The organism is Streptomyces zhihengii, assembly GCF_016919245.1.
GTDB classification, from domain to species: domain Bacteria; phylum Actinomycetota; class Actinomycetes; order Streptomycetales; family Streptomycetaceae; genus Streptomyces; species Streptomyces zhihengii.
On record NZ_JAFEJA010000001.1, the window covers coordinates 4,868,388 to 4,926,058 of the forward strand.

The 57,671-nt window shown below is 73.0% G+C and carries 44 protein-coding genes, 1 tRNA gene and 1 pseudogene (2 of these 46 cut by a window edge); 26 read left to right on the forward strand and 20 right to left on the reverse strand.

Annotated elements, in window-relative coordinates:
* Positions 1–985: the 5' portion of a dolichyl-phosphate-mannose--protein mannosyltransferase gene (locus JE024_RS20630; RefSeq protein ID WP_205375002.1), read on the reverse strand. It extends 752 nt beyond the left edge of the window; only the first 985 of its 1,737 coding nucleotides appear in the window; the start codon lies at positions 983–985; the stop codon falls past the left edge of the window.
* Positions 986–1,038: 53 nt separating this feature from the next.
* Between JE024_RS20630 and rsmI the strand changes: the two genes are divergently transcribed.
* The 11 genes from rsmI to JE024_RS20685 all read left to right on the forward strand — a co-directional run bounded on the left by rsmI (position 1,039) and on the right by JE024_RS20685 (position 15,759).
* The gene (gene rsmI, locus JE024_RS20635) at positions 1,039–1,935 is read left to right on the forward strand and encodes a 16S rRNA (cytidine(1402)-2'-O)-methyltransferase (RefSeq protein WP_205375003.1); all 897 of its coding nucleotides are present in this window, start codon (positions 1,039–1,041) and stop codon (positions 1,933–1,935) included.
* A gap of 252 nt (positions 1,936–2,187) precedes the next feature.
* Positions 2,188–2,625, forward strand: a complete 438-nt coding sequence (locus JE024_RS20640) for a hypothetical protein (protein ID WP_205375004.1) — start codon at positions 2,188–2,190, stop codon at positions 2,623–2,625.
* A gap of 33 nt (positions 2,626–2,658) precedes the next feature.
* A complete protein-coding gene (locus JE024_RS20645) occupies positions 2,659–3,528 on the forward strand; it encodes a TatD family hydrolase (RefSeq protein ID WP_205375005.1) in 870 nt (289 codons plus the stop codon).
* Between the two features lie 117 nt (positions 3,529–3,645).
* Positions 3,646–5,232, forward strand: coding sequence for a resuscitation-promoting factor (locus JE024_RS20650; protein WP_244883011.1), 1,587 nt, complete (start codon positions 3,646–3,648; stop codon positions 5,230–5,232).
* Positions 5,233–5,234: 2 nt separating this feature from the next.
* Positions 5,235–6,095 (forward strand): 16S rRNA (adenine(1518)-N(6)/adenine(1519)-N(6))-dimethyltransferase RsmA, encoded by an 861-nt coding sequence (gene rsmA, locus JE024_RS20655; RefSeq protein WP_205375006.1) that lies wholly within the window; start codon positions 5,235–5,237, stop codon positions 6,093–6,095.
* Positions 6,092–6,994 carry a 4-(cytidine 5'-diphospho)-2-C-methyl-D-erythritol kinase gene (locus JE024_RS20660; protein WP_205375007.1) on the forward strand — a complete coding sequence of 301 codons (903 nt, stop codon included), beginning with the start codon at positions 6,092–6,094 and terminating at the stop codon, positions 6,992–6,994. Before rsmA ends, JE024_RS20660 begins: the two co-directional genes overlap by 4 nt.
* Positions 6,995–7,277: 283 nt before the next feature.
* Positions 7,278–8,624, forward strand: coding sequence for an acyltransferase family protein (locus JE024_RS20665; RefSeq protein WP_205375008.1), 1,347 nt, complete (start codon positions 7,278–7,280; stop codon positions 8,622–8,624).
* 43 nt (positions 8,625–8,667) lie between these two features.
* Positions 8,668–10,473, forward strand: a complete 1,806-nt coding sequence (locus JE024_RS20670; protein WP_205375009.1) for an ABC-F family ATP-binding cassette domain-containing protein — start codon at positions 8,668–8,670, stop codon at positions 10,471–10,473.
* Positions 10,474–10,906: 433 nt separating this feature from the next.
* The gene (locus JE024_RS20675; protein ID WP_205375010.1) at positions 10,907–12,700 is read left to right on the forward strand and encodes an outer membrane protein assembly factor BamB family protein; all 1,794 of its coding nucleotides are present in this window, start codon (positions 10,907–10,909) and stop codon (positions 12,698–12,700) included.
* A 57-nt stretch (positions 12,701–12,757) separates the two neighbouring features.
* Positions 12,758–14,632, forward strand: a complete 1,875-nt coding sequence (locus JE024_RS20680; RefSeq protein ID WP_205375011.1) for an outer membrane protein assembly factor BamB family protein — start codon at positions 12,758–12,760, stop codon at positions 14,630–14,632.
* 440 nt (positions 14,633–15,072) lie between these two features.
* Positions 15,073–15,759: a helix-turn-helix transcriptional regulator gene (locus JE024_RS20685; RefSeq protein ID WP_205375012.1), complete on the forward strand. Its 687-nt coding sequence runs from the start codon at positions 15,073–15,075 to the stop codon at positions 15,757–15,759.
* 9 nt (positions 15,760–15,768) lie between these two features.
* Here the strand turns inward: JE024_RS20685 and JE024_RS20690 are convergent, their stop codons facing one another.
* On the reverse strand, positions 15,769–16,077 hold the full coding sequence (locus JE024_RS20690; RefSeq protein ID WP_205375013.1) for a hypothetical protein: 309 nt from the start codon (positions 16,075–16,077) through the stop codon (positions 15,769–15,771).
* Between the two features lie 21 nt (positions 16,078–16,098).
* A complete protein-coding gene (locus JE024_RS20695; RefSeq protein WP_205375014.1) occupies positions 16,099–17,769 on the reverse strand; it encodes a sodium:solute symporter family protein in 1,671 nt (556 codons plus the stop codon).
* 231 nt (positions 17,770–18,000) lie between these two features.
* Here JE024_RS20695 and galT point away from each other — a divergent pair, with 231 nt between their 5' ends.
* The 4 genes from galT to JE024_RS20715 all read left to right on the forward strand — a co-directional run bounded on the left by galT (position 18,001) and on the right by JE024_RS20715 (position 22,202).
* Positions 18,001–19,044, forward strand: coding sequence for a galactose-1-phosphate uridylyltransferase (gene galT, locus JE024_RS20700; protein WP_205375015.1), 1,044 nt, complete (start codon positions 18,001–18,003; stop codon positions 19,042–19,044).
* Entirely contained in the window at positions 19,041–20,009 is a 969-nt protein-coding gene (galE, locus tag JE024_RS20705) for a UDP-glucose 4-epimerase GalE (RefSeq protein WP_205375016.1), read from the forward strand. Before galT ends, galE begins: the two co-directional genes overlap by 4 nt.
* Positions 20,006–21,112: a galactokinase gene (galK, locus tag JE024_RS20710; protein WP_244883012.1), complete on the forward strand. Its 1,107-nt coding sequence runs from the start codon at positions 20,006–20,008 to the stop codon at positions 21,110–21,112. Before galE ends, galK begins: the two co-directional genes overlap by 4 nt.
* Positions 21,113–21,413: 301 nt before the next feature.
* A complete protein-coding gene (locus tag JE024_RS20715; RefSeq protein ID WP_205376644.1) occupies positions 21,414–22,202 on the forward strand; it encodes a response regulator transcription factor in 789 nt (262 codons plus the stop codon).
* Here JE024_RS20715 and JE024_RS20720 read toward each other — a convergent pair.
* Positions 22,161–22,658, reverse strand: a complete 498-nt coding sequence (locus JE024_RS20720) for a MarR family winged helix-turn-helix transcriptional regulator (protein WP_205375018.1) — start codon at positions 22,656–22,658, stop codon at positions 22,161–22,163. The genes JE024_RS20715 and JE024_RS20720 overlap by 42 nt on opposite strands.
* 131 nt (positions 22,659–22,789) lie before the next feature.
* Here JE024_RS20720 and JE024_RS20725 point away from each other — a divergent pair, with 131 nt between their 5' ends.
* A complete protein-coding gene (locus JE024_RS20725; RefSeq protein ID WP_205375019.1) occupies positions 22,790–23,611 on the forward strand; it encodes a trans-aconitate 2-methyltransferase in 822 nt (273 codons plus the stop codon).
* A 120-nt stretch (positions 23,612–23,731) separates the two neighbouring features.
* On the opposite strand, the gene JE024_RS20730 is transcribed toward JE024_RS20725, so the two are convergent.
* Positions 23,732–24,415, reverse strand: coding sequence for a TetR/AcrR family transcriptional regulator (locus JE024_RS20730; RefSeq protein WP_244883198.1), 684 nt, complete (start codon positions 24,413–24,415; stop codon positions 23,732–23,734).
* A complete protein-coding gene (locus JE024_RS20735) occupies positions 24,415–25,410 on the reverse strand; it encodes an acyl-CoA desaturase (protein ID WP_205375021.1) in 996 nt (331 codons plus the stop codon). Before JE024_RS20735 ends, JE024_RS20730 begins: the two co-directional genes overlap by 1 nt.
* 264 nt (positions 25,411–25,674) lie before the next feature.
* Here JE024_RS20735 and ppc point away from each other — a divergent pair, with 264 nt between their 5' ends.
* Positions 25,675–28,404 (forward strand): phosphoenolpyruvate carboxylase, encoded by a 2,730-nt coding sequence (ppc, locus tag JE024_RS20740; protein WP_205375022.1) that lies wholly within the window; start codon positions 25,675–25,677, stop codon positions 28,402–28,404.
* A gap of 80 nt (positions 28,405–28,484) precedes the next feature.
* Here ppc and JE024_RS20745 read toward each other — a convergent pair whose 3' ends face one another.
* The 8 genes from JE024_RS20745 to JE024_RS20780 all read right to left on the reverse strand — a co-directional run bounded on the left by JE024_RS20745 (position 28,485) and on the right by JE024_RS20780 (position 35,180).
* On the reverse strand, positions 28,485–29,210 hold the full coding sequence (locus JE024_RS20745) for an LPXTG cell wall anchor domain-containing protein (protein ID WP_205375023.1): 726 nt from the start codon (positions 29,208–29,210) through the stop codon (positions 28,485–28,487).
* Positions 29,211–29,390: 180 nt separating this feature from the next.
* Positions 29,391–29,861, reverse strand: a complete 471-nt coding sequence (locus JE024_RS20750; RefSeq protein WP_205375024.1) for a hypothetical protein — start codon at positions 29,859–29,861, stop codon at positions 29,391–29,393.
* Between the two features lie 88 nt (positions 29,862–29,949).
* Complete coding sequence (pth, locus tag JE024_RS20755; protein WP_205375025.1) at positions 29,950–30,543, reverse strand: aminoacyl-tRNA hydrolase; 594 nt, start codon at positions 30,541–30,543, stop codon at positions 29,950–29,952.
* A 96-nt stretch (positions 30,544–30,639) separates the two neighbouring features.
* A complete protein-coding gene (locus tag JE024_RS20760) occupies positions 30,640–31,236 on the reverse strand; it encodes a 50S ribosomal protein L25/general stress protein Ctc (RefSeq protein WP_205375026.1) in 597 nt (198 codons plus the stop codon).
* A gap of 323 nt (positions 31,237–31,559) precedes the next feature.
* Positions 31,560–32,537, reverse strand: a complete 978-nt coding sequence (locus JE024_RS20765) for a ribose-phosphate diphosphokinase (protein WP_205375027.1) — start codon at positions 32,535–32,537, stop codon at positions 31,560–31,562.
* Between the two features lie 127 nt (positions 32,538–32,664).
* Positions 32,665–34,113, reverse strand: coding sequence for a bifunctional UDP-N-acetylglucosamine diphosphorylase/glucosamine-1-phosphate N-acetyltransferase GlmU (gene glmU / locus JE024_RS20770; protein ID WP_205375028.1), 1,449 nt, complete (start codon positions 34,111–34,113; stop codon positions 32,665–32,667).
* A 109-nt stretch (positions 34,114–34,222) separates the two neighbouring features.
* Positions 34,223–34,296: transfer RNA gene (locus tag JE024_RS20775), tRNA-Gln, on the reverse strand.
* Between the two features lie 11 nt (positions 34,297–34,307).
* Positions 34,308–35,180 (reverse strand): hypothetical protein, encoded by an 873-nt coding sequence (locus JE024_RS20780; protein WP_205375029.1) that lies wholly within the window; start codon positions 35,178–35,180, stop codon positions 34,308–34,310.
* A gap of 199 nt (positions 35,181–35,379) precedes the next feature.
* Between JE024_RS20780 and JE024_RS20785 the strand changes: the two genes are divergently transcribed.
* Positions 35,380–36,693, forward strand: coding sequence for a sensor histidine kinase (locus tag JE024_RS20785; protein ID WP_205375030.1), 1,314 nt, complete (start codon positions 35,380–35,382; stop codon positions 36,691–36,693).
* 34 nt (positions 36,694–36,727) lie between these two features.
* Here JE024_RS20785 and JE024_RS20790 read toward each other — a convergent pair whose 3' ends face one another.
* Together JE024_RS20790 and JE024_RS20795 are read right to left on the reverse strand one after the other, a co-directional pair.
* Complete coding sequence (locus JE024_RS20790; protein ID WP_205375031.1) at positions 36,728–37,219, reverse strand: SUKH-3 domain-containing protein; 492 nt, start codon at positions 37,217–37,219, stop codon at positions 36,728–36,730.
* 55 nt (positions 37,220–37,274) lie between these two features.
* Positions 37,275–37,781, reverse strand: a complete 507-nt coding sequence (locus tag JE024_RS20795; protein ID WP_205375032.1) for a YwqJ-related putative deaminase — start codon at positions 37,779–37,781, stop codon at positions 37,275–37,277.
* 222 nt (positions 37,782–38,003) lie between these two features.
* Between JE024_RS20795 and JE024_RS20800 the strand changes: the two genes are divergently transcribed.
* Positions 38,004–39,023, forward strand: a complete 1,020-nt coding sequence (locus JE024_RS20800) for an SMI1/KNR4 family protein (RefSeq protein WP_205375033.1) — start codon at positions 38,004–38,006, stop codon at positions 39,021–39,023.
* A 7-nt stretch (positions 39,024–39,030) separates the two neighbouring features.
* A pseudogene (locus tag JE024_RS20805) lies at positions 39,031–41,638 on the forward strand (SUKH-4 family immunity protein).
* 85 nt (positions 41,639–41,723) lie between these two features.
* On the opposite strand, the gene JE024_RS20810 reads toward JE024_RS20805, so the two are convergent.
* The 3 genes from JE024_RS20810 to JE024_RS20820 form a co-directional block, all read right to left on the reverse strand.
* Positions 41,724–43,340 (reverse strand): sodium/solute symporter, encoded by a 1,617-nt coding sequence (locus JE024_RS20810; RefSeq protein WP_372449820.1) that lies wholly within the window; start codon positions 43,338–43,340, stop codon positions 41,724–41,726.
* Entirely contained in the window at positions 43,337–43,867 is a 531-nt protein-coding gene (locus tag JE024_RS20815) for a DUF485 domain-containing protein (protein ID WP_205375034.1), read from the reverse strand. Before JE024_RS20815 ends, JE024_RS20810 begins: the two co-directional genes overlap by 4 nt.
* 169 nt (positions 43,868–44,036) lie before the next feature.
* A complete protein-coding gene (locus JE024_RS20820) occupies positions 44,037–45,554 on the reverse strand; it encodes an MFS transporter (RefSeq protein WP_205375035.1) in 1,518 nt (505 codons plus the stop codon).
* A gap of 386 nt (positions 45,555–45,940) precedes the next feature.
* Between JE024_RS20820 and JE024_RS20825 the strand changes: the two genes are divergently transcribed.
* The 5 genes from JE024_RS20825 to JE024_RS20845 all read left to right on the forward strand — a co-directional run bounded on the left by JE024_RS20825 (position 45,941) and on the right by JE024_RS20845 (position 54,880).
* The gene (locus tag JE024_RS20825; RefSeq protein WP_205375036.1) at positions 45,941–46,729 is read left to right on the forward strand and encodes an ABC transporter ATP-binding protein; all 789 of its coding nucleotides are present in this window, start codon (positions 45,941–45,943) and stop codon (positions 46,727–46,729) included.
* Entirely contained in the window at positions 46,726–49,296 is a 2,571-nt protein-coding gene (locus tag JE024_RS20830) for an ABC transporter permease (protein ID WP_205375037.1), read from the forward strand. Before JE024_RS20825 ends, JE024_RS20830 begins: the two co-directional genes overlap by 4 nt.
* A gap of 293 nt (positions 49,297–49,589) precedes the next feature.
* A complete protein-coding gene (gene mfd, locus JE024_RS20835; RefSeq protein WP_205375038.1) occupies positions 49,590–53,120 on the forward strand; it encodes a transcription-repair coupling factor in 3,531 nt (1,176 codons plus the stop codon).
* Positions 53,121–53,184: 64 nt separating this feature from the next.
* Positions 53,185–53,949, forward strand: coding sequence for an HNH endonuclease family protein (locus JE024_RS20840; RefSeq protein ID WP_205375039.1), 765 nt, complete (start codon positions 53,185–53,187; stop codon positions 53,947–53,949).
* A gap of 178 nt (positions 53,950–54,127) precedes the next feature.
* Complete coding sequence (locus JE024_RS20845) at positions 54,128–54,880, forward strand: N-acetyltransferase (protein ID WP_205375040.1); 753 nt, start codon at positions 54,128–54,130, stop codon at positions 54,878–54,880.
* A 170-nt stretch (positions 54,881–55,050) separates the two neighbouring features.
* Here JE024_RS20845 and JE024_RS20850 read toward each other — a convergent pair whose 3' ends face one another.
* A complete protein-coding gene (locus JE024_RS20850; RefSeq protein WP_205375041.1) occupies positions 55,051–55,893 on the reverse strand; it encodes a DUF4190 domain-containing protein in 843 nt (280 codons plus the stop codon).
* A gap of 206 nt (positions 55,894–56,099) precedes the next feature.
* Here JE024_RS20850 and JE024_RS20855 point away from each other — a divergent pair, with 206 nt between their 5' ends.
* Positions 56,100–57,671, forward strand: partial view of an N-6 DNA methylase gene (locus tag JE024_RS20855; RefSeq protein WP_205375042.1) — the 5' portion only. Its footprint extends 486 nt past the window's final position; the window shows 1,572 of its 2,058 coding nt (coding positions 1–1,572); it begins with the start codon at positions 56,100–56,102; its stop codon lies off the right edge, out of view.

Sequence of the window (57,671 nt, forward strand, 5' to 3'; positions counted from 1 at the left end):
GCCGCAGCACCGCCTGGTACGGGCGGACCGCGCCCGCGGTGCGCCGGGTGCCGACGTCCCACAGCACGCTCATCACACAGAACGCGGCCATCACGAACAGGCCGTTCCACTTGGTGCCGGCCGCCAGGCCGAGCATCACGCCCGCCGTCAGCCGCCACGGCCGCCAGCCGAAGCGCAGCGAGGCAGCGATGCCCGCGTCGGGCCGCAGCACCCCGCCGGGGTCCTCGGGCAGCGCGGCGGCCATCCGCCGGCGGGTCCAGTCGCGGTCCAGCAGCAGCGCCCCGAACGCGGCCAGCACGAAGAACATCAGCACCAGGTCGAGCAGTGCCGTGCGGCTCATCACGAAGTGCAGCCCGTCCACGGCCAGCAGGAGGCCCGCGAGACACCCGAGGAACGTGGAGCGGAACAGCCGGCGCCCGATGCGGCACAGCATCAGCACCGACAGGGTGCCGAGCACGGCCACCATGAACCGCCAACCGAACGGCGTGAAGTCGAACATCTTCTCGCCGAGGCCGATGACCCACTTGCCGACCGGCGGATGCACCACGTACCCGGGATCGACGGGCGGCGCCACGGCCGAGCCGTCCACCAGGATCCGCTTGTCGACGTCCTTGGGCCAACTGCCCTCGTACCCCTGGTTGATGAGCGCCCAGGCGTCCTTCGCGTAGTACGTCTCGTCGAATATCACCGCGTGCGGCTTGCCCAGGTTCCAGAACCGCAGCAGCCCCGCGACGAGCGCCACGAGCAGCGGACCGCCCCAGGCGGAGAGCCGCAGCAGGACGTCCGCGTCGGCGCGCCGGATGCCGAGCACCGGCCACAGTCCGCCGGAGGGACGGGTGTAGGGCGGCACGAGGCGTTCGCGCAGGCCGATCACCGGCCGGGGCGTGTAGCCGAACCGGCGCAGGCGCTGGAGCCGGCCGGGCGGCTGCGGCGGGGCTTCCTTGCCCTCGGAGCCCTCGTAGGTGGGAGGCGCGGTACTGGTCACCGCGCCATCGTAGGGAACACGGCTGTGCGAGTGGTGCCGCCCGCCCTGGGAGGATGGGGTTTGTGACTGGAACACCCGGAACGCTCGTCCTCGCAGGCACCCCCATCGGCGACGTCGCGGACGCGCCGCCCCGGCTCGCGGCGGAGCTGGCGGACGCCGACATCGTCGCCGCCGAAGACACCCGGCGGCTGCGCCGCCTCACCCAGGCCCTCGGCGTGCACATCGGCGGGCGCGTCGTGTCCTACTTCGAGGGCAACGAGTCCGCCCGCACGCCCGAACTCGTCGAGGCCCTCGCCGGCGGCGCCCGGGTGCTGCTGGTCACCGACGCCGGGATGCCGTCCGTCTCCGACCCCGGCTACCGGCTGGTCGCGGCGGCGGTCGAGCAGGACATCAAGGTCACCGCCGTCCCCGGGCCCTCCGCCGTGCTCACCGCGCTCGCGCTCTCCGGGCTCCCCGTGGACCGCTTCTGCTTCGAGGGCTTCCTGCCCCGCAAGGCCGGCGAGCGCCTCGCCCGGCTGCGCGAGGTCGGACAGGAACGGCGCACCCTGGTCTACTTCGAGGCCCCGCACCGGCTCGACGACACCCTCGCCGCGATGGCCGAGGTCTTCGGCGCCGACCGGCGCGCCGCCGTGTGCCGAGAGCTGACCAAGACCTACGAGGAGGTCAAGCGCGGCGGCCTCGGCGACCTCGCGGTCTGGGCCGCCGACGGCGTGCGCGGCGAGATCACCGTCGTCGTCGAGGGCGCCCCCGAGGCCGGCCCCGCCGAGCTGGACGCGGCGGAACTGGTGCGCAGGGTGCGGGTGCGCGAGGAGGCGGGCGAGCGGCGCAAGGAGGCCATCGCGGCGGTCGCCGCCGACACCGGCCTGCCCAAGCGGGAGGTCTTCGACGCCGTCGTCGCGGCGAAGCACGCGGAGAGCGCCGGGAAGGCGGCGGGCGCCGCGGGACGGTAGCCGGGGCGGGCCCGGCGGGACGGTGGCCGCGGGACGGCAGCCGGGGCGGGCCGGTGGCCGAGGAGGGCCCGGCGGGACGGTGGCCGCGGCGGGCCCCCCGGCTCGGTAAAGGACTATCGTGAAAAGCAAAGCGCAGACCGCGTCCCGGCCCGTTTGTGCATGGGATTGCCCAAGCCCGCACCATTAATCGACATGCGCTGATGCGCTCCCGCCGAAACGGGCGTCCACTGGAATCGGTGGAGAGGAGCTGGCATGAGTGAGATCACCGACGCCGCGAAAGTCCATGAGGCGTACGCCTTCGCCTGCATGCGCTGCGGGTACGGCTGGGAACAGTCCTACGAGATCGAGCACCACACCGACAACCGGGGCAAGGAATTCGTCGTCTACACGGCGGACGGAAAGCGGGTCCCGTCCCCGCTGTCGAGCCCGACCTGCCTCAACTGCGGCGGCCACGTCGTGCGGATCATGCGCGCGGGGCAGGTCTCCTCGGTGCTGGGCCTGATGGCGCAGAGCACGTCCCACGGCCGGCACCGCAGGAAGTCCGGCGACCACGGGCCCGAGCGGACGGGCCGGGCGGCGGACGGCGGCGACGGCGACCCCGGCGGCTCGACGCGGGCAGACGAGACCCCCGCCGAACCGCACCACTGGCACCTGTCCGACCTCCTGCGTCCTTTCCACCACCGCAAGTGAGCGGAGCCCGGGGCGCCTCGTAGGATCGCGCCCATGAGCTCGAAGTCCGCACCGCCGCCGCTGCCCGAACCGCTCGGGGTGGCGGTCGCCGATTCGCACACCCACCTGGACATGCAGGACGGCACCGTCGAGGAGGCCCTCGCCAGGGCCGCCGCCGTCGGTGTCACCACCGTCGTCCAGGTGGGCTGCGACCTGGAGGGCTCCCGCTGGGCGGCCGAGACGGCCGCCGCCCACCCGGAGGTCCACGCGGCGGTCGCGCTGCATCCCAACGAGGCGCCGCGGATCGTGCTGGGGGACCCCGACGGCTGGTCGCGCCAGGGCGCGCGGCAGGCCGGCGGCGACACCGCCCTCGACGACGCGCTCACCGGGATCGACCGGCTCGCCGCGCTCGACGCGGTCAAGGCGGTCGGCGAGACCGGGCTCGACACGTTCCGCACCGGACCGGAGGGAATGGCCGCGCAGGAGCGGTCCTTCCGCGCCCATATCGAGATCGCCAAACGCCGCGGAAAGGCGCTCGTGATCCACGACCGGGAGGCGCACGCGGACGTGCTGCGCATTCTCGACGAGGAGGGCGCTCCGGAACGCACGGTGTTCCACTGCTATTCCGGTGACGCGGAAATGGCGGAGATCTGCGCGGCCAAGGGATATTTCATGTCCTTCGCCGGCAACGTGACCTTCAAGAACGCGCAGCCTTTGCGCGACGCGCTCGCCGTCGCCCCCGCGGAACTGGTGCTGGTGGAGACCGACGCGCCGTTCCTGACCCCCGCGCCCTACCGGGGCCGCCCGAACGCGCCGTACCTGATCCCGGTGACCCTGCGGGCGATGGCCGAGGTCCGGGGCGTCCACGAGGACACCCTGGCGGCGGCGATCGCGGCCAACACCGCGCGCGCGTTCGGGTACTGACCGGATCGGGGGATCCCGCACGGCGCGCCACGCTGGGTGACCGTACGGATTGGGAGAGTGACCGCCGCTCCGCTACTCTCCGGTGCCCACTGGGTGTCCATCGGCCGGCGGAGCGTCGTGAGCAGAGCGCAGGGCAGTCACCGCACCACCGGCGCGAGCGGTGCGCACGGGGCGAACGGGGCGTGGGGCAGCGGGTACGGCGTCCCGTACGACGGCGGTGACGGCGTCCCCCGGGGCGGCGGCCACCCGGACGGGCCGTACGGCGGCCGCGCGGACGCGCCGTACGACGGGGTGCGCGCGGGCGGGCCGGGCGGCGGGGGCCATGCGCCGACCGTCGTGGACGTCCGCCTCGCCGACACCGTCCTCGCGCCGCTCGTCGCCGTCCCCGGACCTCCCGCCGCCGTCGCCGCGCCCCGCCCCCCGGCCGCCGTACCGCCGCCGACCGTGGTCGACGCCCGGCTCGCGCAGGCCAGTGCGCCGACCCTGCCGTACGTCGACCTCAAGGGCACCGGTCTCACGGGGCCGGCCCTGCCCCGGCAGGGCGGCGCACCGGCCACCGTCACCGGCGGGCGCGCCGAGGCGCGCAGGGCCGCACGACGGCGCCGGGCGGCGCCGAACTCCGACAGCCTGCGCCGGCTCGTCCCGCGCGCCCTGGTCGTGGCCTTCCTCGCCGGCGGGACCGCCGCGTTCGTCGGCGCCGACAAGTCGGTGCGCCTCACCGTCGACGGCGAGCCCCGCACCCTGCACACCTTCGCCGACGACGTCGGCGAACTCCTCGACGACGAGGGGGTGCGGGTCGGCCCCCACGACATCGTCGCCCCCGGCGCGGACGCCGGACTCGGCAACGGCGACGAGGTGGTCGTCCGCTACGGACGCCCCCTCGTGCTGACCCTCGACGGCCGCCGCCGCACCGTGTGGACGACCGCGCACACCGTCGACGGGGCGCTGCGGCAGCTCGGCGTCCGGGCGGCGGGCGCGTATCTGTCGGTCTCGCGCTCGGCCGCGATCGGCCGCACCGGACTGACCGTGGACATGCGCACCGAGCGCTCGGTGACCTTCATGGCCGACGGCCGCGAGCACACCCTGCGCACCACCGCGCCCACCGTGCGCGAGGCCCTCGCCGACGCGGGCATCGTGCTGCGCGGCCGGGACACCACGTCCGTGCCGCAGGAGAGCTTCCCCCGCGACGGCCAGACGATCACCGTCATGCGCATCACCGACGGGCGCCGGACCAGCGACGAAGCCGTCCCGCACGCGGTCGAGCGGACCGCGGACGCGACGCTGTTCGCCGGCACCGAGGTCGTCGAGCGGCAGGGCGTGCCGGGGATCCGCCGGGTCACCTGGGGGTTGCGCACCGTCAACGGGGTGCGCCAGAAACCCCGCAGGCTCCACGACGAGATCGTGCGCGAGCCGGTCACCGAGCGGATCAGGGTCGGCACCCGCCGGCCGCCCGACTCGGTCGCCGGCGCCGACGGGCTGGACTGGGGCGCCCTCGCCCGCTGCGAGTCCGGCGGCCGGCCGGGCGCCGTCGACCCGTCCGGGACCTACGGCGGGCTGTACCAGTTCGACGCCGGGACCTGGCGCTCACTGGGCGGCAGCGGCCGCCCCGAGGACGCGCCCGCGGCGGAGCAGACCTACCGGGCGAAGAAGCTCTACGTGCAACGGGGGGCGAGTCCGTGGCCCCACTGCGGCCGTAGGCTGTAGCGGTGAGCACCACTGATCCCGACGCACTCCTCGGCCCCGCCGACATCCGCGAACTGGCCGCCGCGCTCGGCGTACGCCCCACCAAGCAGCGCGGCCAGAACTTCGTCATCGACGCCAACACCGTCCGCCGGATCGTGCGCACGGCCGCCGTCGCGCCCGACGACGTGGTCGTCGAGGTGGGCCCCGGACTCGGCTCGCTGACCCTGGCGCTGCTGGAGGCCGCGGACCGGGTCGTCGCCGTCGAGATCGACGACGTGCTCGCCGCCGCCCTGCCCGCCACCGTCGAGGCACGCCTGCCGGAGCGGGCCGCGCGCTTCTCGCTCGTGCACTCCGACGCCATGCACGTCCAGGAGCTGCCCGGCCCGGCGCCGACCGCGCTGGTCGCGAACCTGCCGTACAACGTGGCGGTCCCGGTCCTGCTGCACATGCTGGACCGCTTCCCGACGATCGAGCGCACCCTGGTGATGGTGCAGGCCGAGGTCGCCGACCGCCTCGCCGCCGTCCCGGGCAACAAGGTCTACGGCGTGCCGTCCGTGAAGGCCAACTGGTACGCGGAGGTCAAGCGGGCCGGATCCATCGGGCGCAACGTCTTCTGGCCCGCGCCCAACGTCGACTCCGGCCTGGTCTCCCTGGTGCGCCGCACGTCCCCGGTCGAGACGACCGCGACGAAGGCGGAGGTCTTCGCCGTCGTCGACGCCGCGTTCGCGCAGCGGCGCAAGACCCTGCGGGCCGCGCTGGCCGGCTGGGCGGGCTCGCCGGCGGCCGCGGAGGCGGCACTCGTCGAGGCCGGGGTGTCGCCGCAGGCACGCGGGGAGTCCCTGACGGTGGAGCAGTTCGCGCGGATCGCGGAGGCACGGCAGTGAGCGTGACGGTCCGGGTACCGGCCAAGGTCAACGTCCAGCTCGCGGTCGGCGGCGCCCGCCCCGACGGCTACCACGACCTCGCCAACGTCTTCCTCGCGGTCGGGCTGTACGACGAGGTGACCGTGGAGCGCGCGGACTCGCTCACCGTCACCTGCGACGGGCCGGACGCCGGCCAGGTGCCCCTGGACCGCACCAACCTCGCCGCCCGCGCCGCCGGACTCCTCGCCGCGCGCCACGGCATCGCGCCCGACGTGCACATCCACATCGCCAAGGACATCCCCGTCGCCGGGGGCATGGCGGGCGGCTCCGCCGACGGCGCGGGCGCGCTGCTGGCCTGCGACGCGCTGTGGGGACTGGGCTCCTCGCGCGCCGAACTGCTCGACATCTGCGCGGAACTCGGGTCCGACGTGCCGTTCAGCCTGGTCGGCGGGGCGGCGCTCGGCACCGGCCGCGGTGAGCACCTCACGGAGCTGGCGGTGGGCGGCACCTTCCACTGGGTCTTCGCGATGGCGGACGGCGGGCTGTCGACGCCGGTCGTCTTCGGCGAGTTCGACCGGCTGAACGAGGGCGCGGCCGTGCCGGAGCCCGTCGCCTCCCCCGGACTGCTGGAGGCGCTGCGCACCGGTGACACGGCGGCGCTGGCCGGGGCGCTCGTCAACGACCTCCAGCCCGCGGCGCTCTCGCTGCGGCCGTCGCTGGGCGCGACGCTCGACGCGGGGACGGGCGCGGGGGCGCTCGCCGCGCTCGTCTCGGGCTCCGGCCCGACGACGGCCTTCCTGACGAAGGACGAGGAGTCGGCGCGGGGGGTCGCCGCGGCGCTCCTCGCCTCCGGGACGTGCCGGGCGGCGCGGGTGGCCCAGGGGCCGGCGGCGGGGGCGAGGGTGGTTTCCCGGGGGTAGGGGTGCGGGGGCGGGGTGCTTCGGGCGGGGGGTGGTGCGCCTGCGGCGGGCCTTTCCCCACCCCGCCCCTTCCCGTGACCGGGGCTCCGCCCCGGACCCCGCGCCTCGAACGCCGGCGGGGCCGGAGAGCGCAAGGCGGGGCCGGAGGGCGCACGGGGGTGCACGTCCGGCGGGGCCGGAGTTGAGGTGCACGCCCGGCGGCCCGGAGGCGGAGGGGGTACTCACGCGCGGGTGAGTAGCTGCGCTCTGACCGGGCCGCGGAGCGGGCGGCAGGGTGGCGGGTATGGCATCGACTGTGCGGGCGCTCGCCGAGCGCACCCCCGAGAATCGTGACCGGTACGTCGACCTGTTGCGGGTCGCCTCGCTGGCGACCGTGGTCGCAGGGCACTGGCTGATGGCGGCCGTGACCGAGGACGGCGTGGGGAACCTGCTGGCCGTCGTGCCCGGGTTGCAGGTGCTGACCTGGGCGCTCCAGGTGATGCCGGTGTTCTTCTTCGTGGGCGGGTTCTCGCACGCCCTCTCCTACCGCTCGCTCGGGCGCCGGCATCCGGAGGGGGCCGTGTACTCGGCGTTCCTGCGGGGGCGCTTGCAGCGGCTGCTGCGGCCGACGATGGCCTTCGTGCTGGTCTGGGGGGCGCTGGCGCTCGTCGTGCAACTGCTCGGCGGGGGCGGCGGGATGACCGGGGTGGCGCTGCGGCTGGTGACGCAGCCGCTGTGGTTCATCGGGATCTACCTCGCGATGGTGGCGTTCACCCCGCCGCTGCTGCGGCTGCACGAGCGCTGGGGGTGGGGCGCGTTCGGCGTGCTCGCCGGGGGCGCGGTCCTCGTGGACGTGCTGCGGTTCGCGTTCGGGGTGCCGTTCGTGGAGTTCCTGAACTTCGCGTTCGTCTGGCTCGCCGTCCACCAGCTCGGCTTCCTGCGGGCCGACGGCCGGATCAGGATGCCCGGGCTGCTCGCGGGGGCCGGTCTCGCCGGGGCGGCGGCGCTGGTGGCGTTCGGGCCGTATCCGCTGTCCATGGTGGGCATGCCCGGCGAGAAGATCTCCAACATGGCGCCGCCGACGCTCGCGCTGCTCTGCCACGGGCTGTGGCTCGTCGGCGCGGTCGAGCTGCTCCGGGGGCCCGGTGGCCGGCTGGTGGCGCGGGCCGGGGTGTGGCGGGCGGTCGTCGCCGCCAACGGCATCGCGATGACGGCGTTCCTGTGGCACCTGACGGCGATGCTCGGGGTGTACGGGGCGATGGCGGCAGCCGGGATCACGCTGCCGGAGCCCGCTTCCGCGGCCTGGTGGGCGCAGACGCCGCCGAGGATCGCCGCGGCCGCCGCGGTGACCGCGCTCCTGGTCGCCGTCTTCCGCAGGTTCGAGCGGCCGGGCGGGCGGCCCGTCGCGCCGCCGCCGGGCACCGGCCCGATCGCGGCCGTGGGGATCACCCTCTGCCTGTTCGGCGTCCTCGGCCTGTCCATGGTCGGCTTCGGCGGGCTGCTGGAGGGCCGGACGGCCCTGCTGATCGCGGTGCACGTCAGCGCGCCGGCCGCCGTCGTGATGGCGCTGGGCGGATGGCTGCTGGTGGAGCGGGCGGGACGGGCCGGACGGCCGCTCGCCGCACTGCCCGGCGGGGGCGGGCCCGCCTGACAAGTAGGCTGGGACGTCGATCGTTCCCCCTGGCAGGAGAGTAATGGCCGTCAACCTGGTCAATGTCGAGGCAGTCAGCAAGGTGTACGGCACCCGTGCGCTGCTGGACTCCGTCTCCCTCGGCGTGTCCGAGGGGGACCGCATCGGCGTCGTCGGCCGCAACGGCGACGGCAAGACCACGCTGATCCGCATGCTCGCCAAGCTGGAGGAGCCCGACACCGGGCGGGTCACCCAGAGCGGTGGACTGCGGATCGGCGTCCTCACGCAGCACGACTCGCTCGACCCCGCGGCCACCATCCGGCACGAGGTCATCGGCGACCTCGCCGACCACGAGTGGGCGGGCAACGCCAAGATCCGCGACGTGCTGACCGGCCTTTTCGACGGGCTGGACCTGTCGCAGTTCCCGCAGGGCCTCGACACGGTGATCGGCCCGCTGTCCGGCGGCGAGCGCCGCCGGGTAGCGCTGGCCAAGCTGCTCATCGCCGAGCAGGACCTGATCGTCCTCGACGAGCCGACCAACCACCTGGACGTGGAGGGCATCGCCTGGCTGGCGCAGCATCTGCGGGCCCGGCGCTCGGCGCTCGTCTGCGTCACCCACGACCGCTGGTTCCTCGACCAGGTCTGCACCCGCATGTGGGACGTGCAGCGCGGCGACGTGTTCGAGTACGAGGGCGGCTACAGCGACTACGTCTTCGCCCGCGCCGAGCGCGAGCGCATCGCCGCGACGGAGGAGTCCAAGCGGCAGAACCTGATGCGCAAGGAGCTCGCCTGGCTGCGGCGCGGCGCGCCCGCCCGGACGTCCAAGCCGCGCTACCGCATCGAGGCGGCGAACGAGCTGATCGCCGACGTGCCGCCGCCGCGGGACACCTCCGAGCTGATGAAGTTCGCCTCGGCCCGGCTCGGCAAGACCGTGTTCGACCTGGAGGACGTGACCGTCCAGGCCGGGCCCAAGGTGCTGTTGCGGCATGTGACCTGGCAGCTCGGTCCGGGCGACCGGATCGGCCTGGTCGGCGTCAACGGCGCGGGCAAGACCTCCCTGCTGCGGGCGCTCGGCGACGCGGCCACCACCGGCGGCGAGCAGCAGCCCGCGGCCGGCCGGGTCGTGGTCGGCAAGACGGTGCGCCTGGCCTACCTCTCGCAGGACGTGACCGAACTGCCGCCGTCCCTGCGGGTGCTGGAGGCCGTGCAGCAGGTGCGCGACCGGGTCGACCTCGGCAAGGGCCGCGAGATGACCGCCGGGCAGCTCTGCGAGCAGTTCGGCTTCGGCAAGGAGAAGCAGTGGACGCCGGTCGGCGACCTGTCCGGCGGTGAGCGCCGCAGGCTCCAGCTGCTGCGCCTGCTGATGGACGAGCCGAACGTGCTCTTCCTCGACGAGCCGACGAACGACCTCGACATCGAGACCCTGACCCAGCTGGAGGACCTCCTCGACGGCTGGCCCGGCTCCATGATCGTGATCTCCCACGACCGGTTCTTCATCGAGCGGACCACCGACCGGACCTTCGCGCTGCTCGGTGACGGCGCGCTGCGGATGCTGCCCCGCGGCATCGACGAGTACCTGGAGCGCCGCGCGCGGATGGTGGCGGAGGCGGCCCCCGCCGTCCCGGCCGCCGCCTCCGCCGGCACCAGGGAGAAGCCGGCCGCCGACGCCCGCGCCGCCAAGAAGGAGCTCCAGCGGATCGAGCGGCAGCTCGACAAGATCGCGGGCAGGGAATCCACGCTGCACACGCAAATCGCCGATAACGCCACGGACTTCGAGAAGGTGGCGAAACTGGATGCGCAGCTCCGCGAACTCGCGGGGGAACGCGAGGAGTTGGAAATGCGCTGGCTGGAGCTGGCCGAGGACGCGTAGTTCCGGCCCCGCCCGCCATCCGTGTGGAAGCGGTGGAAAGCGCGTAACAACCGCATCACGGCCCGGTCCTCCCTTGGGAACAGGGGAGGACCGGACCCGTTCCGGCTTCATCAGGAGTGGTAGAAAGAAACGCGCCCGACCATGTTCGGCCGAAATCCGAAGGGAACGGTCCGGCCGAATTCTCACGGCACCGCTCGTACGCGACCGCCGGAGTGACGGGGGCACGGGCCGTCGGGGGACCTCACGGGGGGACTTCCGCGCCCGGCGCAGCGGACCGCAGGAGACAGGGGGAGGCGCTGATGCGCGAAGTGCCCGACCGGCGTGACGCCGGGGATTCTCCGTATGCCGCCGGCCCCCGACCGGCGAGAGCGGCCCCGGTCGTCCGGGCAACCCGACTCCTCACCCCATCCGACCACTTCAGAGGTAGTACGCCATGACACAGCCGCCGCCGGGCTTCGGAGCACCCCAGGACCCGCAGGGCGTCCCGCAGCCGCCCGCCCAGCCGCCCCAGATGCCGCCGGCCCCGCCCACGCCGCCGGCCGGCGCGCCCGGCTACGGCTACCCGCAGCAGGGCCAGCCCGGCCCCTACGGCCAGCAGCCCGGTCCGTACGGCCAGCAGGCGGGCCCCTACGGCCAGCAGCCCGGCCCGTACGGCCAGCAGCCCGGTCCGTACGGCCAGCAGCCCGGTCCGTACGGCCAGCAGGCTCCGCAGTACGGCAACTACCCGACGCAGCCGCAGTACCCGGGCGCGCCGACCCCGCCCTCCGGCGGTGGTCCCGGCGGCTTCTTCAAGGGCAAGCCGGGCATCATCGTGGCGGCGTCGGTCGCCGGCCTGCTCGTCGTCGGCGGCGGCGCCTGGTTCGTGCTGAGCGGTGACGACGGCAAGGAGGACAAGCCGACCGTCAGCAAGTCCAGCGACGCGCCGAAGCCGACCGGTTCCGAGAGCGTGGACCAGGGCGACGGCAAGGGCGACGGCGGCGGCGAGGGCGCCGAGGACCTCAACGCGGGCCGCAAGGACGGCGAGTCCAAGGTCCTCTTCCTCAACACCAACGACGTCGACCTGCCGCGCAACGGCGCCGAGGTCTTCGGCCTGTGGACCGTCGGGGACACCGTCGTCAAGGCCATGTACCGCGAGGTCGCGGGCTACTCGGTGGCCGACGGCAGCAAGAAGTGGAGCGTCCCGGTCAGCACCAAGGTGTGCTCGGCCCCCGTGAACGCCTCCGCCGACGGCAAGATCGTCATCGGTGTCGAGGACGGCCTCACCGAGAAGGCCAAGTGCAACGACCTCCAGATGATCGACCTCAAGGCCGGCAAGGCGGGCTGGAAGAAGTCCATCCCCAAGCCCACCGGCGCCTTCGCGTCGCTGGCCGACTACACGCTCTCCATCAGCGGCAACACCCTCGCGGTGGGCGGCACGGGCAGCTCCTACGGCTTCTCCCTCGCCGACGGCAAGCAGCTCTTCACCGGTCCGTCCGACGGCTGCAAGCCCTTCGCCTTCGCCGGCGGCCCCAAGCTGCTGGCCGGCGCGAGCTGCCCGACCAGCGACTACGACAAGCCCAAGCACCAGCTCCAGGAGCTCGACCCGGCCACCGGCAAGGTGAAGTGGTCGTACAACACGCCCGAGGGCTGGGAGATCGACAAGGTCTACTCGTCGAGCCCGCTGGTCATCTCCATCACCCAGCGTGAGCCGAAGAAGTGGTCGATCGTCGCGCTGACCGACGCCGGCAAGCCCCGCGCCACGATCGACGGCGGCAAGGACAAGTTCGCCCCCCGCTGCGGCGGCGCGTTCGTGGTCTTCGGCCAGAACCTCGAAGGCTGCACCGGAGTGGCCGCCGACGCCCGGAACTTCTACATGGCGACGGACACCGGCTACGGCAACGCCAACGAGGTCGTCGCGTTCAGCCTCGACACCGGCAAGGCGGCCTGGCGCTCCAAGGCCCCGGCCGAGCGGGAGATGTCGCCGCTGCGCATGGAGGGCGGCCAGCTCCTCGTCTACATGGGCGCCTCCTACGACACGGGCGGCACGCTCGCGACGATCGCCCCGTCCGGCGGCGCGCCCAGGACGCTGCTCCAGAACCCGGCGTCGACCTCGCAGATCGAGAGCTCCTTCTACTCGCCGAAGATGGCCTACGCCGACGGCCGTTTCTTCATCGCCAGCGGGCGGGTGAGCGCCGGCAACGACGAGGAGGAGAAGAAGACGAAGACCATGATGGGCTTCGGCCGGTGATCGCGGCCCGAGCCCCCGAATCCCCCTCCCCTCTCCGTCCCTTGAGGTAAGCACCCCATGACGCAGCCGCCGCCCCCGCCGAACCAGCCGCCGGGCCCGCCCCCGAACCAGCCGCCGAACGAGCCCCCGCAGGGCGGGTTCGGCGGCCCCCAGGAGCCCCCGGCCGGCGGGTTCGGCGCCCCGACCCCGCCGCCGCAGGACGGTTCGTACGGCTACCCGCAGACGCCGCCGCCGCAGGACGGCTCGTACGGCTACCCGCAGACGCCCCCGCAGGGCGGCGGGTCCTACGGCTACCCGCAGACGCAGCCCCAGCAGCAGTACGGCTACCCGGGGGCGCCGACGCAGGGCCAGCCCGCCTACGGCGCCCCGCAGCAGGGCGCGACGGCACAGCAGCCGTACGGCTACCCGACGCAGCCCATGCAGCCCGCGGCGCCGGGCCCCGGCGGTGGCGGCGGCGGGCGCAGGATCAGCACCCAGATGCAGATCATCATCGCGGCGGCCGTCGCCATCGTGCTGATCGTCGTCGGCGGCATCGTCTACGCCTCGTCCGGTGACGACGGCAAGAAGGACGAGGCCAAGAACAGCTCGGGCGGCGCCTCCGGTGACGGCGGCAAGGACGGCGGCGAGGGCGGCAAGACCGCGCCCGACGGCGCCGGCACCGAGAAGCCGGGCGCCACCACCTCCTCCAAGGTGGCCTACCAGCTCCCCGAGCCGGCCCGCGAGGACCTGACCGCCGTGCCCGGCTCCTGGGTCACCGACAAGGCCTTCGTGAAGCCCGGCGTGAACTCGGTCGTCGGCTACGACGTGGCCAAGGGCAACGCCCTGTGGACGACCCCGCTCGCCGGCCAGGTCTGCGCCGGTTCGCGGCACGTCACCGAGGACAACAAGACCGCGATCCTCTTCGAGGCCAAGAAGCGGACCGCGCCCAAGTTCTACGAGAAGTGCACCGAGGTCGGTGTCCTCGACCTGACCACCGGCAAGCTGCTGTGGAGCAAGTCCGTCACCGGCGGCGCCGGGGGCGACGGCAAGACGCAGTTCGAGCAGGTCACCGTCAGCGGCGGCACCGTCGCGGCCGGCGGCCTCTACGGCGGCGCCGCGTTCGACCTGAACACCGGTGCCGAGCGCTGGAAGCCGACGGTCGACGCCGACAACTGCCGCGACATCGGCTACGCCGGCGGCAAGGCGCTGGTGGCCGTCCGCACCTGCGGCGAGTACGGCAACCAGACCGCGGTCGTCCAGCCGGTGAACGCGGAGAACGGCACCCCGCTCTCCTCCTACAAGATGCCCGCGGGTGTCGAGGACGCGCGCGTGGTGTCCAGCGACCCGCTGGTCGTCGCGGCGGACGTCGGCGACACCGGCACCTTCGGCATCTCGGACTTCTTCTCCATCGACGCCAAGACGGGCAAGCTGCTCGCCCGGATCGCGGCCCCCGGCGACAAGTACCTGGCCCGCTGCCCGGCCAGTGACGGCGTGGAGGGCTGCCAGTTCGTGGTGGTCGGCAACGGCAAGCTCTACCTGCCGACGGAGGAGCACGAAGCGGGCGGCGACCTCGGCCGCACCAACGAGATCGTCGCCTTCGACCTGAAGACCGGCAAGGGCACCCCGGAGCGGGCCGACGCGGGTGCCGGCTACCACGCGCTGCCGCTGCGGATGGACGGCGGCAACCTGATCGTCTACAAGTGGCCCCCGTACAACAAGGGCGGTCAGATCGTCAGCATCAACGGCGCGACCTTCGAGCAGACGGTGCTGATGGACAACCCGGCGGACCGCTCCGTCCGGGACGCGGAGACCAGCTTCACCGAGAACGGCTCCGAGTACCGCTACCAGGGCGGGCGCTTCTTCATCTCGCAGGATCTGATGAGCAAGCCGCGGGCGAGCGAGTCGACCTACGGCAAGAAGTACCTGGCGATCGTCTTCACCGTCGCCGACTGACCCCTCCCGTCCGGCCCGTGGCCCGGCCCGCCCTTCCGGCGGACCGGGCCACGGCCGTTTCCGCGTCCGGCCGCACGCGCGCCATCGCCGTTCCCGGGCCGGCCGTACGCGCGCCATCGCCGTCGCCATCGCCGTCTCCGGGGCCGGGCGTACGCGCGTCCGGCCGTTCCCGGCCATCGCCGTCCCGTCCCCGGGCGCGCCGGTTTCCGGGCGGGCGGGGGTGCCCGTATCTTTCGGTGGTCCGCCCCCGGCCGCGCCACGCACGCGGCCCCTCCGCGGCCCGGCGACTACACCATCGCCGGGGCAACCGGCTCCGATTGCCGCCGAATTCGGTGATCCGTGAGCCTTCTGCCGGGACCTGGGCCCGCGCGGGTGCACGAGCGTGTAGCTTGCCGTGGTCAGGAGGCCGGGGGGCCGGGTCCGACGGGGAGGATTGCTCGATGGGCGTGCGGCTCATCGTGGTCGACGACCACAGACTGCTCGCCGAGGCACTGGCCTCGGCGCTGAAACTGCGCGGGCACCGGGTGCTCGCCGCCGCCGCGCCCGCCGCGGGGGCCGCGGAGCTGGTCGTCGCGCGCGCGCCCGAGGTGTGCCTGCTGGGCACCCAGGCTCCGGCGGCGCCGGGCGCCTTCGACCCCGTGGTCCGGATCAAGCGCGAGCGGCCGCAGGTCGCGGTGGTGGTCCTCGGGCCGGTGCCCAGCCCGCGCGGCATCGCGGCCGCGTTCGCCGCCGGGGCCTCCGGCTACGTGCGCCACGACGAACGCATCGAGGGCGTGGAACGCGCCATGGTCAAGGTCCGGGCCGGTGAGGCGGTGGTGGCACCGCAGCTCCTCCAGGGGGCCTTCGCCGAACTGCTCAATCCGGCGGCCCAGCCCGACGACGAGGGGCAGCGGCTGCTCACGCTGCTGACCCCGCGCGAGGTGGAGGTGCTGGTGCGGGTCGCCGAGGGCGAGGACACCCGGCTGATCGCGGCCGGGATGGGGATAGCGTCGAGCACCGCGCGCACGCATGTGCAGCGGGTGCTGATGAAGCTCGGCGTGGGGTCCCGGCTGGAGGCGGCGGCACTGGCCGCCCGGACCGGGCTGCTCGACCGGGCGGCGTACGGAACGCCGCCCGGCCGCAGCTAGAGCCGGTCCTCAGGGGGCAGACGGCTCATCCCCGTCCGGTCCGGGGGCGTCCGGTCCGTCGGGGGAGGTGCCCGGCCGCAGGGCGAACCAGGCGAGGAAGAACAGCCCGAGGGCCAGCATCCCGAGGCCGGTCCACAGGTTGATGTTGACGCCCTCGGCCTTCTCGAGGTCGGCGTCGGACGCGAACACCCCCGCGGTGGTGACGATGACGCCGTAGAGGGTGAACAGGCCGCCGATGATGCGGCGGATGTCGAAGAGGCGTGCCGCGGTCGCGGACTTGCCCTCCAGCTCGGAGACTTCGCGGTGCAGTTCGGACATGGTCTTCGGCCTCCGACCGGATCAGAAGGAGTAGGGGATGTAGCAGAGGGCGGCGATGGCGACGGCGCCCCAGCCCAGCAGCGCGGGCCTGCGGTACCAGGCGTCGTCGCCCTCGGCGGGCGCCTCGGCCATGCCGGGGGAGCGCGTGCCGTAGACCAGGCCGGCGAGTTCGGCCTCCGGCTTGGGCGCGGTGAACAGGGTGACGACGACCATCACGACCGCGCCGGCCACGAAGCCGACGATCGCGGAGACGAAGTTGGCGCCCTGCTCGGAGGGGATGTCGACGATGCCCTGCTTGTAGACGACGAAGTAGTTCACCATCGCCGCCGTGGTGCCGGCGAGCAGGCCCCAGACACCGGACTTCATCGAGGCCCGCTTCCAGAACATGCCGATGATGAAGACCACGAACATCGGCACGTTGAAGAAGGAGAACAGCGTCTGGAGGTAGCCCATGATGTTGCTGAAGCTGGACGCCAGGAACGCGGTGCCGATGGAGCACAGCACGCCGATCGCGGTGATCAGCCGGCCGAAGCGCAGGTAGTAGGTGTCGTCGCGGCCGGTCTTCACGTACTTGGCCCAGATGTCGTACGTGAAGACGGTGTTGAAGGACGAGACGTTGGCCGCCATGCCGGCCATGAAGGCGGCGAGCAGACCCGTCACGGCGATGCCGAGCACGCCGTTGGGCAGCAGTTCCTGCATCAGCAGCGGGATGGCGTCGTTGTAGGTGAGGCCGGAGCCGGCGGTGCCGATCTTCGGGACGACGACGGCGGCGACGAGGCCGGGGATCATCACCAGGAAGACGATGAAGATCTTCGGGAACGCGGCGATCAGCGGGGTGCGCTTGGCGGCGGACAGGTTCTTCGCGGAGAGGGCGCGCTGCACCTCGGCGAAGTTGGTCGTCCAGTAGCCGAAGGAGAGCACGAAGCCGAGGCCGAGGACGATGGTGAGCCAGTTGGCGCCCAGGGGGTTGGGGTCACCGATGCCGGTGCCGCCCCAGGCGGTGAGGAACTCGGGCCCGTGACTGGCCTCCAGCGAGCCGGTGAGCCCGTCCCAGCCGCCGACGCGCTTGAGCCCGAGGAAGGTCAGCGGCAGCAGCGCGGCGAGGATGACGAAGAACTGGAGCACCTCGTTGTAGATGGCCGAGGAGAGGCCGCCGATGGTGATGTACGCGAGGACGAACGCGCCCGCGACGACGATCGACACCCACTGCGGCCAGCCGAGGAGCGCCTCGACCACGATGGACAGGGCGTAGAGGTTGACGCCGGCGATGAGGATCGCGGCGAACGCGAAGAGCACCGAGCTGAGCAGGTGTGCGGACCTGTCGAAGCGCTGGAGCAGGAACTCGGGCACCGAGCGGACCTTGGAGCCGTAGTAGAACGGCATCATCACCAGGCCGAGGAAGACCATCGCCGGGATGGCGCCGATCCAGTACCAGTGGACGACGGCGACGCCGTACTGCGCGCCGGTCGCCGCCATGCCGAGTATCTCCGTCGCGCCGAGGTTGGCGGCGACGAAGGCCAGACCCGTGACCCATGCGGGCAGGGAGCGGCCGGAGAGGAAGAAGTCGAGGCTGGTCTTCACACTCGCCCGGGCGGCGAAGCCGATGCCCAGGACGACGGCGAAGTAGATCGCCAGGATTGCGTAGTCGAGCCCGTTCGTGGGGAGCCGGAGCCCGTCGGCCAGGTAATGCATGAGTACTCGCTTCGTTGCGCGAACTGAGTCACCCGGCAACGTACGCAGTGATGTTCGAGAAATGAACACTTCTGATGGTGTTCTTTGTTCGATCGTGATCGAGCGTGACCCGGGGCGCGCAGGTGATCACGGTGGGAAACCGCAGGCCGACGCCGAAAGTCTTGACAGTGATGTTCGGTCGTGGTTTTTTGTGTGCGGTTCTGTTGGTTGGGAGTGATCGAGGAGCTCCGCGTGAAGAAGACGTCGACCCGGCTCGCCGACGGGCGCGAGCTGGTCTACTACGACTCCCGGGACGACGCCGTGCGCGACGCCGCCGACCGGCGTCCGCTGGACGCGGTCTCCACCGCGTCCGAGATCCGGCACGACGCACTCCTCGGCGACAGCGTCGCCGTCGCCTCCCACCGCCAGGGCCGCACCTACCACCCGCCGGCCGACGAGTGCCCGCTGTGCCCCTCGCGGGACGGCCGCCTCAGCGAGATCCCGGACACGGACTACGACGTCGTCGTCTTCGAGAACCGCTTCCCCTCCCTCGCCGGCGAACGGGGCCGCTGCGAGGTCGTCTGCTTCACCTCCGACCACGACGCCTCCTTCGCCGACCTCTCCGAGGAGCAGGCCGGACTCGTGCTGGAGGCGTGGACGGACCGCACCGCCGAACTGGCCGCCGTCCCGGGCGTCGAGCAGGTCTTCTGCTTCGAGAACCGCGGCGCCGAGATCGGCGTGACCCTCCAGCACCCGCACGGCCAGATCTACGGCTACCCCTTCACCACCCCCCGTACCGCCCTGATGCTCCGCTCCGCCGCCGACCACCGCGCGGCGGGCGGCGGCAACCTCTTCGACGAGGTGGTCGCCCGCGAGCGCGAGGAGGGCAGCCGGGTGGTCCTGGAGGGGGAGCACTGGATCGCCTTCGTGCCCTACGCCGCGCACTGGCCGTACGAGGTGCACCTCTACCCCAAGCGCCGCGTCCCCGACCTGCGCGCGCTCGACGGCGCGGCGCGCACGGAGTTCCCACAGATCTATCTGGAACTCTTGAGGCGCTTCGACCGGATCTTCGGCGACGCCGAACCGCCCACGCCGTACATCGCCGCCTGGCACCAGGCGCCGTTCACGGCGCCCGGGCGGGACGACTTCGCGCTCCATCTCGAGCTTTTCACCATTCGCCGCACTTCCGGCAAGCTGAAGTTCCTCGCTGGTTCCGAGTCCGGTATGAGCGTGTTCATCAACGACGTGCCGCCGGAGGCGGCGGCCGGACGACTGCGAGAGGTAGCCAGCAAGTGAGCAACAAGTACCTGGTCACAGGCGGAGCGGGATATGTCGGCAGTGTGGTCGCCCAGCATCTGCTGGAGGCCGGACACCGGGTGACCGTGCTCGACGACCTCTCCACCGGCTTCCGTGAGGGCGTCCCGGCCGGGGCCGAGTTCATCGAGGGCCGCGTCCAGGACGCCGCGCGCGTGCTCGACGGCTCCTACGGCGGAGTGCTCCACTTCGCCGCGTTCTCGCAGGTCGGCGAATCGGTCACGGACCCGGAGAAGTACTGGCGGAACAACGTCGGCGGCAGCATGGAGCTGCTTGCCGCCATGCGCGACGCCGGGGTGCGCACCCTCGTCTTCTCCTCCACCGCGGCGACCTACGGCGAACCGGTCTCGACGCCCATCACCGAGTCCGACCCGACGGCCCCCACCAGCCCCTACGGCGCCACCAAGCTCGCGGTCGACCACATGATCAGCGGCGAGGCGGCGGCCCACGGCCTGGCCGCGGTCTCCCTGCGCTACTTCAACGTCGCCGGCGCCTACGGCGACTTCGGCGAGCGCCACGACCCGGAGTCCCACCTGATCCCGCTGGTGCTCCAGGTCGCCCTCGGCAAGCGGGAGTCCATCTCCGTCTTCGGCGACGACTACCCGACCCCCGACGGGACCTGCGTCCGCGACTACATCCACGTCGCCGACCTCGCCGAGGCCCATCTGCTGGCCCTCGACGCGGCCGCCGCGGGCGAGCACCTGATCTGCAACCTCGGCAACGGCAACGGCTTCTCGGTGCGGGAGGTCGTCGAGACCGTCCGCAAGGTGACCGGCCACCCCGTGCCCGAGGTCCTCGCACCCCGCCGCGGCGGGGACCCCGCGGTGCTGGTGGCATCCGCGGAGACGGCCCGGCAGCGCCTGGGCTGGCGACCGAGCCGTGCCGACCTGGCCGGCATCGTTTCCGACGCATGGGCGTTCGCCCGCGGAAGGGAAGAAGCGTCATGACGGACGGTGTCTGGGCGGCGCCCGGCAGGGTGAATCTGATCGGTGAGCACACCGACTACAACGACGGCTTCGTGATGCCCTTCGCGCTGCCCCACACCACGGTGGCCACCGTGGCCCTCCGCGACGACGGCGTGCTGCGGCTCCACTCGGCCGACGTGCCGGGCGACCCGGTGGAACTGCGCCTCGCCGACCTGGACCCGGGCCGCCGCTCGGGCGACTGGACCGACTACTCGGCCGGTGTGGTGTGGGCGCTCGCCGACGCCGGGCACAGCGTCCCGGGCGCGGACATCCACTACGAGTCCACCGTCCCGGCCGGCGCCGGTCTGTCCTCCTCGGCCGCCCTGGAGGTCGTCACCGCGCTCGCCCTGAGCGATCTGTGCGAGCTGGGCCTCGACCGCCCCGCGCTGGCCCGGCTGTGCCAGCGTGCCGAGAACTCCTACGTCGGCGCCCCGACCGGGATCATGGACCAGACGGCGTCCGCCTGCTGCGAGGCGGGCCACGCCCTCCACCTGGACACCCGCGACCTGACCCGCCGGCAGGTCCCGTTCGACCTCGCCGCCCACGGCCTCGAACTCCTCGTCGTCGACACCCGGGTGAAGCACTCCCACAGCGAGGGCGAGTACGGCAAGCGCCGCGCCGGCTGCGAGGCGGGCGCGGCGGCCCTCGGCGTGAGCGCGCTGCGGGACGTGCCGTACGCCGCCCTCGACGAGGCGCTCGGCCGCGTCGAGGACCCCGAGGTGCGCCGGCTGGTGCGCCATGTGGTCACCGAGAACGCCCGCGTCGAGCGGGTGATCGGCCATGCCGTGGCCGGCGACTTCCGGTCCATCGGGCCGGTGCTGACGGAGGGCCACGCCTCGCTGCGGGACGACTTCGCCGTCTCCTGCGACGAACTGGACCTGGTGGTGGAGGCGTCCGTCGCGGCGGGCGCGCTGGGGGCCCGGATGACGGGCGGCGGCTTCGGCGGCTCGGCGATCGTGCTGACGGAGGCTTCCCGGTCGTCCGACGTCGGCAAGGCGGTCCTCGACGCCTTCGCGGACCGCTCCCTGCTCGCACCGCGGCTCTTCACGGCCGTCCCGGCGGAGGGCGCCCGCCGGCTCTCCTGACGGTCGGCGGTTCTCCCGGCGGTCGACGGTTCTCCTGACGGGGACGGCGTCGGCTTCTGTCACCTTGTGCAACATCGGCACCACCAGGAACGCCGGAGGTGATCAGTTCTGCAAAAGGGCTTCCGTGCCCGGCCGCCGTCCGTACTCTGATGCACATCGCCGGTGGGGGCCGGTGTCGATCAGGGGGCGAGACCGCTGGGTACGGCGTCCGGGGCGGGGTATCACTGAGAGCACGGCGGCGGCCGTGCGCGGTGCGTACCGCTCCCCAGGCGCCGTGTCCGCGCAGATCCGTCCTCCCGCACTGGGGGTGCAGGTGATTCGTATCCGGGTCCTGGTGGTGGACGACCACCGAATCTTCGCCGAGTCGCTCGCCGCGGCGCTCGCCGCCGAGCCCGACGTCGAGGTGGCCGCGGCCGGCAGCGCGCCGGCGGCGCTGCGGTGTCTGGAGCGCGCGGCGGCCGACGGCAGGCGCTTCGACGTCATGCTCGTCGACGCCGACCTCGGCACGGCCGCGCTGCCCGCGCCCCGCGCGGTGCCCGCGGCGCGGGACGCCGAGGCCGTGGTGGACGGCATCTCGCTCGTCGCCGGACTGCGCACGCACCGGATCTCGGTGCGGTCCGTGGTGCTGGCCGAGAAGGACGACGCCGGCCGGGCCGCGCTGGCGCTCCAGGCGGGCGCCTCGGGCTGGATCGCCAAGGACTGTTCGCTGCAACGCCTGCTGGGCGTGATCAGGGGCGTGCTGCGCGACGAGACCCATATGTCGCCCGCGCTGCTCACCGGCGTGCTGCGGGAGCTGACCGCGGCCCGCAAGCACCGCACCGAGAGCGAGCAGCTCGTCGAGTCCCTGACGCCGCGCGAGCAGGAGGTGCTGCGCTGCATGGTGGCGGGGCTGGGGCGCAAAGCCGTGGCCGAGCGCCTCTTCCTGTCACCGCACACCGTCCGGACCCATATGCAGAACGTGCTCGGAAAGCTCGGCGTCCACTCCACGCTGGCGGCGGTCGCCCTCGCCCGCCGGGCGGGTGTGGGGCCGGCGGACCTGAGCGTGGATCTAGCCGGGGACGTTGTCGAACGGGGCGGTAAGTTGGCGTAGCAGCGCGGCCAGTTCGGTGCGCTGCGGGCCGGAGAGCTGGGCCAGGATGGCCCGCTCCTGGGCGAGCAGACCGGCCAGCGCCTGGTCCGCGCGGTCGCGGCCCTCCGGGGTCAGCCGGACGAGCACCCCGCGCCGGTCGTTCGGGTCCGGCAGCCGCTCGACCAGGTTCTTCTTGGCGAGCCTGTCGATCCGGTTGGTCATCGTGCCGGAGGTGACCAGGGTCTGGGTGAGGAGCTGCCCGGGGGAGAGCTGGTAGGGCGCCCCCGCGCGGCGCAGCGAGGTGAGCACGTCGAACTCCCAGGGTTCGAGCTGGTGCTCGGAGAAGGCGAGCCGGCGGGCGCGGTCGAGGTGGCGCGCGAGCCGTGAGACACGGCTGAGCACCTCGAGCGGTTCCACGTCGAGGTCGGGGCGCTCTCGGCGCCACGCCGCGACCAGTCGATCGACCTCGTCCTCCATGGCGATCAGTGTAGTTGGTCCCTCGACATGAAGTCTCTTGACGTCAAGATATAGTCTCCTTGACTATTGGGCATGGTCGGCCCGGAACACCCTTCCGCTTCGGCATCCTGTTCCTGCAAGGGGGATCGAACATGCATTCCGCACCCACCTGGGATCCACAGCAGTACCTGCGCCACGCCGGACACCGCGCCCGTCCCTTCCTGGACATGCTCGCCCGCATACCCCGGCTGCCCTCCGGCAGCCGCCCCGCCCGGATCGCCGACATCGGCTGCGGTCCGGGGAACGTCACCGCCCTGCTCGCCGACCGCTGGCCCGACGCCCACATCACCGGCTTCGACCTCTCCCGCGAGATGCTGGCGCAGGCCGGGAAGGACCACGCCGGAGCCACCGCGGGCGGCGGCTGGCTCGACTTCCGCCCCGCCGACGCCGCGCACTGGACCCCCGGCGAGCCGTACGACCTGATCGTCTCCAACGCGGCCCTCCAGTGGGTGCCCAACCACCCCGAGTCTTTCGCCGGCTGGATCGACGGGCTCACCCCCGGCGGCACCTTCGCCTTCCAGGTCCCCGGGAACTTCACCGCACCCAGCCACGCCCTGCTCGGCGAACTCTGCGAGACGCCCCGCTGGCGCGGCCGCCTCGGCGACCTGGGCCGCCGGTACGTGCACATCCTCGAACCCGCCGACTACCTGGTGCGCCTCGCCGGACTCGGCTGCGACGCCGACGCCTGGGAGACCACCTACTTCCAGCTCCTCGGCGGCGAGGACCCCGTCCTCGACTGGGTCAAGGGCACCGCCCTGCGCCCCGTGCTCACCGAGCTCGCCGACGACCCCGAGGCCACCGAGGCGTTCCTGTCCGAGTACCGCGACCTGCTGCGCGCCGCCTACCCGCCGGGCGAGCACGGCACGGTCTTCCCGTTCCGCCGGATCTTCGCCGTCGCCCGCAAGCTCTCCTGATCGCCGCGCCGGACCTCGGACCGCCCCCGGCCCGGGGCGCCGCCCGCCCCGCCCGGAGCCTTGCACATGCCCGGGGCCCCGCCACGGATCGTGGCGGGGCCCCGGGCGTACGGGCGCGCGTCAGCTCTTGCGGTGGCCTATCAGCCGCGGCTTCTGCTCCAGGCCGTCCAGACCGTGCCAGGCCAGATTCACCAGATGGGCCGCGACCTCGGCCTTCTTCGGCCGGCGGGCGTCCACCCACCACTGGCCGGTCAGGGCCACCATGCCCACCAGCGCCTGCGCGTACATCGGCGCCAGCTTCGGATCGAAGCCGCGGTTCTTGAACTCCATGCCGAGGATGTCCTCGACCTGCGTGGCGATGTCACTGATCAGCGAGGCGAACGTGCCCGTGGACTGGGCCACCGGCGAGTCCCGCACCAGGATGCGGAAACCGTCCGTGTACGCCTCGATGTAGTCGAGCAGGGCGAAGGCCGCCTGCTCCAGCAGCTCCCGCGGATGCCCCGCGGTCAGGGCGCCCGTCACCATGTCCAGCAGCTGGCGCATCTCGCGGTCCACCACGACCGCGTAGAGGCCCTCCTTGCCGCCGAAGTGCTCGTACACCACCGGCTTGGACACCCCGGCCTTGGCCGCGATCTCCTCCACCGACGTGCCCTCGAAGCCCTTCTCCGCGAAGAGGGTGCGGCCGATGTCCAGCAACTGCTCCCGGCGCTCCGCCCCGGTCATCCGCACCCGGCGGGCGCGCCTGCCGGGCGACCTCGTCTTCTCCGTACCGTTGCTGCTGCCGTCACTCGCCACATCGTCCATCATGCCGCTTCGGCGGAGCCGCTCCCGCCCGGGGCGGACACCCGGCGGGCATCGAGCCGGGAACGCTGCGGCCAGCGCACGTCGTAGGCCCAGCCCGCCAGCTCGAACCAGCGGATCAGCCGGGCGCTGGAGTCGATCTGGCCGCGCAGCACGCCGTGGCGGGCGCTGGTCGGGTCGGCGTGGTGGAGGTTGTGCCAGGACTCGCCGCAGGAGAGCACCGCGAGCCACCACACGTTGCCCGAGCGGTCACGCGACTTGAAGGGGCGCTTGCCGACCGCGTGGCAGATCGAGTTGATCGACCACGTGACGTGGTGCAGCAGCGCGACCCGCACCAGCGAGCCCCAGAAGAACGCCGTGAACGCGCCCCACCACGACATCGTCACCAGACCGCCCACCAGCGGCGGGACGGCCAGCGACACGATCGTCCACAGCACGAACTGGCGCGAGATCCGGCGCAGCGCCGGGTCCTTGATCAGATCGGGGGCGTACTTGTGCTGCGGGGTCTGCTCCTCGTCGAACAGCCAGCCGATGTGCGCCCACCACAGCCCCTTCATCAGGGCCGGCAGCGTCTCGCCGAACCGCCAGGGCGAGTGCGGGTCGCCCTCGGCGTCGGAGAACTTGTGGTGCTTGCGGTGGTCGGCCACCCAGCGCACCAGGGGCCCCTCGACGGCCATCGACCCCATGATCGCCAGCACGATCCGCAGCGGGCGCTTCGCCTTGAACGAGCCGTGGGTGAAGTACCGGTGGAAGCCGATCGTGATGCCGTGGCAGCCGATGTAGTACATGACCACCATCAGCCCGAGGTCGAGCCAGCTCACGCCCCAGCCCCAGGCGAGCGGCACGGCCGCGACCAGGGCCAGGAAGGGCACCGTGATGAACAGCAGCAGCGCGAGCTGCTCGATCGTGCGCTTGCTGTCACCGCCCAGCGTGGCGGAGGGGGCGTCGGCTGCCGGCGCCGGGGATGCGCCGTCCAGCAGATCGGGACCAGTGGTCATGAAACTTCCCTGGGGGTGGGGGAGCGGTGGACCCGCGGGCGGGTGACCCGGCGGACCATGGGCCAAGGCCCGGCCCACGGACACCCGTGGCTACGGGGCCGTAACCTACGGCGACGTAAGTATGGCAGCGCCCGGCCGCACGGCAAGAGACCTGTGGACAACGCCGGGAAAATGGACACCTATCCTGGGTGTCGTCGGACAGCGCGGTCCGCAAGCCTCCAGAACCCCTCCAGACGTGCTCAAACACTGCAAGGAGCCGCACCTGTGAGCAGTGCCGACCAGACCCCTACCGCCACCGCCGAACTGCGTGCCGACATCCGCCGACTGGGCGATCTTCTCGGCGAGACGCTCGTGCGCCAGGAAGGCCACGAACTCCTCGACCTCGTCGAGCGCGTCCGTGCCCTGACCCGTACCGACGGAGCGGCCGCAGCCGAGCTGCTGGGCGACACCGACCTGGAGACCGCGGCCAAGCTCGTCCGCGCGTTCTCCACGTACTTCCATCTGGCGAACGTCACCGAACAGGTCCACCGCGGCCACGAGATGCGGGAGCGCCGCGCCGCCGAGGGCGGACTGCTCGCCCGCACGGCCGACCGCCTCAAGGACGCCGACCCCGAGCACCTGCGCGAGACCGTGCGGAACCTCAACGTGCGCCCCGTCTTCACCGCGCACCCCACCGAGGCCGCCAGACGCTCCGTCCTCAACAAGCTCCGCCGGATCGCCGAACTGCTGGAGAACCCGGGCATCGCCGCCGACCGGCGCCGCCACGACCTCCGCCTCGCCGAGCACATCGACCTCATCTGGCAGACCGACGAACTGCGGGTGGTCCGCCCGGAGCCCGCCGACGAGGCCCGCAACGCCATCTACTACCTCGACGAGCTGCACGCCGGCGCCGTCGGCGACGTCCTGGAGGACCTCGCCGCCGAACTGGAGCGCGTCGGCGTCGAGCTCCCGCCCGGCACCCGCCCGCTGACCTTCGGCACCTGGATCGGCGGCGACCGCGACGGCAACCCCAACGTCACCCCCCAGGTGACCTGGGACGTGCTGATCCTCCAGCACGAGCACGGCATCACCGACGCCATCGAGGTCATCGACTACCTGCGCGGACTGCTCTCCAACTCCATCCGCTACGCGGGCGCCACCGAGGAGCTCCTCTCCTCGCTCCAGGCCGACCTGGAGCGGCTGCCCGAGATCAGCCCCCGCTACAAGCGCCTCAACGCCGAGGAGCCGTACCGGCTCAAGGCCACCTGCATCCGCCAGAAGCTCGTCAACACCCGCGAGCGCCTCGCCAAGGGCACCCCCCACGAGGACGGCCGCGACTACCTCGGCACCGCCGAGCTGCTGAGCGACCTCACCGTGATCCAGACGTCGCTGCGCGAGCACCGCGGCGGCCTCTTCGCCGACGGCCGCATGGACCGGGTCATCCGCACCCTGTCCGCCTTCGGCCTCCAGCTCGCCACCATGGACGTCCGCGAGCACGCCGACGCCCACCACCACGCCCTCGGCCAGCTCTTCGACCGCCTCGGCGAGGAGTCCTGGCGCTACGCGGACATGCCGCGCGACTACCGGCAGAAGCTCCTCGCCAAGGAGCTGCGCTCCCGGCGTCCGCTGGCTCCCACGCCCGCCCCGCTGGACGCCGCCGGGGAGAAGACCCTCGGCGTGTTCCACACCGTCAAGCAGGCGTTCGAGCGCTTCGGCCCCGAGGTCATCGAGTCGTACATCATCTCGATGTGCCAGGGCGCCGACGACGTCTTCGCCGCCGCCGTCCTCGCCCGCGAGGCCGGACTGATCGACCTGCACGCCGGCTGGGCGAAGATCGGCATCGTGCCCCTGCTGGAGACCACCGACGAGCTCAAGGCCGCCGACGTCATCCTGGAGGGCATGCTCGCCGACCCCTCCTACCGGCGCCTGGTCTCCCTGCGCGGCGACGTGCAGGAGGTCATGCTCGGCTACTCGGACTCGTCCAAGTTCGGCGGCATCACCACCAGCCAGTGGGAGATCCACCGCGCCCAGCGCCGGCTCCGCGACGTGGCCCACCGGCACGGCGTACGGCTGCGCCTGTTCCACGGCCGCGGCGGCACCGTCGGCCGCGGCGGCGGCCCCTCGCACGACGCGATCCTCGCCCAGCCCTGGGGCACCCTGGAGGGCGAGATCAAGGTGACCGAGCAGGGCGAGGTGATCTCCGACAAGTACCTGATCCCCTCGCTCGCCCGCGAGAACCTCGAACTGACCGTCGCCGCCACGCTCCAGGCGTCCGCCCTGCACACGGCGCCCCGCCAGTCCGACGAGTCGCTCGCCCGCTGGGACGCGGCGATGGACGTCGTCTCCGACGCCGCCCACGCCGCCTACCGCGAACTCGTCGAGGACCCCGACCTCCCGACGTACTTCCTGGCCTCCACCCCGGTCGACCAGCTCGCCGACCTGCACCTGGGCTCGCGGCCCTCCCGCCGCCCCGGCTCGGGCGTCTCGCTCGACGGACTGCGCGCCATCCCGTGGGTCTTCGGCTGGACCCAGTCCCGGCAGATCGTGCCCGGCTGGTTCGGTGTCGGTTCCGGTCTCAAGGCGCTGCGCGAGGCCGGACTCGACGGCGTGCTCGACGAGATGCACGGCCAGTGGCACTTCTTCCGCAACTTCCTCGCCAACGTCGAGATGACGCTGGCCAAGACGGACCTGCGGATCGCCCGCCACTACGTCGACACCCTCGTCCCCGACCACCTCAAGCACGTCTTCGACGTCATCGAGGCGGAGCACGACCTCACCGTCGCCGAGGTGCTGAGGGTGACCGGCAACGACGAACTCCTCGGCTCCAACCCGGCGCTCCAGCAGACGTTCGGGATCCGGGACGCCTACCTGGACCCGATCTCCTACCTCCAGGTGGCACTGCTCAAGCGCCAGCGGGACGCCGCCGAGCGCGGCGAGGACGCGGACCCGCTGCTGGCCCGCGCCCTGCTCCTCACGGTCAACGGCGTCGCGGCCGGCCTGCGCAACACCGGCTGACACCGGCGGGCCACGACACGACGGTGCCCCCGTCCCGGACCGAGGTCCGGGACGGGGGCACCGTCATGTGCGGGATGCGATCAGTGGCGGGTGGCCGTGCGGCGGCGCGCCAGGAGGTAGCCGCCACCGGCGACCAGCACGGCCGCGAGGCCGGCCAGCAGGCCCAGCGGGGCGCCGTTGCCGGTCTCGGCGAGGTCGCCGGAGGCGTCGTCACCGCCGGGGACGGGAGCCGCGGAGGTCGAGGTGCCCGGGGTGGGCTCCGAGGTGCCCGGGGTGGGCTCGGAGGTGCCCGGGGTGGGCTCCGAGGTGCCCGGGGTCGGCTCGGACGTGCCCGGGGTGGGCTCGGAGGTGCCGGGGGTCGGCTCGGAGGTGCCCGGGGTCGGCTCGACGTCCTCGCACGTGGACTTGAAGACCTTGTGCTTGGCCTTGCCGTTCTCGCCCTCGAAGGTCCAGAACAGCTTGTACTGGCCCTTGGGGAGCTTCATGTCCTCGGTGCGCTCGTGGCCCTCCTCGTCGAGGGTGAGCGAGCCGGACTCCACGACGGTGCCCTTGTCGAGGTCGTTGTTCGCCCAGGCCTGGATCTCCCAGTCCGCCTTCTGTCCGGCGTCGAACTTGAAGGCGACCAGGTAGAACTCGCAGACCTTGGGCTCGTTGTTCCTGAGCTCTTCGCCCGTGGTGGCGTCGTGGATCTTCACGGTGCCGTTGTCGCCCTTGGTGGCGGGCAGCACGGCGTGGGCGGCCGGAGCCGATATCGCGGTGAGCGCGGCGGCCGTGATCAGGGCGCCGGCGGAAAGGAAGGTGCGCATGGCAGTCCATCGGTTGAGAAGGGACCGTGGGGGGCGGCTCAGCGTCCTCGGGAACACGCGTGCCGGTCAAGTCACTTCGCGCACCGTATGCACCGACTGTCGCCCGATGTCGCGAAAATCCTGACAACGATCAGGTGAAGGACGCCTTCCGCTCTTCCGGACGCACCGCCGCGGGCCGCCTCAGAGCGCCAGGAACGCGGCCACCAGCAACGCCCCGCCCACACCCGCCGACACCCACGCCGCCCTGGTCAGCCGCATCCCGCCGCCGATCACCAGCGCGGCCAGCAGCAGCGCGCCGCCCAGCGGCAGCCAGGCGAACAGCCCGCCCGCCGGGCCCGTCCGCACCGCCTCGCCCGTGCCGGGCCTGAGCACCACGGTCAGCGTCTCGCCCTTGCGCACCGCGACGGACCGCTCGATGGTGACCTCGTCCCGGGCCCCCGCCGTGCCCGTGGGCGTGTACGGCCCGGTGCACACCTCTTCGTCGCAGCTCTCGATCCGCAGGGTGCCGTGTTCGCGCCCCTTGGAGAGCAGTACGTGCTGAGCGTCGTCCCAGGACGTCCAGAAGCCCGCGACCACCAGCAGCAGCGCGACGAGCGCCATCGCCGCGGTGCGGGCGTGGGTGATCATCCGGTCCGAGGAGTTCCGCTTCATGGGCCGCGATCTTTGGCCATGGGACTGCGCCGGGTCAACCTCCACCGGGCAGGCGCGACGAACGTCTCAGCCCCCGGCCCCGCGGTGGTCAGGAGTTGTACGTGCCCTGCGCGCGCTCCAGCCCGTCGATCACCAGGCACTCGGCCGCGTCCGCCGAGCGGTCCACGAACCAGTCCAGTTCCTTGCGTTCCGCCGACGAGAAGTCCTTGAGGACGAAGTCCGCGACCTGCATCCGGCCCGGCGGGCGGCCGATGCCGCACCGCACCCGGTGGTAGTCCGGGCCCATCGCCTTCGTCATCGACTTCAGCCCGTTGTGGCCGTTGTCCCCGCCGCCCAGCTTGAGCCGCAACGTGCCGTAGTCGATGTCCAGTTCGTCGTGGACCGCCACGACGTTCGCCGTCGGCACCTTGTAGAAGTCCCGCAGCGCCGTCACCGGACCGCCCGAGAGGTTCATGTACGACATCGGCTTCGCCAGCACCACCCGGCGGCTCATCGGGCCGGGCGGCCCGATCCGGCCCTCCAGCACCTGGGCCTGCGCCTTCTGGGCCCGCTTGAACGAGCCGCCGATGCGCTCGGCCAGCAGATCGGCCACCATGAAGCCGATGTTGTGGCGGTTGCCCGCGTAACCGGGCCCGGGGTTGCCGAGACCCACGATCAGCCAGGGGGCGTTCACGTCCGACATCTGTGCCGACTCTCCTCGTCACCGGCCCGAACAGAAGGAACGGGGTGGCGGGCCGCAGCCCGCCACCCCGTGAAAAGCTCAAGCAGAGCTTACGGCTCAGGCCTCGGCGGCCTCGTCGCCCTCGCCCTCGGTGCCCTCGGCGGCCGGCTCCTCGGCCTGCGCGGCCAGGACCTGGATGACGACGGCGTCGTCCTCGACGGTCAGCGTGGTGCCCTTGGGCAGCGTGACGTCCTTGGCCAGGACGGAGTCACCGGCGGACAGGCCCTCGACGGAGACCGTGACGGACTCGGGGATGTGGGTGGCCTCGGCCTCGACCGGCAGGGCGTTCAGCACGTGCTCGACCAGGAACGCGCCGGGGGCCAGGTCGCCCTCGGTCAGGACCGGGATGTCGACGCTGACCTTCTCGCCGCGCTTCACGAGGAGCAGGTCGACGTGCTCGATGAAGCCCTTGAGCGGGTTGCGCTGCACGGCCTTCGGGATCGCGAGCTCGTTCTTGCCGTCGATGGCGAGGGCGAGCAGGACGTTCGGCGTACGCAGCGCCAGCAGCAGGTCGTGACCCGGCAGCGTGACGTGGACCGGGTCGGTGCCGTGGCCGTAGAGAACGCCGGGGACCTTGTCCTCGCGGCGGATGCGGCGGGCGGCGCCCTTGCCGAACTCGGAACGGACCGTGGCGGCGAGCTTGACCTCGGACATGTGCACTCCTCGTAAGCAGTAAACGAACTGGTGGCGGTCACCCGGCCACGACTGGCCTGCTACGAAGAGCGCGTCGATAACGGACCGCCGCACCACCGGTGCGGCCTCCCTCGCCGAGCAACCCGCACAGTCTACGCGGCGGCCCCCCGGGCCCCAAATGGATCACCCGGCGCCCGCACACCCAGGCACCCGGCGCCCGCGCACCAGGCCCCCGGCGCCCGCGGACCCGGTGCCCCGCGTCCACCCGTCCGGCGCCGGGCGCACGCGCGAGGGCCGCCCCGCACACGGCGGGACGGCCCTCGCGAAGACGGTGGGTGCGCCGCCTACTTGTCCTCCTCGAAGAGGCTCGTGACCGAGCCGTCCTCGAACACCTCGCGCACCGCGCGCGCGATCGTCGGCGCCATCGACAGCACCTTGATCTTGTCCAGCTCCAGCTCACCGGGCGTCGGCAGCGTGTTCGTCAGCACGAACTCGCTCACCTTCGAGTTCTTCAGCCGGTCGGCCGCGGGGCCCGACAGGATGCCGTGGGTGGCCGTCACGATGACGTCCTCGGCCCCGTTGGCGAACAGCGCGTCCGCCGCGGCGCAGATCGTGCCACCGGTGTCGATCATGTCGTCCACCAGCACGCAGACCCGGCCCTCGACCTCGCCGACGACCTCGTGGACCGTCACCTGGTTGGCGACGTCCTTGTCACGGCGCTTGTGCACGATCGCCAGCGGCGCGTCCAGACGGTCGCACCAGCGGTCGGCCACCCGCACCCGGCCGGCGTCGGGCGAGACGATCGTCAGCTTGTTCCGGTCCACCTTCGCGCCCACGTAGTCCGCGAGCACCGGCAGCGCCGACAGGTGGTCCACCGGACCGTCGAAGAAGCCCTGGATCTGGTCCGTGTGCAGGTCCACCGTGAGGATGCGGTCCGCCCCGGCCGTCTTCAGCAGATCGGCGATCAGCCGGGCCGAGATCGGCTCGCGGCCGCGGTGCTTCTTGTCCTGCCGGGCGTAGCCGTACGACGGGATGATCACGGTGATGCTCCGGGCCGAGGCCCGCTTGAGAGCATCGATCATGATCAGCTGCTCCATGATCCACTTGTTGATGGGAGCCGTGTGGCTCTGCATCAGGAAGCAGTCCGCGCCGCGGGCCGACTCCTGGAAGCGGACGTAGATCTCACCGTTGGCGAAATCGAATGCCTTCGTCGGGACGAGGCCGACACCGAGCTGGTGTGCGACCTCCTCGGCAAGCTCGGGGTGGGCGCGGCCGGAGAAGAGCATCATCTTCTTCTCGCCGGTCGTCTTGATCCCGGTCACAGCACTGTCTCCTCAGACGTGTTCTCTGGCCGCCACGGTCCCAGGAGACCTGGGAACCCCGGACGCGAGCCAGCCGAATTTGTGTGCACGTATCACGGTACGCCGAGTTGGACGCACCTGTTTCCGGTCAGTTCTCGCCGACGACGTCCTCGGTTGCCGCCGCGGCAGCCTGCGCGGCCGCGCTGCCGGGACGCTTGCGTGCCACCCAACCCTCGATATTCCGCTGCTGGCCCCGGGCGACGGCCAGTGAACCGGCCGGCACGTCCTTCGTGATCACGGAGCCGGCGGCCGTGTAGGCGCCGTCCCCGACAGTGACAGGAGCCACAAACATGTTGTCCGAGCCCGTACGGCAGTGCGAGCCGATCGTGGTGTGGTGCTTCTTCTCGCCGTCGTAGTTCACGAACACGCTGGCCGCGCCGATGTTCGAGTACTCGCCGATCGTCGCGTCGCCCACGTACGACAGGTGCGGCACCTTGGTGCCCTCGCCGATCACGGCGTTCTTCGTCTCGACGTAGGTGCCGATCTTGCCCTTGGCGCCAAGCCTCGTCCCGGGGCGCAGATACGCGAACGGCCCCACCGACGCGCCCTCGCCCACCTCGGAGGAGTACGCCACCGTGTTGTCCACCCGGGCGCCCGCGTGGACCACGGTGTCCGTCAGCCGCGTGTTCGGGCCGACCTCGGCGCCCTCGCCGACATGGGTCGCGCCGAGGAGCTGCGTCCCCGGGTGCACGACCGCGTCCGGCTCGAACGTCACCGTCACGTCGACGACGACCGACGCCGGGTCCACCACCGTCACGCCCGCGAGCATCGCCTGCTCCAGCAGCCGCTGGTTCAGCAGCCGCCGCGCCTCGGCGAGCTGGAGGCGGTTGTTGATGCCCAGGATCTCCCGGTGGTCCCCGGCCACCGACGCGCCCACCCGGTGACCCGCCTCGCGCAGGATCCCGAGCACATCGGTCAGGTACTCCTCGCCCTGGCTGTTGTCGGTCCGCACCTTCTTCAGCGCGTCGCCGAGCAGCGCGCCGTCGAACGCGAAGACGCCGGAGTTGATCTCCCGGATCGCCCGCTGCGCGTCGCTCGCGTCCTTGTGCTCGACGATCGCCGTCACCGCGCCGGTGGCGGCGTCGCGCACGATGCGGCCGTAGCCCGTGGAGTCGGGCACCTCGGCGGTCAGCACCGTCACCGCGTTGCCGTCGGCGCCGTGGGTGGCGGCGAGCGCGGACAGGGTCGCGCCGGTCAGCAGCGGGGTGTCGCCGCAGACCACGATCACCGTGCCGTCCGGCGCCCCGCCGAGCTCCTCCAGCCCCATGCGCACGGCGTGACCGGTGCCGTTCTGCTCGGCCTGGAACGCGGTCCGCGTCCCGGCGTACCGGTCGGCGAGGTGTGCCTCCACCTGCTCGCGCGCATGGCCCACGACGACGACGAGCTGCTCGGGCTCCAGCTCACGCGCGGCCGATACGACGTGTCCCACGAGCGCACGCCCGGAGATCTCATGCAGGACTTTGGGGGTCTTCGACTTCATGCGGGTGCCCTCACCCGCTGCAAGGACGACGACGGCTGCCGGGCGATTGGCGCTCACGGAAATGCCCTTCGGCTTCGGGTGGTGGACACCCGAAGGATACCGGGGGGTTTCGGAGCGGAAACGGGCGCGGGTCCTGACCGTGAGGTCAGGACCCGCAGCGTGCTGGTGGCTCCCGGGGAAGGAATCGAACCCTCATTCAATGGACCAAAACCATTTGTCCTGCCATTAGACGACCCGGGATGGCATGCGCTCTATGCCCGTTTTCTCTTACCGGGGTCCAGAGCAGCCCCCACTATGCCGTACCAAGTGCCTTCCATGCGACGGTACAGGCCCGCGCTTCCCCTGACGTAGACCGTCAGAGCCCCTCGGTACGCCGGTCCGGTGTTCCTGCGCCGCGTCAGGGGGTTGTGCCGTTTGACCACCGTCTTGTTGAAGTGCGACGCGTCCGTCCCCGTGAGCCTCGCCCAGTAGGCCTGGGCCTCTGCGGCGTCCGCGTTCTCGTGGATGTTCAGCGTCAGACGGAGCCGGTCCCGGCTGACGCCCAGCAGCTCCAGCCATCGCAGATGGAGCCTGATCACATCCGGATCGCTGTTGATGAACTTCAGGTGCTCCCTGCGCTGCCACGGTTTGTCCTTGCCGCCCTCCGCCCAGTAGAGCGCGGCGCCCACCAGGAGCAGCTCCCGTTCCGAGAGCTCGCCGACGCTGTGCGCGGCTTCCGCCTTCGCGGTCCTCCGGTCCTCCTCCCGGGCGGCTCTCAGATGGGCCAGGCCCGCGTTCATCAGCGCCCGCTGTTCCTCTTCGGTGTACCGCGGCTCCGGCTTCGGGAGGTCGCGTACCCAGAGGGAGATCGAGCTCTTGGAGCAGCCGAGTTCGAGCTGGATGCGGTCGTACGTCAGGCCGGCGAGGCGGAGCTCGCGCGCTCGGGCGCGGAGGTCGTCCTTGGCGTTGGGCTGTCTGGTCCGGGCCGGCGGGGGTTCGCCCCCGACCAGGCGGTGGAGGAGATCGTTGTTGTGGACGCGGAGGCGGTCACGGATCTGGCGGAGGCTGAGGCCCTGGCGGCGCAGCGCTGTGGCACGGGCGCGGAGGTCCTCGAAGGCGGTGGGGCTGTCGTCGGAATGTGCCATGGGGAGATCGTCCGCAGCGGCGGGGCCCCGTGGTTCGACATGCTGATCGATTCACCAGTTCGAGTGTTCTGGTGGCTTTTCGGGTGGGAACCGCCGTGTCCGCACTCCGTCCGTGGTGCCGGGAGCGACGGCGTACGCCCCGACGCGCGCCCGTGGGACCCCCCTTAAACCGGTGGCACCCGCCCGTAGTCTGGAGGGCATGACCGCAACGGGGGCAGAGCAGGACGCCACGGGCCCGACCGCCCGGGCGTGGCTGTGGTGGGGGCGGCGGCGCAGTGCCGTGCTGGATGTGGGGCTGGCGGCGGCGTCGGCCCTGGAGTGCGCGGTGCAGGGGGTCGGTTTCGCCGAGCACGCCGGTCTGCCGGTGCCCTTCGGGGTGCTGTTCGGACTGGCCGTCGGGTCGGTGCTGGTGCTGCGGCGGCGGTGGCCGATCGCCGTGGTGCTCGTGTCCGTGGCGACGACGCCGGCGGAGATGGGCTATCTGATGGCCGTCGTCGGGCTCTACACGCTGGCCGCGTCGGAGGTGCCGCGGCGGATCATGGCGACGCTGGCCGGGATGTCGCTGGCGGCCACGTTCATCGTCACCTTCGTCCGGGTCCGCCAGGACGTGCAGGCCGCGGACTACGGGGCCTGGTACGAGCCGGTCACGGCGGTGTTCCTGTCGCTCGGGCTGACGGCTCCGCCGGTGCTGCTCGGTCTGTACATAGGGGCGCGCCGGAGGCTGATGGAGAGCCTGCGGGAGCGGGCGGACAGCCTGGAGCAGGAGCTGTCGCTGCTGGCCGACCGGGCCGAGCAGCGGGCGCAGTGGGCGCGCCAGGAGGAGCGGACGCGGATCGCGCGGGAGATGCACGACGTGGTCGCGCACCGGGTGAGCCTGATGGTGGTGCACGCGGCGGCGCTGCAGGCGGTGGCGCTCAAGGATCCGCAGAAGGCGGTGAAGAACGCGGCGCTGGTGGGCGACATGGGCCGACAGGCGCTGACCGAGCTGCGGGAGATGCTCGGGGTGCTGCGCGCGGGCGGTTCCGAGAAGGTCCCGGAGGCGAAGCCGGTGCCGCTGGCGGCGGTGGGGGCGGCCGCGGCCGCGGCCGCCGCCGCGGCGGCGGAGGACGGGCCGTGTCTCGCGGACATCGAGGCGCTGGTCGGGCAGTCCCGGCAGGCGGGGATGGTCGTGGAGTTCGCGGTGCACGGTGACGCGCGGGACTACGCGCCCCAGGTGGAGCAGACCGCGTACCGGGTGGTGCAGGAGGCGCTGACCAACGTCCACAAGCACGCGGCCGGGGCGAAGGTCAGGGTCCGGCTCGCGCATCGCGAGGCGGAGGTGGCGATGCAGGTGGAGAACGGGGCGCCGGACGCCGCGGGCACGGCGGCCCCGGTTCTGCCGAGCGGCGGCAACGGGCTGGTGGGGATGCGGGAGCGGGTGACCGCGCTGGGCGGGGTGTTCGTCTCGGGCCCCACCGACGCGGGCGGCTTCCGGGTGTCGGCGGTGCTGCCCCACGGGGAGCGGGCGGCCTGAGGCGGGCCCCCGCGCCGGGCGGGCCGCCGGGCGGTCAGCCGGTGGTGAGCCGGGCGGGCTGGACGCCGGTGACCAGGGTGGTCAGGGCGTGGTCGATGTCGGGGCCGAGGTAGTAGTCGCCGGTGTGGTCGATGCTGTAGACGCGTCCCTCGATGTCCATGGCCAGGACGGCCTGCTGGTCGCCCTCCATGCCGAGCGGGGAGACCTCCGTCTCCAGGGCGCGGCCGAGGTCGGCCAGGGTGCGGGCGAGGTGGAGGCCCGCGAGGGGGTCGAGGAGGACGGGGGCGGGCGCGTACTGGCGCCCGGGCCCGGCGGCGACGAGGGTCAGTCCGCCGAACTCCGCCCAGGCCTCGACCACGGCGGGGAAGACGCTGTGCCGGTGTCCGGCGGGTGAGGCGTGGGCGCGCAGGCTGTCGGCCCAGTGCTCGGCCTGCTTGATGTCCCAGCGGCCCGGCTGCCAGCCGGCCTCGCGCAGTGCGGCGTCGACGGCGACGGGGAAGCGGGTCGTGCTCAGGTGGTCGGGCATCGGTGTGGAGGTCAGCCGTTCTGTCGGGCGGGTGCCGTGTGGTGCCGGGCAGGTGTCAGGCGGTCGGGTCGACGGGGCGTACGCCGAAGTGGTCGAGCATGGCGGTGCAGGACCGGCAGGGCGGGGCGTAGCTGCCGTGCAGGGGGTCGCCGTCCTCGCGGATGCGGCGGGCGGTGAGCTTCGCCTGCTTGAGGGAGCGGCGGGCCTCGCCGTGGGTCAGCGGTTTGCGCTGGGCGCGCTTGGAGCGCTGCGACTCGGCGGCCGTGAGGTGCCGGGAGAGCAGGATGGCCTCCGGGCAGCGGCCGGTGAAACGTTCGCGCTGGCCGCTGGTGAGGGTGTCGAGGAAGTCCTGCACCAGCGGGTGGAGGAGCGGTGGACGGTCGCCCTTGCCCGCGGTGCCGGTGAGCGTCTCGCCGCGCACGGACAGCGCGGCGGCCACCGCGGGCAGGATGCCGTCGCGGCGGTGCCGCAGGGCGGGCGGGCGTGCGGGCTCGTCACTGCTCCAGCTCAGGCGCGGATCGCCGGATGTGCCGGGTGACGAACTTGGTTGCGCTGTGTGCATGGTTCTGTCGGTCCCCTCCGTGCACTCCCCCGAGGATGCGAGGGAACAGCCTGCCAAATGGGACGGCACGGGGGGAAGCTGGGTCGCTGAAACGTGTCGCCAGATGGGCGTTGGGTCACTCGAAAGTGACTGTTCGTTACGGAAGCGGAGCGCCAGGGGCCCCTCTTGCCGTACCGCATAGGCTGTGCTGAACCAGCCAGACGCCACAGGGGGCAAAACGCCATGACGACAGGTCGGCAGGGCCTGGGGGCAGCCACGGGCCCCGGGGCCGGCGCGCGTACCGCGCCACCGAACGCGGCCTACGCCGGGCAGCTCGTGCACTTCCCGGACCCGGTGAGGGCCGCTCGCCACCCGCGGGGTGTGCGGATGGACGACCACGGGTTCCCGGACTTCTCGCCGTACGCCCGTGCGGCGGCGGAGATCGCCGAGCCCCCGGAGGGCTTCGGTGTCGACGAGCTGCGGCTGACCGACTACGTGTCGGCGAACGCGGCCCTGCACGCGGAGGGCCACCCCCTGTGGGACACGGTGTCCGCCGTCGCCACTCCGCACGGCTGGACCTGGCACCACGTGCCGGGCACGCGGCGGATGGAGCTGGTGCCGGTCGAGGTGAAGGCGCTGCTGCGTCATCACGGCGGGCTGGTGACGGCCCCGGTGGACCAGTCCAAGCGCGGCACCCGTCCGCTGCAGGAGACGCGTCCGGCGCACTTCCGGCTGCCGCGGCACGCGGTGGCGGTCACCGAGCAGCAGCTGCTGGGTGTCGAGGAGGACCTGGGGTACCGGCTGCCCGGGGCGTACCGCACCTTCCTGAAGGCGGCGGGCGGCTGCGCGCCGGTGGGCGCGGCACTCGACGCCGAGCTGGGGATCCTGGTGGACCAGCCCTTCTTCACGGTGCGGGACGAGGCCGCGGTCAACGACCTGGTGTACGTGAACAAGTGCCTGCGCGACCACCTCACCAAGGACTACCTGGGCGTCGCGTTCGCCCAGGGCGGGATCCTCGCGGTGAAGGTGCGGGGTTCCGACATCGGCTCGGTCTGGTTCTGCGCCTACGACGACGCCCGTGACCGGGACGGTCTGAGCGTCCAGGAGCGGGTGGAGCGGCTGCTGCTGCCGTGCGGCGCGGACTTCGACGCCTTCCTCCAGCGGCTGGCGGGCAATCCCCCCGAGCTGGAGACCGTGGCGAATCTGATGGTGGACGGCGGCTTCGCGCACGCCGTGCCGGTTCCCGTTCCGGGCGAGGGGTGAGAGTGGGATGGTGACATTCGCGCAGGCGCAGGAGCGCGCCGAGGAGTGGGTGAACGGCGAGGTGCCGGCGTATCAGCACCGTGAGGTGCGGGTGCGCGAGTTCGACCTGGGCTTCGTGGTCTGGGCCGAGGACCGCGAGGGCGGTGCGCGTTCGGACGGCGGGCAGCAGCGGCTGGTGATCGCCCGGGACAGCGGCGAGGCCACGCTGTGGCCCGGGCTGCCGGTCGGTGAGGTGATCCGCCGCTACGAGGAGGAGTACGGCGCGCGGGCGGCGCAGGCCGCTCCCGCTGCGGGCGAGGCGCCGGAGCGGATCGACCTCAACCAGACGTCGTTCCTGCTGAGTCCGCCGGAGTGGCTCCAGGAGGCCGCCGACCGGCTGGGCATCCCCGACCGGCGGGACCGGTCCCTGGCGGGGCAGTCCGCCACGGACGGCGCGGGCGCGCCGTCGGGCGACCCGGCTCCGGCCCCCGCCGCCGTTTCTCCGGCCGCTCCGGCTCCGGCCGCCGCGACCCCTGCCGCGGGTTCGCCTTCGGCCGCCGCCGCTTCGGCGACGCCGTGGCCCGCCGCGGGCGACTCCGGTGCGGGCGCGGCGCCGGTGTGGCCGGACGCGGGCGCCGACGACCACGAGCCGACCGCCTCCGACGGTGTGCCCGCCACGCCGTCGGGCCGCACGGGATGGACGGACACCAGCGCCGGGGACGGGGGCGACGCCTCCGTGCCGCTGCCCGCGACGGTCTTCGCGCCGCCGCTGAACCCCGACGCGCCCCCGCCGCCGTCGGTGAGCGCCGACGCTCCCACGGCACTGATGTCGGGCGGCAGCGCGCTGCCGCGCACCACCGTGTCCCCGGCGCTCGGCGCGGGGACGCCGCCGCCCGACGCGCCCACCGCCGACGCCACGCCGCCGCCCGGGCTGACACCCCGGGGCAACGCGGACATCGCGGACGCGGCGACGAGCAAGGCCGTGCGGCCGCCGCGCGGCGCGCGGCCCGCGTCGGGCGGGGCGACGCCCCCGCCGCCGCCCGGTGCGCCCGGCACCCCCGGCGCGCGCCCCCGGGTGCCACCCCGCCGCCCGCCTCCGGCCCGGGTGCGCCCGGCGCTCCGGCGGGCGGCTACCTGCCGACGCAGCTCGTGCCGCAGTCCGGTCCGCCAGGGCCGCCGCCCGCGCCCGGTTCCACACCGCCGCCCGGTCCGCCGCCGCCCCCGGTGCGACGCCGCCGCCCGGCGGGGTGCACCACGCCGCGACGATGCTGGCGGATCCGAGCCAGCTCGGTGCGGGTCCGGGTGCGCCGCAGCCGCCCGGTCCTCCCGGTCCGCCGCCGGCGCCCGGCTCCACGCCGCCGCCCGGCGGCGGGGTCAGCCACGCCGCGACGATGCTGGCCGATCCGAGCCAGCTCGGTGCGGGTCCGGGTGCGCCGCAGCCGCCCGGTCCTCCCGGTCCGCCGCCGGCGCCCGGCTCCACGCCGCCGCCCGGTGCGACGCCGCCGCCCGCCGGCGGGGTGCACCACGCGGCGACGATGCTCGCCGGTCCGGCCCAGATGGGTCCGGGTGCGCCGCAGCCGCCCGGTCCCCCCGGCCCGGTGCCGAACGCGCCGCACCCCGGGCAGCCGCCCGCCTACGGCTATCCGCAGCAGCCCTCCGGCGTGCCGACGGTGGGCCCCGGCTACCAGGCGGTGCTGCGCTACCGCGCGCCCGACGGTTCCGAGGCCCAGCTCATCCGCCGCTCGGCACCCGGCACGCCGCACCCCGAGTGGCAGATCCTGCACGAGCTGCGCGCGCTGAACGTGCCGCCGCAGCAGGTGCTGGAGCTGCACACGGAGCTGGAGTCGTGCGAGCTGCCGGGGGCGTACTGCGTGCGGATGATCCGCGAGACGCTGCCCCAGGCACGGATCACCTCGATCGCCCCGTACGGCACCGACCATGCGTCGCGCCAGCAGGGCATGCAGCAACTGCTCGCCCACCAGGGCGAGTTGCACCAGGTGGCGGACGGGCCCGCCCGGCCCGCTCCGGTACGCGCGCCCCTTCCCCAGGTGCCGCCCGCGCCGCCGCTGCCGCCGGAGGGCGTGGCGCAGGAGCTGCTCGGGGCGTTCGGCCCGCAGGGGCTGTGCCGCTTCGACCAGCGGGCGGTGTCGCGTCAGGGGGTGCCGGAGATCGTGGCGGCGACCCTGGTGTGGGCCGGTCTGCCGGGTGACTTCAACCCGTTCTTCTGGGCGCAGCCTGCCCAGCCGGTGGTGCCGACGCTCGCGGAGCTGGCGGCGCAGCGGCAGGTGCAGCCGGCCGCGGACGCCGGTTCCTACCTGGTGCTCGGCAGCGACTTCGGCCGGGCGATCTGTGTGCAGTACGGGACGGCGCACATCGTCGCGGTGCCGGTGGAGGCCGGTCCCGGCGGGCAGCCGGTGGCGCCGCAGTTCGTGAACACCGGGCTGCCGGAGTTCGTGCGCTGCATGGCGCTGCTGGGCCGGATGTGGCGGCTGCGGTACGGGCTGACGCCGGAGCAGGCCGGCCGCTGGACGGTCGACTTCCAGGCCCAGCTCGCCGCGCTCGACCCGGCGGCGCTGGCGTCGCCGGAGAGCTGGTGGTCGGTCCTGCTGGAGCAGATGTGGGACGGGCTGCTGTGAGCCGCCGCCGCTGAGCGCGCGTCACGACGGGGGCGCCCCGCGGGAGATCCGGATCTCCCGCGGGGCGCCCCCGTCGTGTCGGGCGTCAGGCCGTCCGGTCGGCGGCCGGCGCGCCCGCCAGCAGGACGGGCTCGACCTCCTCGTACCGCAGGGCCTCCGCGCCGGCGGCGCCGCGGCGTTCGGAGAGCACGGTGCCGAGCCAGCCCGCGGCGAAGCCGAGGGGGACGGAGACGAGCCCGGTCGTGGTGAACGGGAACCAGTTGAAGTCCGCCTCGGGGAAGACGGCCTGCGGCGAGCCGGAGACCAGGTCGGTGCCGGTCATCAGCACCAGCGCCGAGACGGTGCCGGTGATCAGGGTGGCCAGGAGCCCGGTGCGCGCGTACCGGCGCCAGAACAGGCTGTAGACCAGTGCGGGGGCGACCGCGGAGGCGCCGACGCAGAACGACAGCATCAGCAGCGCCTGGAGGTTGAGGTGCCGGGCGCCGGCCGCGACGGCGAGGGCGACGAGCCCGACGCCCGCGGCGGCGGCGCGCGCCACCGCCATCTCCGTCGCGTGGCTCGGCCGCACCCTGCGCAGCCCGTGGGCGACGAGGTCGTGGGCGAGGCTGTTGGCGCAGGCCAGGGTGATCCCGGCGACGGAGGCGAGCAGGGTGAGGAAGACCGCGGTCGCCACGCCCGTGAAGAGCAGCGAGCCCAGCGGCCCCGGCTCCTGGCCGAGGAGGGCCTGGGTGACCAGCAGGAAGGCGCTCTTGCCCTGCGGGTCGGCGGCGACGAGCCCCTGGTGGCCGACGACGGCGGCGGCGCCGAAGCCGATGACGGCGAGCAGCAGGCAGGTCACCACGACGGTCGACACCGCCCATGACATGGACCGGCGCACGGCCCGTGCGCTGCGGGCGGTGAACATGCGCATCGTGATGTGGGGCAGCACCGCGGCGCCGAGCACCACCGTGAGCTGGGCGCTGATCATGTCCGTCTGGTCGCCGCCGAACTGGAGGCCGGCGGTGAGGTAGGCGTCGCCCGCGCCGCTGCCGCGCTCGGCGGCGGCCAGCAGGCCGCCCAGGCTGAAGTCGAAGCGTTCCAGCAGGAGCACCGCGACGGCGGTGGAGGCGCCGAGCAGCACCACGGTCTTCACGATCTGGATGAACGCGGTGCCCTTCATGCCGCCGATGGCCGCGTAGGCGATCATCAGCAGGCCGAGGAAGACGATCGAGCCGGTCTTGAACCCGTCGGCGTGGAAGCCGAGGACGACGGCGAGCAGGTCGCCCGCGCCGGCGAGCTGGAAGACGACCAGCGGCAGCAGCGCGGTGAGCGTGACGGCGGCCGAGGTGATCCGCACGGCCGGGCCGGGGGTGCGCCGGGTGAGGACGTCGCCCATGGTGAACCGGCCCGCGTTCCGCAGGGGTTCGGCGAGCAGGAACATCATCAGCACGAGGGAGAGCACGGTGCTCAGGGCGAGCGAGAGCCCGTCGTAGCCGAGCAGGGCGATGATGCCGATGGTGCCGAGCACGGTGCCGGCGGAGATGTAGTCGCCCGCGATGGCGAGCCCGCTCTGCACCGGGGAGAGCGAGCGGTAGCCGGTGTAGAACTCGCCGAGGTCGTCGCGGTCGGGGCCGGTCATCACGCAGAGCAGCAGCGTGACGGTGATGACGGCGATGAACGCGATCAGCGACATGGTCTGGGCGTCGGAGTCGAAGCCGTTCACGCGCGCGCACCTCCCGCGGGGTGGCGCCGTCCGCGGGGGGCGGCGGTGGCGGCGGCCTCGGCGCGCTCCCGGACGGCCGTGGCGAGCGGGTCGACGCGGCGGCGCGCGATCCGCTCGTAGACGGCGATGGCGGCGAGCGCGACGGGGAGCTGGACGAGGCCCAGCAGGACGCCGGTGGTGAGCCCGCCGCTGATCCGGCCGGTCATCAGGCCGGGCGCGTAGCCGGAGAGGAAGAGGTAGAGCACGAAGTAGCCGAGCGCGGTGAGGGTGGCGACGCGGCGCAGCCGGCGGTAGGCGGAGCCGAGCCGGCGGATCTCCTGGCGGTCGCCGGCCCCGGGGGCCGCGGGCCGCTCCCGGTGGTCGCCGTGGTCCCGGCCGTCGTCGAACGGTGTCCCGGCGAAGCCGTACTGGCCGTACGGGTCCGGGTGGGTGTCCTGGTACGGGCCGGGCCCGGGCTGCCGGTGCCGGCCGTCGGGCCGGGGGCGTGGGGGAGCGGGTGGTTCGGGGAACGCGTGGTGGTACGACATCGTGCTGCTCCTTGCCGCCCATCGGGGACGGGGCGGGTGGCGCTGGTGGTCCGCGTACGTTACTCACCGGTAGCGGATGTCGTAAGGGGTTACCGACCGTACGGTATGTCGGTTCGGTGACGATCCTGTGCGGGAGCCCCCGAGGGGCCGGCCCGGGGCTCCCGGGCGCTCAGTCCTCGTCCGTGCGGACCGGGAAGCGCTTCGGGGCGACGAACAGCAGCACCAGCAGCGCCAGGCCGGCCGCCACGGCCGCGCCCGTGTAGACGTGGTCCACGGCGGCGTCCACCGCGCGCCGCAGGGTGTCGGCGGCGGCCGACCCGCCGGACCCGTCCAGGGCGCGGGAGACGGAGTCGAGGTCGCCGCCGCCGAGACGGGAGAGCAGGACGGCGTTGGCGACCGCGCCGAACAGGGCCGCGCCCAGCGACTGGCCGACCTGGCGGCAGAAGAGCACCGAGGCCGTCGTCGTGCCGCGTTCGGACCAGCCGACCGTGGACTGCACGCCGACGATCAGCGGCAGCTGGAACAGGCCGAGCGCCGCGCCGAGCAGCAGCATCAGCAGCGCCGGCTGCCAGGCCGCGCCCGGGTACGGCAGCAGCGGGAAGGCGGCCAGGATCAGCATGGCGCAGCCGATCCCGATGATCGCCGTCCACCGGAAGCCGATCCGGTTGTAGACGTGGTTCGACAGCGCGGCGCTGACCGGCCAGCTCAGCGTCATGACCGACAGCACGAAGCCCGCGGCGATCGGCCCGAGGCCCAGCACCGACTGGGCGTAGGTCGGCAGGAAGACGGTCGGCGCCACCATCAGCAGACCGAGCGCGCCCAGTGCCAGATTGACCGCGGCGATGGTGCGGCGGCGCCACACCCAGCCGGGGATGACCGGCTCGGCGGCCCGGCGTTCGACCGCCACGGTCGCGGCGATCAGGACCGCACTGGCGCCGAGCAGCGCCAGGGATGGTGCCGAGAGCCAGGGCCAGGCGATACCGCCCTGGACGAGGGCGGTCAGCAGCAGGGCGGTGGCCAGGAAGACGAGCAGCGCGCCGGGCCAGTCCACCCGGGCGCGGGCGGCGGGCTCCGGACGGGCCGGTTCCGTGAAGTACCTGACGACGAGCCAGAGCGCGACCGCCCCGACCGGCAGGTTGATGAGGAAGATCCACCGCCAGTCCGCGTACGCCGCCAGCAGCCCGCCGACCGCCGGGCCCGCGACCGCCGACACCGCCCACACCGTGGACAGCCGGGCCTGGATGCGGGGACGTTCCTTCAGCGGGTAGAGGTCGGCGGCGATCGTCTGCACCGTGCCCTGGAGCGCCCCGCCGCCCAGCCCCTGGACGACCCGGAAGGCGATGAGCGAGGCCATGTTCCAGGCGAAGGCGCACAGCAGCGAGCCGACGAGGAACAGCACGATCCCGGCGACGAGGACGGGCTTGCGGCCGTAGGTGTCGGACAGCTTGCCGTAGACGGGCAGCGTGACGGTGACGGCCAGCAGATAGCCCGAGAACAGCCAGGAGAAGACGGCGAAGCCGCCCAGGTCGCCGACGATCTGCGGCACGGCCGTCGACACCACCGTGCCGTCGAGTGCCGCCAGCCCCATGCCGAGCATCAGCGCCGCGACCACCGGACGCCGGCCGTCCGGAGGTGCGGGGGCCGGCGCGGTGTCGGACACGCCCTGCGCGCGGCCGGTGCTTCCCATGACGCCCCCCGGATCATTTCCCGATGCATCTATTTCTGGGGGACACCTTCTCACTTGAGGCCGACGCCGCGGGAGGGTGCACTCCCGGTGTAGCGGCCCTCCCCCCACAGGCGGAGAGCCCCTAGGGGCAACTCCTCATCTGTGACCAGGGTTCGTTCGTCCGGGCGGACGACGAGAAGGGGGCCGCCCCGTCCTTACCTTGGTCTTACGGCCGGCGCCGGGCCCCGCACCACCACCGGGGGTGGGGTAAACCCCCGCACCAAGACTGCGCCGCGCACCAGCGCGCCGGGCGCCCCCGGCCGGAAGACTCGACGTGTGACCGCGGCGGCGCCCTCGCCCCCGCATCCGATGGACCGTCAGCTCAATTCCCGATGAGGAGACCTACCGTGACTACGGCTGTGACCACCCCCGCACACGGGGAAACCGGAGGGCGCCAGGCCGTGGCCGCACGGGGACGGCAGGTCGTGAAGGCCTACGGCTCCGGCGAGACCCGGGTCGTCGCGCTCGACCACGTCGACGTGGACATCGACCGCGGCCGGTTCACCGCGATCATGGGGCCGTCCGGCTCCGGCAAGTCGACGCTGATGCACTGCCTGGCCGGCCTCGACACCGTCACCTCGGGCCAGATCTTCATCGACGAGACGGAGATCACCGGCCTGAAGGACAAGAAGCTCACCCAGCTCCGCCGGGACCGCATCGGCTTCATCTTCCAGGCGTTCAACCTGCTGCCGACGCTCAACGCCCTGGAGAACATCACGCTCCCCATGGACATCGCCGGCCGCAGGCCGGACGCCGCGTGGCTGAACCGGGTCGTCGAGACGGTCGGCCTCTCCGACCGCCTGAAGCACCGGCCGACCCAGCTCTCCGGCGGCCAGCAGCAGCGCGTCGCGGTGGCCCGCGCCCTCGCCGCCCGGCCGGAGATCATCTTCGGCGACGAGCCCACCGGCAACCTGGACTCCCGCGCCGGCGCCGAGGTCCTCGGCTTCCTGCGCCGCTCCGTCGACGAACTGGGCCAGACCATCGTCATGGTCACCCACGACCCGGTCGCCGCCTCCTACGCGGACCGGGTGCTCTACCTCGCCGACGGCCGCATCGTCGACGAGATGCTCCGGCCGACCGCCGAGGCCGTCCTCGACCGCATGAAGGACTTCGACGCCCGGGGGCGTACGTCATGACCGTGCTCAAGTCCTCCCTGCGCAACTTCTTCGCGCACAAGGGCCGGATGGCCCTCTCGGCGGTGGCCGTGCTGCTGTCCGTCGCCTTCGTCTCCGGCACGCTGGTGTTCACCGACACCATGAACACCACCTTCGACAAGCTGTTCGCCACCTCATCCGCCGACGTCACCGTCAGCCCCGAGGACACCGAGGTGGACGACATGCCGGCCAACGGCCGGCCCGAGTCGCTGCCCGCCGCCCTGGTCGACGAGGTCGCCGCGGTGGACGGGGTGAAGTCCGCCGAGGGCGCCGTCGCCAGCCTCAGCGTCACCGTCGTCGACTCCGAGAACAAGAACATGGGGTCGACCACCGGGGCGCCGACGATCGCCTCCAACTGGACCACCAACGACCTCAAGTCGATGAAGATCGCCTCCGGCCACGCCCCGCGCGGCCCCACCGAGGTGATGGTCGACGCCGACACCGCCGACAAGCACGGCCTGAAGCTCGGCGACGAACTGCGCACCATCGCCGTCACCGGCGACCTGACGGCGCGCATCTCCGGCATCGCCGCGTTCACGGTCACCAACCCGGGCGCCGCGGTCGTCTACTTCGACACCGCCACCGCCCAGCGCGAACTCCTCGGCAAGGAGGGCGTGTTCACCCAGGTCCTGGTCGTCGCCGACGCGGGGGTCGGCGACGACGAGCTGAAGCGGAACATCGCCTCGGCCCTGGAGCAGCCGTACCAGCTCCAGACCGCGAAGGAGGCCGCGGACGCCGGCCGCGAGGAGGTGGGCTCCTTCCTCGACGTGATGAAGTACGCCATGCTCGGCTTCGCCGGGATCGCCTTCCTCGTCGGCATCTTCCTCATCGTCAACACCTTCTCCATGCTGGTCGCCCAGCGCACCCGGGAGATCGGTCTGATGCGCGCCATCGGATCGAGCCGCCGCCAGGTCAACCGCTCCGTGCTCATCGAGGCGCTGCTGCTCGGCCTGGTCGGATCGGTCGCCGGTGTCGGCGCCGGCGTGGGACTGGCCGTCGGGCTGATGGAGATGATGTCCGCGGTCGGCATGAACCTCTCCACCGACGACCTCACCGTGAAGTGGACGACGCCGGTGGTGGGCCTGGTGCTCGGCGTCTTCGTCACCGTCCTCGCCGCGTACGTCCCGGCCCGCCGGGCGGGCAAGGTGTCGCCGATGGCGGCCCTGCGCGACTCCGGCATGCCGGCCGACGGTAAGGCGGGATGGATCCGCGGCGGCATCGGCCTGGTCCTCACCGCCGCCGGCGCGGCCGCGCTGTTCGCCGCCACCCGGGCGGACGAGGCGGGCGAGGGCTCGATGTACCTCGGCCTCGGCGTGGTGCTCTCGCTGATCGGCTTCGTCGTGGTCGGCCCGCTGCTGGCCGGCGTCGTGGTCCGCGCCCTCAGCGCCGTGGTCCTGCGGGCCTTCGGCCCGGTCGGGCGGATGGCCGAGCGCAACGCGCTCCGCAACCCGCGCCGCACCGGGGCGACCGGCGCCGCCCTGATGATCGGGCTCGCCCTGGTGGCCTGCCTGTCGGTGGTCGGCTCCTCGATGGTCGCCTCCGCGACCGAGGAGCTCGACAAGTCGGTGGGCGCGGACTTCATCGTGCAGTCCACCACCATGGGGCCGATCGTGCCCCAGGCGCAGCAGGCCCTGGAGCGCACGCCGGGCCTCGACCACGTCACCGAGTACAAGGGCGTCGACGCGAAGATCACCGCGCCCGACGGCGTCACCGAGGACGAGCAGCTCGTCGCCGCCGACCCGACGTACGCCGAGGACCTGCGCCGCGAGACGGTCGCCGGGGAGCTCGCCGCCGCCTACGGCAAGGACGCGATGTCCGTCGGCGACGGCTACGCCGAGCGGCACGGGGTGAAGGTCGGCGACACCATCGAGGTCGCCTTCGCGGGCGGGCGGACGGCCGGCCTGAAGGTCGCCGCCATCACCTCGGACGACGTGAGCATCGACAAGGGCGCGATGTACATGAACATCACGACCGCCGCCCGCTACATCCCGGCCGACAAGATGCCGCAGAACATGATCATGTTCGCCAAGGCGGCCGACGGCCAGGAGAAGGAGGCGTACACCGCCCTCAAGAAGTCGCTCGCGGACTACCCCCAGTACAGCGTGCAGAACCAGACCGACTTCAAGCAGGACCTGAAGGACCAGATCGGGCAGCTCCTGAACATCGTCTACGGCCTGCTGGCGCTCGCGATCATCGTCGCCGTCCTCGGCGTGGTGAACACCCTCGCCCTGTCGGTCGTCGAGCGGACCAGGGAGATCGGCCTGATGCGGGCGATCGGCCTCTCGCGCCGCCAGCTCCGCCGCATGATCCGGCTGGAGTCGGTCGTCATCGCCCTCTTCGGCGCCCTGCTCGGCCTCGGGCTCGGCATGGGCTGGGGCACCTCGGCGCAGAAGCTGCTGGCCCTGGAGGGCCTGGGCGTCCTGGACATCCCCTGGCCCACGATCCTCACCGTGTTCGTCGGGTCGGCCTTCGTCGGACTCTTCGCCGCCCTGGTCCCGGCCTTCCGGGCCGGCCGGATGAACGTCCTGAACGCCATCGCCACGGACTGACCGCACCGCCGCCGGCGGCGGACCCGGTACGGGGGTCCGGCCCCGCCGCCGGCGCGCACGGCCCCGGGCGTCCCCTCGCGGGACGACCGGGGCCGTGCGCCGTCCGGCACCCGCCGGCCCCGCGCCCCGCCCGCCGGGGTGCGCGGCGCGCGGCCGGGGGACGGGACCGGGGCGCGGCTGTCACAGGGCCGTCGTAGGCTGGAGACCCCCGGCCCGTGCGACGTGTCGGGTCCTTCGCGTTGTCCACGTCCTCGACGCGTCGCCCACCCCCCGCTCCCGGATGGATGCCCCTCATGAGCCTGCACGGTCTTCTCGACGCCGTCGTGCGCGATCCGGCGCTCGCCGAAGCGGTCAAGGCGGCCGCGGACGGCCACCGCGCCCATGTCGACCTGGTCGGCCCGCCCGCCGTCCGTCCGTTCGCCGTCGCCGCCCTCGCCCGCGACGCGGGCCGCACCGTGCTCGCCGTCACCGCCACCGGCCGGGAGGCCGAGGACCTGGCCGCCGCGCTCCGCTCGCTGCTGCCCGGCGAGGGCGTGGTCGAGTACCCGTCCTGGGAGACCCTGCCCCACGAGCGGCTCTCCCCCCGCTCCGACACCGTGGGCCGCCGGCTCGCCGTGCTGCGCCGGCTGGCGCACCCCTCGGCCGACGACCCGGCCGCCGGGCCGGTGAGCGTGGTCGTCGCCCCCGTGCGCTCGGTGCTCCAGCCCCAGGTCAAGGGGCTCGGAGACCTGGAGCCGGTGGCGCTGCGCACCGGGCAGCAGGCAGACCTGGAGGAGATCGTGGCGGGTCTCGCTGCCGCGGCCTACTCCCGGGTCGAACTGGTCGAGAAGCGCGGCGAGTTCGCCGTACGCGGCGGCATCCTCGACGTCTTCCCGCCCACCGAGGAGCACCCGCTGCGGGTGGAGTTCTGGGGCGACGACGTCGAGGAGATCCGCTACTTCAAGGTCGCCGACCAGCGCTCCCTGGAGGTGGCCGAGCACGGCCTGTGGGCGCCGCCGTGCCGGGAGCTGCTGCTCACGGACGAGGTGCGGGAGCGGGCGGCCCGGCTCGCCGAGGCCCACCCCGAGCTCGGCGAACTGCTGGGCAAGATCGCCGAGGGCATCGCCGTCGAGGGCATGGAGTCCCTCGCCCCCGTGCTCGTCGACGACATGGAGCTGCTGCTCGACGTGCTGCCCGAGGGCGCGATGGCCGTCGTCTGCGACCCGGAGCGGGTACGGACCAGGGCCGCCGACCTCGTGGCCACCAGCCAGGAGTTCCTCCAGGCGTCCTGGGCGGCGACCGCGGGCGGCGGCGAGGCCCCGATCGACGTCGGCGCGGCCTCCCTGTGGGGGATCGCCGACGTGCGGGACCGGGCCCGCGAGATCGGCATGATGTGGTGGTCCGTCTCGCCCTTCGCCGCCGACGAGGAACTGTCCGAGGAGACGGTGAAGCTCGGCATGCACGCCCCGGAGTCCTACCGCGGCGACACCGCACGGGCGCTCGCCGACACCAAGGGCTGGCTGGCCGACGGCTGGCGCACCGTCTTCGTCACCGAGGCCCACGGCCCCGCGTCGCGCACCGTCGAGGTGCTCGGCGGCGAGGGCATCGCCGCCCGCCTCGACGCGGACCTCACCGCCATCACCCCGTCCGTCGTCCATGTGGCCTGCGGCTCGATCGACCACGGCTTCGTCGACCCGGCGCTGCGGCTCGCCGTGCTCACCGAGACCGACCTGTCGGGCCAGAAGGCCGCCGGCAAGGACGGCCAGCGGATGCCGACCCGGCGCCGCAAGACGATCGACCCGCTGAGCCTGGAGGCCGGCGACTACATCGTCCACGAGCAGCACGGCGTCGGCCGCTACATCGAGATGGTCCAGCGGACGGTGCAGGGCGCCACCCGCGAGTACCTGCTCGTCGAGTACGCCCCGGCCAAGCGCGGCCAGCCCGGCGACCGGCTCTACATCCCGACCGACCAGCTCGAACAGGTCACCAAGTACGTCGGCGGCGAGGCGCCCACCCTGCACCGCCTCGGCGGCGCCGACTGGACGAAGACCAAGGCCCGGGCGAAGAAGGCCGTCAAGGAGATCGCGGCCGACCTCATCAAGCTCTACTCGGCCCGGATGGCGGCCCCCGGCCACGCCTTCGGCCCCGACACCCCCTGGCAGCGCGAGCTGGAGGACGCCTTCCCGTACGCGGAGACGCCCGACCAGCTCTCCACCATCGCCGAGGTCAAGGAGGACATGGAGAAGACGGTCCCGATGGACCGCCTGATCTGCGGCGACGTCGGCTACGGCAAGACCGAGATCGCGGTCCGCGCCGCCTTCAAGGCCGTCCAGGACGGCAAGCAGGTCGCCGTCCTCGTCCCCACCACGCTGCTGGTGCAGCAGCACTTCGGGACGTTTTCCGAGCGGTACTCCCAGTTCCCCGTCGTCACCCGGGCGCTGTCGCGCTTCCAGTCGGACACCGAGGCAAGGGCCACCCTGGACGGCCTGCGGGACGGCTCCGTCGACATCGTCATCGGCACCCACCGCCTCTTCTCCTCGGAGACGAAGTTCAAGGACCTGGGGCTGGTCGTCGTCGACGAGGAGCAGCGCTTCGGCGTGGAGCACAAGGAGCAGCTCAAGAAGCTCCGCGCCAACGTCGACGTGCTGACGATGTCGGCCACCCCCATCCCGCGCACCCTGGAGATGGCGGTCACCGGCATCCGCGAGATGTCCACGATCACCACCCCGCCGGAGGAGCGCCACCCGGTGCTCACCTTCGTCGGCCCGTACGAGGAGAAGCAGATCGGCGCCGCCGTGCGGCGCGAACTGCTGCGCGAGGGCCAGGTCTTCTACATCCACAACCGCGTGGAGTCGATCGACCGGGCGGCCGCGAGGCTGCGGGACATCGTCCCCGAGGCGCGGATCGCCACGGCGCACGGACAGATGTCGGAGTCGGCGCTGGAGCAGGTCGTCGTCGACTTCTGGGAGAAGAAGTTCGACGTGCTGGTGTCGACGACGATCGTGGAGTCCGGCATCGACATCTCCAACGCCAACACCCTCATCGTGGAGCGCGGCGACAACTTCGGCCTCTCCCAGCTCCACCAGTTGCGCGGCCGTGTCGGCCGCGGCCGGGAGCGGGGCTACGCCTACTTCCTCTACCCGCCGGAGAAGCCGCTGACCGAGACCGCGCACGAGCGGCTCGCCACCATCGCCCAGCACACCGAGATGGGCGCCGGCATGTACGTCGCCATGAAGGACCTGGAGATCCGCGGCGCGGGCAACCTGCTGGGCGGCGAGCAGTCCGGCCACATCGCGGGCGTCGGCTTCGACCTGTACGTCCGCATGGTCGGCGAGGCCGTCGCGGACTACCGGGCCTCGCTGGACGGCGGCGTGGAGGAGGAGCCGCCGCTGGAGGTCAAGATCGAGCTGCCCGTCGACGCGCACGTCCCGCACGACTACGCGCCCGGCGAGCGGCTGCGGCTCCAGGCCTACCGGGCGATCGCGTCCGCCACCTCCGAGGACGACATCAAGGCGGTCCGCGAGGAGCTGACCGACCGCTACGGCAAGCTGCCGGAGCCCGTGGAGAACCTGCTCCTCGTGGCGGGCCTGCGGATGCTGGCCCGCGCCTGCGGGGTCGGCGAGATCGTGCTCCAGGGCCCCAACATCCGCTTCGCGCCCGTGGAACTGCGCGAGTCGCAGGAGCTGCGGCTGAAGCGGCTGTACCCGCGCACGGTCGTCAAGCCGGCCGTCCACCAGATCCTGGTGCCCCGGCCGACCGCAGGGAAGATCGGCGGCAAGCCGGTGGTGGGCCGCGAACTGCTGGCCTGGACGGGCGAGTTCCTGACCACCGTGCTCGGCTCCTGACGAAGGCCCCGGGCCGGGCCCCCGCCGCTCCCGCGGGCGGCGGGGGCCCGGTACCGTACGCCGCGTGAAGCGACATGTGACGTCCGGGGCCGTGCTGACGGCCGTCGCCCTGCTCGCCGGCTGCGACGTCACGGGCGTCGGCGCGCCCGGCGGGGCCGGCGGGGAATCTGCGCCGCCCGCGCGGGGCGGTTCCTCGTCCGCCGTGAGCCCGCTGGCGAACCCGGAGGGCACCGGCCGGGGGCTGGCGGCGGTGACGGCCGGCGCGGACCGGGAGAAGGCGCGGGCCCTCGTGGAGCGCCTGACGGTCAAGGGCCGCGGCCCGCGCACCGGTTACGAGCGGGACGCCTTCGGGCACGCCTGGCTGGACACGGCGGACGGGGTCGCCCTGGCCAGGAACGGCTGCGACACCCGCAACGATCTGCTGAAACTCCACGGCAGCGAGGTGGAGTTCCGCTCCGGTTCGGACTGCGTGGTCGTCTCGATGGTGCTGCACGACCCGTACACCGGCAAGGACATCGCCTGGAAGAAGGCGAAGGCCGCCGAGGTGCAGATAGACCACGTCGTCCCGCTGTCGTACGCCTGGCAGCTCGGCGCCGCCCGCTGGGACGACGCCAAGCGGCGGCGGCTGGCGAACGACCCGCTGAACCTGCTGCCGGTCCAGGGCCGGGCCAACTCCGCCAAGCGGGACTCCGGCCCCGCCTCCTGGCTGCCGCCCGACAAGGGGGTGCGGTGCGCCTACGCGGTGCGCTTCGCGCAGGTGGCCCTGAAGTACGAGATGGCGGTCACCGCCCCGGACAAGCGGACCATGCTGGCGCAGTGCGGCGGGTAGCACCGGCGCCGGCGTCCCCCCGTCGTGAACGGTGCCGCGGCGGTGCCGTGACCGGTGCCGTCGTGGGCGCGGTGTCGTGAGAGGTGCCGCCATGGGCGGGCGCGGTGCCGTGAACGGTGCCGCCGAGGGCGCGGAAAACCGTTGCAAGGTGCGGCGGAAGGGCCGTTAACCTGCGGCGATGGAATCGGACCTCACCATCACCACCCTCGCCGAACGCCCCGGGCTGAAGGACGCCCTGTGGCGGATGCTCGACACCTGGGACGAGTTCGTCGCCCAGGACCCGGTCGGCTGGGCCAACATCGGCCGGATCGTCGCCGAGCTCCCCGAGTACGTCCTCGTGGCCACCGCACCCGGCGGTGAGGTGGTGGCACGGGCGTTCAGCGTCCCGCTGGCCCTGGACACCGACGGGCGGCGGGAGCTGCCGGACCGCGGCTGGGACCAGGTGATGCTCTGGGCCTTCTCCGACCTGCGCCACGGCCGCACCCCGGACACCGTGAGCGCCGTCGAGATCACGGTGGCCACCGGCCGCCAGGGGCAGGGCATATCGGCGCTGATGCTGGCGGCGATGCGGGACAACGCGGCGCGGCTCGGGTTCCGTGAGGTGATCGCCCCGGTGCGGCCGAGCGCCAAGGCGGCGGAGCCGCACACCCCGATCCACGAGTACGCCCGCCGCACCCGGGAGTCGGACGGCCTGCCGTACGACCCGTGGCTGCGGGTCCACGTCCGTGCGGGCGGTGTGGTGGAGAAGGTGGCGCCGGCGTCGATGACGGTGAGCGGGTCGACCGAGGAGTGGCGGCGGTGGACCGGCCTGCCCTTCGAGGAGAGCGGCGAGACCGTGGTGCCGGGCGCGCTGGTGCCGGTGCGGGTCGAGGCCGAACGCGGGTACGCGGTGTACGTCGAGCCCAATGTGTGGGTGCGTCACCGCCTCTGAGCGGGGCGCCCGCACACACGCGTGCAGGCCGTCCGGTGTGGACGGCCTGCACACTCCCCCCCGGGGGGCGGGGCGGGGCCCCGCGTCGGACGCCCGCCGCGGGCGGCGGTGTCCTGGCGGCTGGTGCGCGAAGCACCGGACCGTGGGGGATCCCGTGGGATCCCGTCGGATCAGAGCTTGAGCTCCCACTGGGTGGCGTCGTGCATGATGCCGGGGGAGACCTCGACGGTCAGCGTCTTCGCGGCGGCCGGGGCGTCGAAGGCGTACGTCACGGTGACCTTCTTGCCGGGGGCGATGTTGCCGTCGAAGCCGCTGCCGACCTTGTCGTCGAAGATCTGCTCGGCCTCGACACCGTCCTCGCCGGCGCGGGCGTCGGCGGTCACCAGCGTGGAGTCGAACTTCTCCTTGCCGGCGTTCTCGATGACGACCGTGACCTGGTACGCCTTGTTGCCCTTGGTGTGGCCGATGGCGAACTCGCTGGGCGTGTAGGCCTTCGGCTCGGAGACCGTCACGGTCAGCTTGTCGTCGTAGATCACCGCGTCGCCGCCGGCGAGGATCTCGCCCTCCGCGATCGGCTCCTCGCCGGTGTCCGCGGCCGCGTCGGTCGCGGCGTCGGCGGGCTCCTGGTTCTTGGCGTCCTCCGTGGCCACGCTCTCCACGGACTTGTTGATCTCGTCGACGGCCTTGTCGACGGCGAGGACGGTCACGACGCCCATCGCGATGCCCGCGGCGATGGCGACGCCGCCGAGGATGGTGCCGGCGAGCGCGATGCCCTTGTTGGTGGCCTGGGCGCGCTTGGCGCGGCCGAGGCCCACCAGGCCGAAGATCAGGGCCAGCAGGCCCAGGAAGCCGCCGAGCCAGAAGAGCAGCGGGATGACCGCGACGACCAGGCCGATGATGCCGAGCACCAGACCGGCGGTGCCGAGACCGTTGCGCGGCTGCGCCTGGGGCACGAAGCCCTCCGGTCCGCCCGGGTAGGGCGCTCCGAACTGCGACTGCGTGGGCTGAGACATGGGTGTTCCCCCCGAGTGGAGTGTGTAAAGCCTGCGTGAAGATCCGTGCTTCGCGGGGTCAATAACAGCAGAGCTTGTGAACCGAGTCAACACGAGAACTCGGTTTACAGTGTTGCTCACGTTGTGAAGCGTGCTGTCCGCGCAGTCGCTAGGATCGCCGTTACAGCAGCGTGACCAACTGATCGGGCCAGCCGAGGGGGATCCGGGTGCAGGAGAACGCGGCGGAGGTGACCGCCGCCCAGATCGCCAGACTCGCCGGTGTCGGACGTGCGGCGGTGAGCAACTGGCGCCGCAGGCATGCCGACTTCCCCAAGCCCGTCGGCGGCACGGAGACCAGCCCCTCGTTCGCCCTGCCGGACGTCGAGCGGTGGCTGCGCGACCAGGGCAAGCTCGCCGAGGTCCCGCTGCGGGAGCGGGTCTGGCAGCAGTTCGCCGCCCACCCCGGCGGCGGCGTCACCGCCCTCGTCCAGGCCGGCGGCGTCCTGCTCCTCGTCCACGACCGGCCCGCCGCCTGGCTGGAGGCGGCCGCCGTCTCCGACCGGCGGCTCGCCGAGGTGCTGCCCGGCGCGCTCGACGAGGTGCTCACCGCGCGGTTCGGCGCCCGGGGCGTCGTCGGCGTACCGGACGCCGCCGAACTCGCGGACGCCGTACCGCTGTTGCGCGGCATCGCGGAACTCGCCGCCGAGATCGGGGCCCGCCAGGCGTTCGAGTTCCTGCTGGGCCGTCAACTCGACGCCAACCCGCGCCAGTACTCCCTCACCCCGCCCGGCCTCGCCGAGCTGATGGCCGCCCTCGTCCCGGACGGCGGGACCGTGCTCGACCCGGCCGCCGGCACCGGCGCGCTGCTGCGGGCCGTCCGCCGCCCCGGCCGCCTGCTCGCCCAGGACGCCGACCCCGGCCTCGCGGCGCTCACCGCCCTGCGCCTCGCCCTGCACACCGGCGCCACCGTGCGCGCCGAGGCCGGCGACGCCCTGCGGGCGGATGCCTACGGCGACCTCGCCGCCGACGCGGTGCTCTGCCACCCGCCGTTCAACGAGCGCAACTGGGGCCACGACGAACTCGCCTACGACCCCCGCTGGGAGTACGGCTTCCCGGCCCGCACCGAATCCGAGCTCGCCTGGGTCCAGCACGCCCTCGCCCGGCTGCGGCCCGGCGGCACGGCCGTGCTGCTGATGCCGCCCGCCGCCGCGTCCCGCCGCTCCGGCCGCCGGATCAGGGCCGGGCTGCTGCGCCGCGGCGCGCTGCGTGCCGTCGTCGCCCTCCCGGCCGGAGCCGCGCCGCCCTACGGCATCCCGCTGCACCTGTGGGTGCTGCGCCGGCCCGCCGTCACCGACCGGCCCGCGTCCGGACTGCTCGTCGTCGACACCGCCGCCGGCCAGGCCGGTGCGGAGCCGGCCGCCGCGGGCCGCGACCGCCTCGACTGGGGGGCGCTGCGCACCGCCGTGCTCGACGCCTGGGGGCCGTTCGACCGGCACGGCACGGTCGAGGAGAACCCCGGCGTCAGCCGCGCCGTCCCCGTCGTCGAACTCCTCGACGACGACGTGGACCTCGCCCCCGCCCGCCATCTGCCGCCGCCCGCCGCCGGCGGGGCCGACGAACTCGCCCGCGTCCGCGAGCGGCTCACCCGCACCCTCGGCCGCACCACCGACCTCACCCCGAGCCCGGCCCGCCCCGCGCCGGCCGCCGCACCCGCCGCCTGGCCCTCCACCACCGTCGGCGAACTCGCCCGCGCCCAGGACCTCGTCCTGCGCGCCGGCGGCGCCGGCGCCGCCCGTGCC

What these genes read in the sequence shown, in the direction of transcription:
- rsmI (WP_205375003.1), top strand. Translation starts at nt 1,039, where the DNA reads ATGGGGTTTGTGACTGGAACACCCGGAACGCTCGTCCTCGCAGGCACC.
- JE024_RS20640 (WP_205375004.1), top strand. Translation starts at nt 2,188, where the DNA reads ATGAGTGAGATCACCGACGCCGCGAAAGTCCATGAGGCGTACGCCTTC.
- JE024_RS20645 (WP_205375005.1), top strand. Translation starts at nt 2,659, where the DNA reads ATGAGCTCGAAGTCCGCACCGCCGCCGCTGCCCGAACCGCTCGGGGTG.
- JE024_RS20665 (WP_205375008.1), top strand. Translation starts at nt 7,278, where the DNA reads ATGGCATCGACTGTGCGGGCGCTCGCCGAGCGCACCCCCGAGAATCGT.
- JE024_RS20670 (WP_205375009.1), top strand. Translation starts at nt 8,668, where the DNA reads ATGGCCGTCAACCTGGTCAATGTCGAGGCAGTCAGCAAGGTGTACGGC.
- JE024_RS20675 (WP_205375010.1), top strand. Translation starts at nt 10,907, where the DNA reads ATGACACAGCCGCCGCCGGGCTTCGGAGCACCCCAGGACCCGCAGGGC.
- JE024_RS20680 (WP_205375011.1), top strand. Translation starts at nt 12,758, where the DNA reads ATGACGCAGCCGCCGCCCCCGCCGAACCAGCCGCCGGGCCCGCCCCCG.
- JE024_RS20685 (WP_205375012.1), top strand. Translation starts at nt 15,073, where the DNA reads ATGGGCGTGCGGCTCATCGTGGTCGACGACCACAGACTGCTCGCCGAG.
- JE024_RS20690 (WP_205375013.1), bottom strand. Translation starts at nt 16,077, where the DNA reads ATGTCCGAACTGCACCGCGAAGTCTCCGAGCTGGAGGGCAAGTCCGCG.
- JE024_RS20695 (WP_205375014.1), bottom strand. Translation starts at nt 17,769, where the DNA reads ATGCATTACCTGGCCGACGGGCTCCGGCTCCCCACGAACGGGCTCGAC.
- galK (WP_244883012.1), top strand. Translation starts at nt 20,006, where the DNA reads ATGACGGACGGTGTCTGGGCGGCGCCCGGCAGGGTGAATCTGATCGGT.
- JE024_RS20720 (WP_205375018.1), bottom strand. Translation starts at nt 22,658, where the DNA reads ATGGAGGACGAGGTCGATCGACTGGTCGCGGCGTGGCGCCGAGAGCGC.
- JE024_RS20725 (WP_205375019.1), top strand. Translation starts at nt 22,790, where the DNA reads ATGCATTCCGCACCCACCTGGGATCCACAGCAGTACCTGCGCCACGCC.
- JE024_RS20730 (WP_244883198.1), bottom strand. Translation starts at nt 24,415, where the DNA reads ATGGACGATGTGGCGAGTGACGGCAGCAGCAACGGTACGGAGAAGACG.
- JE024_RS20735 (WP_205375021.1), bottom strand. Translation starts at nt 25,410, where the DNA reads ATGACCACTGGTCCCGATCTGCTGGACGGCGCATCCCCGGCGCCGGCA.
- JE024_RS20745 (WP_205375023.1), bottom strand. Translation starts at nt 29,210, where the DNA reads ATGCGCACCTTCCTTTCCGCCGGCGCCCTGATCACGGCCGCCGCGCTC.
- JE024_RS20750 (WP_205375024.1), bottom strand. Translation starts at nt 29,861, where the DNA reads ATGAAGCGGAACTCCTCGGACCGGATGATCACCCACGCCCGCACCGCG.
- pth (WP_205375025.1), bottom strand. Translation starts at nt 30,543, where the DNA reads ATGTCGGACGTGAACGCCCCCTGGCTGATCGTGGGTCTCGGCAACCCC.
- JE024_RS20760 (WP_205375026.1), bottom strand. Translation starts at nt 31,236, where the DNA reads ATGTCCGAGGTCAAGCTCGCCGCCACGGTCCGTTCCGAGTTCGGCAAG.
- JE024_RS20780 (WP_205375029.1), bottom strand. Translation starts at nt 35,180, where the DNA reads ATGGCACATTCCGACGACAGCCCCACCGCCTTCGAGGACCTCCGCGCC.
- JE024_RS20785 (WP_205375030.1), top strand. Translation starts at nt 35,380, where the DNA reads ATGACCGCAACGGGGGCAGAGCAGGACGCCACGGGCCCGACCGCCCGG.
- JE024_RS20790 (WP_205375031.1), bottom strand. Translation starts at nt 37,219, where the DNA reads ATGCCCGACCACCTGAGCACGACCCGCTTCCCCGTCGCCGTCGACGCC.
- JE024_RS20795 (WP_205375032.1), bottom strand. Translation starts at nt 37,781, where the DNA reads ATGCACACAGCGCAACCAAGTTCGTCACCCGGCACATCCGGCGATCCG.
- JE024_RS20800 (WP_205375033.1), top strand. Translation starts at nt 38,004, where the DNA reads ATGACGACAGGTCGGCAGGGCCTGGGGGCAGCCACGGGCCCCGGGGCC.
- JE024_RS20815 (WP_205375034.1), bottom strand. Translation starts at nt 43,867, where the DNA reads ATGTCGTACCACCACGCGTTCCCCGAACCACCCGCTCCCCCACGCCCC.
- JE024_RS20820 (WP_205375035.1), bottom strand. Translation starts at nt 45,554, where the DNA reads ATGGGAAGCACCGGCCGCGCGCAGGGCGTGTCCGACACCGCGCCGGCC.
- JE024_RS20830 (WP_205375037.1), top strand. Translation starts at nt 46,726, where the DNA reads ATGACCGTGCTCAAGTCCTCCCTGCGCAACTTCTTCGCGCACAAGGGC.
- mfd (WP_205375038.1), top strand. Translation starts at nt 49,590, where the DNA reads ATGAGCCTGCACGGTCTTCTCGACGCCGTCGTGCGCGATCCGGCGCTC.
- JE024_RS20845 (WP_205375040.1), top strand. Translation starts at nt 54,128, where the DNA reads ATGGAATCGGACCTCACCATCACCACCCTCGCCGAACGCCCCGGGCTG.
- JE024_RS20850 (WP_205375041.1), bottom strand. Translation starts at nt 55,893, where the DNA reads ATGTCTCAGCCCACGCAGTCGCAGTTCGGAGCGCCCTACCCGGGCGGA.